Origin of the sequence: Flavobacterium hibisci (assembly GCF_020026925.1) — a bacterium.
Classification (GTDB): Bacteria; Bacteroidota; Bacteroidia; order Flavobacteriales; family Flavobacteriaceae; genus Flavobacterium; species Flavobacterium hibisci.
Genome location: NZ_JAIQDW010000007.1, coordinates 1 through 57,671 on the forward strand (window position 1 = coordinate 1; position 57,671 = coordinate 57,671).

Genomic DNA, 57,671 nt, shown 5'->3' on the forward strand with positions numbered 1-57,671 from the left:
TCCAGGCTAACTATTATTCGACGAATATCTATCGGTTCTTTTTCGAATCTCCCGATTCCATTACTCTTATTATTTTGTCTTGAAATCTCTTTCAAAACGGCTGTCAATTCAATATGTCTACGAACGTGTTTCTTTTCTTGTTTCGCTTGTCTCTCAAAGCGGGTGCAAAAGTAGAAATCTTTTTTGATTCCTGCAAGAAAAATTTAAAGTTTTTTTTGAAATTTTCTCAATCCCAATTTCTTTGTTTTCCTTACCAGTCTCTCAACGAACTTCCGTGTTTTGCGGGGGTGCAAATGTAAAAAGCATTTTCAAATCTCACAAGCTTTTTTGAATCTTTTTTTGCTTTATTTCTAAAAACTCGATTCCTTTTCTTGTCAGTATTTCGATGAACGCCTTCGCTGTTGCGGGTGCAAAAGTAATACATCTATTTACATTTCCAACCCTTTTTTTTATATTTTTTCCATGTTTTCACAAACTATTTCTTAACTAACTGGTAACAGCTTTTTTACAAATCTATCTTTCTTGGATTTATGTAGGTTTTTTCTTGGTTTAGATGTGTTTTTATCAAATTTGATCGTTTATGTCTGGGCGATTTTATAGAATTATCAGAAATCAGGACCGTTTTAAAGACAATATCATTCTTTCTCCTAACAAAATTCCCTAAAACCCTCTTTAGCCCCGATAGAAGAGGAAATCCTTTTGCTTTTTTCTTTAAAAAGCAAAAGATTGAAGCGGATAGCGGGAATAAGCTACTAACAATATCAATAAATTTAAAACATCTGGCTTCCACTTAGCCAGACAATAATTTCAATCCTAATATATATAACATGATTTCTACTTATATAAAAAATAATCCCGATAGTCTTGTAACTATAGGGATTACTATTTTGAAATATTCAAGGTTATTTCCTTATCTCATTAATTGTTTGTACAAAAGCTTCAACAGGCTGCGCTCCTGAAACAGCATATTTTCTATCAAAAACAAAAAACGGCACACCCTGTACTCCAATTTGCTGTGCTTCGGCAATATCATTTTGCACATCATTCAAAAACACACTCTCATTTTCTATTACTTTACGAAGTTCATTTTTATCTAAACCTGCCTGAATCCCTAACTCTATTAAAGTCGAAGCATCATTTAAATCTTTTCCTTCAGTAAAATATGCTTTAAAGAAAACCTCTTCCATTTCATCACTCAGTTTCCTTGTTTTTGCTAAATGTATAATCCGATGAGCTGTTAGCGAATTCGAAACAATTGCTTTCTCAAAATGATAATCTAAACCAACATTTTTCGCACGTTCAACAACGGCTTTATGCATTTCTTTTGACTGCTCAACTGAAATACCTTTACGTTCAGCTAAAAAAGTATAAATATCCTTGCCATTCTGAGGAGCTATTGACGGATCGAGTTGAAAACTTTTCCATTCAATTTCAAACTCCTCATTTGGAAATTCCGCTAAAGCCTTTTCTAATTGTCTTTTTCCTATATAACAAAACGGACACATGATATCCGACCAAATTTCTATTTTCATACTACAAAGTTAGGAAAATTTGTTTCAGGTTTAAAGTTTCAGGTTTCACGTTGAATACTTTGTGTAAAGTTTGACCACAAAGCAATCCAAGTTTTTTTCTCAGCTCATATTTAAAAACGCAAAGTTCGCATAACTCTATTTAAATCTTATCACTTTACGATTAGACTAATACCTAACTTGAAACATGAAACAAAATAAAAAACCGCAACTCTTATTAAGAATTGCGGTTTCTAGGTATAAAAAATGGTTGGTTAATAGCGATATTTTTTTTTTACAATGATAAATCTTTAATTTGAAACTAAAAAATACCCCTGTAACAAAAAGCTATTCTGATGTTAACTATTTAACATTACAGGCATTACCAACATTGTAACAGTTTCTCCCTCTTCCAAACCATCAACCGGAGTTAAGATTCCGGCTCTATTAGGCAATGACATTTCTAACATAATCATATCTGATTGCAGGTTAGTCAACATTTCTGTTAAAAAACGTGAATTGAAACCAATTTGCAGATCATCACCCTGGTAATCGCAAGTTAATCTTTCCTCAGCTTTGTTTGAATAATCAATATCTTCAGCAGAAACATTTAATTCAGCTCCGGCGATTTTTAAACGAATTTGATGCGTAGTTTTATTTGAGAAAATCGCGACACGCTTAACAGAACTCAAAAATAAAGAACGGTCAATCATTAATCTGTTTGGATTTTCTTTTGGTATCACCGCTTCGTAATTTGGATACTTCCCATCGATTAGACGACACATCAAAATATAATTATCAAATGAGAAAGTTGCATTTGAATCGTTATATTCAATTTTTACTTCTGCATCAGAACTTCCAAGAATACTTTTTAAAATATTCAAAGGTTTTTTAGGCATAATAAAATCTGCAACCTGAGATGCTTTTACATCCGTACGTGCATATTTCACCAATTTATGAGCATCTGTAGCAACGAAAGTTAATCCTTCCGGTGAAAACTGAAAGAAAACTCCAGACATTACCGGGCGCAAATCATCATTACCAGCTGCGAAAATAGTTTTACTTACCGCAGTAGCCAATACATCTGCCGGAACGATAGTAACAGATGGGTCATCAAGATTTACTGATTTAGGAAATTCTTCTCCGGCAGCATAAGCCAATGCATACTTTCCTGAATTAGAACTAATTTCCACTGTGTTATTATCTTCAACTGTAAAGGCTAAAGGCTGCTCAGGAAATGTTTTTAAAATTTCAAGTAAAAGTTTTGCCGGCACAGCTACACTTCCCTTACTCTTAGAGTCGATTGATAATGTTGCCGACATTGTAGTTTCAAGATCTGAAGCAGAAACTGTCAACTCATCATTATTAAGTTCAAATAAGAAGTTGTCCAAAATAGGCAACGTATTGTTACTGTTAATTACACTACCTAAAACTTGTAATTGTTTTAATAAGTAAGAACTCGATACTATAAATTTCATCTGTTTGTTTTTAATTTTTGAGCCTATTTATCGGTTATTTAAACTTTAAAAATAAGGATTACAAATATATCGTAAACAATCTTAGTTTTACAATTTTTTTATTAACATCTATTTGCTGTATTTTCTTTTTCGGATATAGGTAAACAGAAGCCCGAAAACCAACAAAACTAAGATTGGAAGTCCGATAGTTATGAATTGCGTCTGAGTATAATTTTCATAAACTTTCTCTTTATCCAATAGAGGCAAATCTAAATCCTTACTTCTAATGTTAATAAGTCCGGTATCATCCAGCAAATAATTGATACAGTTCATTACAAAATCTTTGTTGTCGTATAAATTTCCTGAGCGCTGGTCGTAACCCAATTCCACTGGCATTCTGTTTTTATCCAATTGATTTCTAGCCAAATCACCATCAGAAATAACAATCATTTTAGTAGGTTTTCCTTTTGCTAAAAATGAATTTTCTTTGAAAGCCAAAACACGATTTTCAAAAACCGAATGAAAACTTCCTTCTAGTAAAACCGACATTGGTAAATTTCCTTTATTAAGATAATCCTTCGGAGAAGTCTGCTCTGAAACAATACCTAAATTGACTTCAAACGGCGTTCCTATTTTTTTGGAATAAGGTGATGACTGCAATAAAACAGTTTTCTTAACTCCGTTTTTCAATGTATCTATTGGACTGGCAAAATCAAATTTGATTCCGCCTAAATTTTTCACAATCGGATGTTTACTTTCAGGTGATACTAATGGCGTAAATTTCCAGATAAAATCCTGGTATTGTGTTGCACTTCCCTGCTCACCTGTCGCTAATTTTATTGGACTCCCCTGTTCGTCTTTTACCAAATCAGGATTGATCCTGAATCCGTATTTAAAGAACATATCATTCAGATTCAAATCCCTTGGATAAGCCAGAGTTGCCCCTGCCTGATTGTAAAGGCTGTCCATATCTGCAGACACCTGATCAATAAGCCACAATGATTTACCACCATTCATTATAAACTGATCTAAAACCTGTTTTTCCTCATCAGAAAAAGCTTCAGTAGGTTTTACGATAATTGCTAAATCATATTTCTTTAAGGCATTTAAACTTCCATTAGGATCTTTACCTACAGAGTCAAGCGTAAAAGGTCCTATGTAATAACTTTCACGAATTTGCATCAACATTTTGGCAATATGAATTTCATTCATTTCCCCATTCCCTTTAATGATCGCGACTTTCTTTTGCTTGTCTTTAGTAATTTTATTGATAGCATCCGCTATTGAGTATTCTAAATGCTGAATTGAACCTATTACTTTTTGCGTAGTAGAAGCCCCCATTCTATTCTTCAATAAGGGAATATTTATTTCCCGGTTGTTATAGACTGCAACTGCCCATGGAAAAACCATTGCCTGAGACTGTTTTCCCTTGTCATCAACCGTAATATTTACCGGAATTAAACCTTTTTGAAAAAGTGATTTTGTTAACGCTTCGCTTTCATCTTTATTTTCTAAAGGATTTACAAATTCAAAAACAATATTAGAATTATAAGCTTGAAACTCTTCTAACAACTGCCTGGTTTCTTGCTGCAAACGTCTGAAGTCAGCCGGCAAATCACCCTGCATATAAATCTTTACAGATAAAGGATTTTTCACCTGTTTAACAATCTGTAAAGAAGTTTCGGACAATGTATATCTTTTGTCTTTTGTTAAATCAAATCGATAAAAAAACAAAGAGCCTAATACATTCAGGACAACTAAAACAAAAATTGTGATCCATAACGTCTTGATATTTATTTGGGCAGATGGTTTCATTAGGCTTTAAAAGATTTTAATTGATAAACTGTAAATGACAAAAACAGAAGTGTAATACTTAAAAAGTAAATTACATCACGGGTGTCAATTACTCCCCTACTCATACTTTTAAAATGGTCCTGCATTCCTAAAACAGAAATAAAACCAGAAAATCCAGGAATTAGAGAAGCCAGTCCCTCAAAACCGTAATAAAAGAAAAAACATAAAAAAACAGAAACGATAAAGGCCACAATTTGATTTTCTGAAAGTGTAGAAGTAAAAATTCCAATAGCTGAATAAGCTGCAATCAGAAATAATAACCCGAAGTAAGAACCAATCGTACTTCCCATATCGATGTTTCCTTCAGGGAAGCCCAGATTTGAAATCACTTTTACATATACAAATGTTGGGATTATTGCCAAGATAATCAAAAATGCAGCACCTAAAAACTTTCCGTTTACAATTTGCCAAATTGATAATGGTTTAGTCAGCAGCAATTCCAGTGTTCCTTGTTTTTTTTCATCAGAAAAACTTCTCATGGTTACTGCCGGAATAAGGAAAATTAGAATCCAGGGTGCCAAAGTGAAGAATGGAGTCAAATCTGCATAACCTGTATTTAGAATATTATAATCTCCTTCAAAAACCCATAAAAATAGCCCGTTGCTGATTAAGAAAATCGCAATGACCAAATAGCCTATTGGAGAACCAAAAAAGGATTTTATTTCCCGTAAAATGATTGATTTCATGTAAAAACGTTTATTCGTTTAATCGTTTGATTTTGTTATTTGCTTTAGCATTATAACCAAAGGCATTACAAGCGCGCAAAAATACCAAAATTGATTCTTCTTTTTTAGAAAAAAAATAAAATTCCAATGAATATGTTTTGACTAATAATGAGCGCCTAAATACATTCTAATTTTACCTTTCATCTAAATCTTAAATTGTTAGAAAAACTGTATTGTAATCACATCTCTGTAATTCAGTCCTAATAAGCTATTTGCAGAACCAACTTTTGAAGGATTGCTTCTAAAAATAGCTATTTCCAGGAAACCGGCTTCATTAAAAATAGCCAGTTTTTCGCCTTCGTATGTTTTTATAGGATACTTATCCGAAGTGGCAATGGCAGAATAATTGGGCAAAATCGTTTTGATACTTTTAGGATTCATAACAATTTCGTAAGAACGACCTTTGGCAACCTCCAAAAATTGCTTTTTAGAGATATTAGTTACTACGTTTCCAAAATGGTCAATATAAATAACATACCCTTTAAGTGAATTGCCATCGTTTGAAACTACTGCCTGCAATTCGTTTATTTCTTTAATCTCTGTGATTTCTTTTCCAATAACATTTAACAACCCGCCTTTTGCAATATGACAGGCTACTTGTATAAAAACATCCAAGTCAGTATAATCGGCAGGAAAACGATCATGGATATTAATTTCGACAATTTTCTGCGGCACAATCTTTTGCGTCAGCATACTTAAAATCCCGTTATCAGCACAAATAAAGTAGTGATCATTCCACAGCATGGCGATATGCTGATTCTCTTTATTTAATTCAATATCGACGCCAATTAAATGAACAGTTCCTTTTGGAAAACTCAGATAGGAAGCACCAATAATGTAACTAGCTTCAGCAGTGTTGAATGGATCAATATCGTGTGAAATGTCTATGATTTTTGCTTCCGGAATTTCAGAAAGAATTTTACCCTTCAACGAACCAACAAAGTGGTCTTTCAAGCCATAATCGGTAGTAAGGGTAATTATTGACATATTTTTGTTTATAACTATTGGTAGTATTTAAATCTAATTTTCATTAAATTTGAGAAATGCAAAGCTAATAATACTTAATGCAAATTGAAAGAAAGAAAATGCAATTTGCCTTTAAAGATATAAACATACCCGACAGTAGATTTGCAGACAAATTTATTTTTAATTAAAAACTACCTCATTTGAACGAAAGAATAATTGAGCTAATAGACATCGCCCCTAAAGAATTTTGGGGCGCTCAGGACAGCCATTTGGAAATAATTAAAAAGTACTACCCAAAGCTTAAAATCGTAGCACGAGGGACCACTTTAAAGGCTTTTGGCGAAAAAGAAGTTTTAGATGAATTCGAAAAAAGATTTCAGAGGCTGATGCTTCATTTTACCCGATACAACAACATTGATGATAATGTAATTGAACGTGTGATTATGAGTGATGGTCAGGATGAAAGAAAATCATTAGATCATGACAAAATACTGGTTCATGGAGTTGGCGGTAAAATTATAAAAGCCATGACGCCTAATCAGCAATTACTTGTTGATACAATCAAAAAAAATGATATGGTGTTTGCTATTGGTCCTGCAGGAACCGGAAAAACGTATACCGGTGTTGCAATGGCAGTAAAAATGCTGAAAGATAAAGAAGTCAAAAGAATCATCCTTACACGTCCGGCGGTCGAAGCAGGCGAAAATCTTGGTTTTTTACCCGGGGATATGAAGGAAAAACTCGATCCGTACATGCAGCCGCTTTATGATGCTTTGCGTGATATGCTTCCAAACGAAAAACTCGAAGATTACATTTTAAAAGGAATTATTCAGATTGCGCCTTTGGCATTTATGCGCGGACGTACATTAGATAATGCTTTTGTAATTCTGGATGAAGCACAAAACACCACCCACTCACAAATGAAAATGTTTCTGACCCGTATGGGGAAAAACGCAAAATTCATGATTACGGGAGACCCGGGACAGGTCGATTTGCCAAGAAGAACTATTTCCGGTCTGAAAGAAGCTATTTTGGTGCTGAAGGATATTGAAGGAATCGGAATTATTTATCTCGATGACAAAGACATTGTACGTCACAGACTGGTTAAAAAGGTTATTGATGCTTATAAGCAAATAGAGAATCACGATTGATTTTATAAATGTCAAATGTAAAACGTGAAATGTGTTTTGATGTTTATTAATATTCGTTTTGTGCTTATTTTGAAATAGGTACAAAACGAATATTTTTTTTGAAGAAGTTTAAATGAAGAAAACATGAAACAACTGGATGACTTTTATCTCAATCTGGAAGAACCTGTAAAAGAAACATTTCTTGCCTTAAAGCAAATTATTCTAAAAAAAGATGATGCTATTACACATGTACTGAAATACGGAATGCCTTTTTTTTGTTATAAAGGAAAAATGTTCTGCTATTTATGGATTCACAAAAAACACAAAAAGCCCTATTTAAGTGTAGTAGAAGGGAAATATTTTGACGAGCCCTTTTTACTTCAGGAAGCTCGTTCCAGAATGAAAATAATGCTATTTGATTCAGATAAAGATTTACCTTTGGAACAAATTGAAGCTCTTTTGACAAAAGCTTTAAATTTATATAAATCAGGAGTTGTAAAAGTTTAAGTCTCTTCAGGAAATAGTTAAATAAATAATAAACTTGCCTTATTTCTGACTTCAGAACGTTTATAACTTTGGGCTTCCCGGCATAAAAGCTTAATTTTGCACCTCATAAATATTTGATTATTAATATGACTAAGCTTAAAAACATAAAAGTTGTAGTAAGTGATCTTGACGGAACTTTACTCAACCCTCAACACAGAATTTCAGATTACACTAAATCCATTTTTCAGGAACTTCACAATCAAAATTATCTTATCGTTGTTGCCACTGGCCGTCATCATCTGGATGCAATGGCTATAATTGAAACACTTGAAGTACCGGTTTATTTAGTGAGTTCAAACGGAGCCCGAATTCATTCACCTGAAAAAGAAGAATTGTTTTCTTTTAATTTAGACAGTGAGGTTGTAAAAGCTGCCTTAAATGTTGAAATAGATCCTGAAATCACCGTAGTTTTATTTAAAGAAAATGTTTGGCAGACCAATAAAATAAATGAAAGATTAAATGCTTTTCAGGCCGAATTAAAGTATCGCCCTGAATTGGTTGATTATAAAACCCTGGAAGATTTTGTTGCCATCAAAATTTTCTTCTCATGCGATAATCATGAAAAATTAGTAAAACTAAAAGATGCTGTTTTGGCTAATTCTTCAGAACATCTGCATCACGCTTTCAGTTTACCGACCTGTCTTGAATTTATGGATAAATCGATAGATAAAGCCGTTGCAATCGAAATGGTTCTTGAAAAAGAAGGTTTTACATTGTCTGAAGCCGTTTCATTTGGTGATGGCTTCAACGATGTTCAGATGTTATCCGCATCAGGAAAAGGATTGATCATGGGAAATGCCCCTGCTCTGTTGAAAGAAACCCTGCCGGATTTAGAAGTTATAAAAACCAATGCAGAAGATGGTGTAGCAAAGTACATCGCTTCCAGAATTTTGAATAAAGAGCTTGTAGAAGGTTAACCTAAAATATATATTCATCAAATACAGCATTCCTGAAATACTTATTCAGGGATTTTTTTATTGAATTAGGTATTTTACAAAGAATTTTACAAAAAATCATTTTTTTAATAGTTTCGTAATGTACTTTTGTTTTTACAAAAAGTATTATAATGACAAAAAACATTTTTATCCTTATCTTTTCATTTTTTGTAATTATTGGAAATAGCCAAAAACTGAAGTTAGAAGAAATAATGAAAGGTGAATCTTTTATTGGAAATCAACCAACAAACGGGCGCTGGTCTCTGGACGGTAAAAAAATCTATTTTGAATGGAATCCAAAAGATGAATTAGGAGCCAGCACTTATTTCTGGCAAAAAGGAATGGTTAAACCGGAATTGGCTACACCAAAAGAAGCTGCATTTTCTCAACTTGATTTTAAAACAAAACCAGGTTCAGATGTTGTTTATTACTTAGACAAAGGAAGTTTATATTCCTATTCGATTCAGTCAAAAACAGTAAAAAAACTGATTCAGCAGTCTATCCCATTGAGCAATTTAGAATTAGGCAGCCAGTCCGGAATTCTGTTTTTTGAGCAAAACAATAATTTATTTAAGTATAATACGAAAGAAGGAACGGTTTTACAAATCACCAATTTTAATAAAGGAAATAAAAAAGAAACAAAACCAGAAAAAGAAACTTTCCTGAATACACAGCAAAAAGAGTTATTTCAATTCATTAGAGATAAAGAAGCTAAGAAGCAATGGAATCTTGCCAAAGCTAAAGCTGTAAAATCTGATTTTGTCAAAGAATACTTTTATGGGAAAGATGATTTTTATAGTTTAAAAGTAAATCCAAATGGCGATTTTGCTACTTTCATGTTAGTAGAAGGGACAGAAGCGAAAAGAGAAAAAATGGAAGTCTTTATCACTGCTGATGGATACAATCAGACCCCTGAAACCAAAGAGAAAGTTTCGACATCTAATTTTGTAAAAACGAAATTCGGAATTTATTCTGTTGCAAAAGATTCCGTTTATTACGTGAATTTTTCAAATTTAAGCCATATTCAGGATACTCCTAAATATTATGAGCAATATGATAACCTGAAAAACAAAGCCAAAGAAGACAAACTGATTGTTGCTCAGGCGCCAGTTTACAATGAAAACGGTTCATTAGCCATTGTTGAAATCAGAAGCCAGGATAATAAAGACAGGTGGCTGGTAAATTTAAATCTTGACAAAGGAACTTTTGAAGAAATTGAATACCAGCACGACGAAGCCTGGATTGGTGGTCCGGGAATTCCCTCCTATTCATTTGATTCCGGTACTCTTGGCTTTTTGGCAGACAATGAAACTATTTATTATCAGTCTGAAGCTACTGGCTTTTCTCATTTGTACACTTATAATGTAAAAACAAAAAAGAAGAATCAGCTTACCACTGGAAACTGGGAAGTTAGGGATGTAACCTTGTCAAAGGACAAGAAAATATTCTATTTGAGTACCAACACCACACATCCGGGAAACAGAAATTTTTATAAATTAGCTCTTACTGATGGTATTTTACAACCCATTTTAACCAAAGACGGTGCACACGAAGTAGTACTTTCACCAGACGAAAAATCACTTTTAGTTCGTTATTCATATAAAAATATCCCATGGGATTTTTATGTTGCCGAAAATAAAAAGAACACATCATTACAGCAGATTTCTTCATCAGTCTCAGAAGATTTTAAAAAGTATCAATGGAGAGAGCCGGAAGTTATTACATTTAAAGCACAGGACGGAACTCCGGTAAATGCAAGATTATATACTCCTAAAGCTGAAATTGCTAACAAAGCCGCTATCATTTTCGTTCACGGTGCTGGTTATCTTCAAAATGCCCATAATTTCTGGAGCAATTATTACAGAGAATATATGTTCCATAATTTGTTAACCGATTTAGGTTACACTGTTTTGGATATTGATTACAGAGGAAGCGACGGCTATGGACGAGATTTCAGAACCGGAATTTACCGCTTTATGGGAGGAAAAGATTTGTCTGATCATTTAGATGGTAAAAAAGTACTAATCGAAAAATATGGCATTGATGCCAGCAGAGTTGGTATTTACGGAGGATCCTATGGCGGTTTTATTACTTTAATGGCAATGCTGACCACTCCTGGTGAATTTACTTCGGGAGCGGCACTACGATCTGTAACAGACTGGGCGCATTACAATCACGGATATACAGGAAATATTTTGAATTTTCCTGAAACAGATCCGGAAGCTTACAAGAAAAGTTCCCCTATTTATTATGCCGGTAATCTAAAAGGAAATTTAGTAATGCTGCACGGAATGGTAGATGACAATGTTGAATACAAAGATATTGTACGTTTGTCTCAGCGTTTTATTGAATTAGAAAAAAAGAACTGGAGTCTGGCTTCTTTCCCGGTTGAAGCACATGGTTTTAAAGAAACTTATTCCTGGATAGATGAGTACAGCCGGATCTTACATTTATTTAATTCGACACTTTTAAAACAATAATTTAGTTAATCGTTTATTGTTAATGGGAATTAATTCTTACAACAAAAACTATAAACTATTAACAATAAACTACCAACAAATAAACATTTGTTTGCTCTTTTAAATAGTTTTAAATTTGCATTCATAAAAACACAACTAAAAGACAATGAGCAATACAATCACAACCACAAATTTTAATTTCCCGAATCAGAAATCAGTTTACCGCGGAAAAGTGAGGGAAGTTTATAATATCAACGATGAACTTTTAGTAATGGTCGCTACTGACAGACTTTCGGCTTTTGATGTGGTTTTGCCAAAAGGAATTCCGTACAAAGGACAAATCCTGAACCAGATTGCTACAAAATTTATGGAATTGACAGAAGATATTGTTCCAAACTGGCTGATAGCAACTCCGGATCCAAATGTTGCTGTTGGACATTTATGTGAACCATTCAAAGTTGAAATGGTGATTCGAGGTTATCTTTCAGGACACGCAGCGAGAGAATATGCTGCAGGAAGAAGACAAATCTGTGGAGTTACAATGGCTGAAGGTTTGAAAGAAAATGATAAATTCCCTGAACCTATTATCACTCCAACGACAAAGGCTGATAATGGTTCTCATGATGAAGATATTTCCCGTGAAGACATTCTTGCAAAAGGAATTGTTTCTGAAGAAGACTATATTGTATTGGAGAAATTTACCCGTGACTTGTTTCAAAGAGGAACTGAAATTGCGGCTGAGCGTGGTTTAATTTTAGTAGATACCAAATACGAATTTGGAAAAACGAAAGAAGGTGTCATTGTTTTAATTGACGAAATTCACACACCGGATTCTTCCCGTTATTTTTATGCTGACGGATATGCCGAAAGACAGGAAAAAGGCGAAGAACAAAAACAATTATCAAAAGAGTTTGTGCGTCGCTGGCTGATCGAAAATGGTTTCCAGGGACAGGAAGGTCAGCAGATTCCTGAAATGACCGATGCCTACATCGAATCAGTGTCAGAAAGATATATCGAATTGTACGAAAATATTTTAGGAGAAAAATTCATTAAAGCTGACATTAACAATATTGATCAACGCATTGAAAAAAATGTATTAGATTATCTTGCTTCCAGACAGTAATTTGGGTTCAAATTGCTATTTTAAACCTTGAGAATTAGTATTACAAATAAAAAAATGCTTGCTATATGATAGCAGGCATTTGTTATTTTAGCCAGAATACTAATCTATGGCTGTTTTTTTTTAGTATTAGTGTAAACTTACTACCCTTGCTATCTTCCAGTCATTGTTTACATTTTTCCAAAAGATCATAAATCTTCCGGCTTTTGATTCTGTATTTGCCGGTTCAGTATTGTTATGAAATTTATGTAAGCCAATTTCCAAAGCTCCATAATCTTTTATTGGATACACCTCAACGCTTCCTTTTACTAATTCACGGGTGACTTTACCACAAACATTTTTCTGAGTACCTTCTATAATATCTTTTTTAGAAGTCATCAGTCCACCTTTGTCATGATAAAATTCTATATCCTCTAAATAAAAATCACCATATTTCTCAAGATTCTTGTCGCAAGAATTATAAAGTCCAAAGAAAATACTGTCCAGACTTATAATCTTTTTATAGAGTTCCGGATCGTCGGGTTTATAATTTTTGGTTACGGCATAATCATAATTCTTTTGAGAATTACAACTACTCAGGCAAAGTACCGACATCAAAATAGCCAAGGTGAGTATTATTTTTTTCATATAAACATTGAAATTATAGACAACTTGTTAATATTTTCTCAAATGTAAATTTAGATAAATAAAATCTTGCATTTAAAAAAATTTAACAATTACAACGTCTTTTGTAAAATTATCAAAACTACTGTAACGAAAATGATAATTTACCGTCTATATTGATAGCAAACAATTTAAATGGCTTATTTTATTATGTAAATGTTAATAAATAGTTAAAACATAGTACCTTGTAATGCATAATACAGAAATTAAATTACCTTTACATCAGAATTAAAAATCATCATCATTAATCAATCAAAAAACAACAATCATTATGAAAAAATCAATCGTTTATTTAGGAGTAGCTTTAGTAGCTTTTACAAATGTTTCTTTAGCTTCAGATTTTAAATCTTTTAATGGAGAGAAAAAAATTATAACTTCTCCTTACGATGCTTCACCGCTAAATGTGGCAATTTTAAAAGGAGACCTTCAAATCGTTTTGAAATTTATTGAATACGGAGCTGATGTAAATCAAATATCAGAAGACATGACTCCTTTAATGACAGCTGCACGTTACAACAAAGTTGAGATAGTTAAAATCTTATTGGCACAGGGAGCAAAACCAGGTATTAAAAATGAAAAAGGATTTACAGCTTTGAAATATGCAGAGTTATCTAATGCTGCAGAAGTAGTTGCCATTTTGAAAGGATTAAAATAAAAGTTTGAATCCAAAAATTTTGAGTTAGTAATAAAACGACCTTCCTGAGCAGAAGGTCGTTTTTATTTTTGATGTTTTCTTAGCCCCGATGGTACTGACATCCTTTTATGGCGGGGTTCGCCGTAAAAGATACAAGGAACAGCGGGATTAGCTCCTGAAAATTAATATCCTTTATTTGATATTTTCAGTATAAAAATACAAAAAGCACCATTAAAAATAATGATGCTTTTTCTTCCCCAAATTAAAATAACCAACTATTACTATTTACTCAATTGGAGCATGTTTTTTACGATTGAATATCCAGAACAGAATTGGGAAGACCAATAAGGTCAAAACTGTTGCTGTCATCAGCCCTCCGATAATTACAATGGCTAATGGTTTTTGTGACTCAGAACCAATTCCGGTTGAAATTGCTGCCGGTAACAAGCCTATTGAAGCCATTAATGCTGTCATCACTACCGCCCTGGTTCTGGCTTTCACACCCATAAAAATAGATTCTTCAAGTGAAAACTTAGCCTTGAGATTATGATGAAATTCGGATATCAGGATAACCCCGTTTTGAATACAGATTCCGAGTAAGGCGATAAAACCAACTCCAGCCGAGATTCCGAAATTCATACCTGTTAAGTGCAACGCGATGATTCCACCAATAACAGCAAACGGGACATTGGCCAAAACAAGCAATGAATCTTTAATATTACCGAATAAGATAAATAACAGGACAAAAATCCCTATTAAACTGATAGGTACCACCTGAGCCAGACGCGCACTGGCACGAACCTGATTTTCAAATTCGCCTGTCCAGCCTGTGGTATAGCCTGCAGGCATTTTTACCTGAGCTACTTTTTCCTGCGCTTCCGCAATGGCACTTCCCAAATCACGGTCACGAACTGAGAATTTTACACCAATAAATCGTTTGGTATTGTCTCTGTAAATAAAGGCCGGACCTGTAACGGTTTTAATATCACAGATTTCTTTCAGTGGAATTTTAGCACCGCTGATGGTTGGCACTTTTAACTCTGCCAAATCTTCTTCGTCTTTTCTGTATTCTTTGGAGAAACGAACCCTTACATCAAATTTCTTTTCGTCTTCATACTTTTGAGTAGCGGTTTTTCCACCAAAAGCCAGTTCTAAAACAGCCTGAGCATCACCCAAAGTTACGCCGTAAGCCGCCATTTTTTCTCTGTCCAGAATCACACTGATTTCTGGCTGGCCAACATTTCTCAGAATTCCGACGTCTTTTATACCGGGAATATTTTTGATTTTCGCTAAAACCTCATTTGATAATTCGTCGAGTTTATCGAGATCATCTCCATAAATTTTCACAGCATTTGAAGCTTTGAAACCCGCTACAGATTCGGCTACGTTGTCGATAACCGGTTGTGAATAATTATAGGTAATTCCCTGATGTACTTTTAGCTTTTGATCCATTTCGTTAATCAGCTCATCCATATTGATTTTGCGTGTCCATTCTGATTTCGGTTTCAAATCTACCTGAAGCTGAATGAATCCAAAACCGTTCGGGTCTGTTCCGTCGTTGCTTCGTCCTGTTTGCGAAAGCACTTTTTTGACTTCCGGAAAAGTTTCCAGATCTTTTCTGATCATTGCCGCTGTCTGCACACTCTCCGGAAGCGATGTACTCATTGGCAGTTCTGCTGTTACCCACAAAGCACCTTCGTTTAACTGAGGTAAAAATTCGGTTCCTAAAAATGACGCCGAAAAGAAAGTTACAGCAATAATCGAAATTGAAATAATTAATGATTTTACTTTATGCTTGAATGTCCAGGCAAAACCTTTCCCTACAATTCGGTCCCAAAAATTTACGAAAGGATTGTTTTTCTCTTTTACATTTTTATTTAAAAGAATGTGGGACAAAACCGGCACCAGCGTTAAAGTGAAAAGTAAAGCCCCCATTAAGGCAAAACCTAACGTAAAGGCCAAAGGCGAAAACATTTTTCCTTCTACTTTCTGAAAAGAAAATATCGGTAGTAAAGCCGTAATGATAATTAACTTAGAAAAGAAAATGGCTTTACCCATTTCTGTTCCGGTCTTTTTGATCAGGCTTCCTTTTGCAATTTTGTTATAGGCAGTCATTCCTAATTGGTGTGCGCGATGATCCAAAACCACAAACAATCCTTCGACCATCACCACCGCACCGTCAATAATAATTCCGAAATCGACCGCACCCAGACTCAGTAGATTGGCGCTCATTCCCATCATTTTCAGACATAAAAAGGCAAACAATAACGAAAGCGGAATCACAATCGAAACCGTAAAAGTAGTCCTCCAGTCAGCCATAAAAAGAAACACAACGCAGGTTACCAGAATAATTCCTTCAAATAAATTGTGCATTACCGTTTCTGTCGTGAAATTCATCAGATTATCACGATCGTAAAAAGTTTCTATTTTAATGTCTTTCGGCAGTATGTTTTCATTTAAGTCTTTGATTTTATCTTTAATTAAAGCTAAAGTTTCCTGTGCATTTTCGCCTTTACGCATTACAACAATTCCTTCAACTGCATCATCATTGTTACCAATACCCGTCTGCCCTACTCTTGGCATGGAACTTTCATAAACAGAAGCTACGTTTTTAACTAAAATCGGATTTCCTCCGGCCTGATCCACAATGATGTTTTCAATGTCTTTTCGGGATTTTAAAAGTCCAACTCCGCGAACTACAAATGCCTGTCCGTTTTTTTCGATGATATCACCACCGACATTTAAATTCCCTGCATCAACGGCATTATAAACCTGAAGCGGGGTAATATTGTATTTTGCTAATTTTACGGGGTCAACACCAACTTCGTACGTTTTAGTCTGACCTCCAAAAACATTCAAATCGGCCACACCAGGAACAGAACGAAGCTGTTTGTCGATCACCCAGTTTTGATAGGTTAATAATTCACGACTATCCCTGCTGTCGCTTTTTACAATATATCGGAATATTTCTCCTGTTGGTCCGTAAGGCGGCTGTACATCGGGTTCAACATCGTCCGGAAGCGTAACATTTTTCAATAAATTATTAACCTGAAAACGTGCGAATGTATCATCTACCCCATCATCAAAAATGATTTTGATCACCGATAATCCAAACATAGTAATACTTCTTACACTCGTCTTTTTCTGAACCGAGTTCATGGAAATTTCAATAGGCGAAGTAACAAAACGTTCTACTTCTTCAGCACTTTTTCCGTTCCATTGCGTAATAATGATAATTTGAGTATTGGTTACATCGGGAAAAGCATCAATGGGCATATTTTTGAAGGAAATAAATCCTGCAACCGCCAGTAATCCCACCCAAAAAAAGGTGAATGCTTTGTTCTTAAGCGAAAAAGCAATAATATTTCGTATGAATTTGTTCATGTCTTATTCGTTTAAAGCACGGTAAATAAACAGCTGATTGTTGGTAATGACTTTTTCATTTTCTTTTAAACCGCTTGAGATGTAGGTAGTTTTACCCACCACTCTGTAAACCTCAACTTGTCTGGTTTCGATATTGTGACGGTCTTTGAAAATCATGACGAAATTTTTACTTTTATCGAAAACAATAGCATCACTCGGAATGGCAATCATCGATTTATCTTCTTTAAAAGACAGTTTGATGTTGGCATTCATATCCGGTTTCAGCAAAAATCCAGGGTTTTGCAGTTTAACCCTTGCCTGCATTGCTTTTGTTTCCGGATCAATTACGTTGAAAATTTTATCTACTTTTCCTTTAAAAACTTTATCCGGATAACTCAAAGTCGTAACATCTGCATCGATTCCTAATTTTACTTTATTGATGTCCGTCTCGTTAATGTTTGCCATTGCCCAGACTTCACTTATTTCAGCAATGTCAAAAATATTTTCTGAGCGGTCACTTCTTAAAAGCATATCCTGATTGATGCTTTTTTGAATGACAAAACCGCTGATTGGTGCTGTTACCTCGTAAATAGAACCTGCTTTGATATTGTAGATTTTATACGTTTCCTGCACTTTACTTAACTGTGACTGTGCTTTATTTACTTCCGATTTTGCCTGAAGTACATCGCTTTCAGAGTTTAATTTTCCGTCAAATAATTCCTGGGCAACTTTCAGGTTGTTTTTGGCTACGAGCAAATCACTTTTAGCATCAAGGGATTGCTTTTCGAAATCAGCAATATCGGTACTTTTTATGGTTGCCAAAACCTGACCTTTTTTTACATAATCGCCAAGTTCAACATTTACCTTCATTACGTTTCCGCCTACAAGTGGGTAAACATCAATCATTTTATTGTTGTCGGCCGTGATTTTTCCGTAAAAGTTCAATTCGTTGGTTACGGGCTGTGTCTGCGCAACTGCCGTTGTTGTCGTTTTCAGCATGTTATCGCTCAAAGCAAAAGAGGTGTTGATCTGCGGATTCTCTACTTCTTTTTTACAGCCTGCAATGGATAAACTCACAATTGCAATTCCGATGATTAGTTTATGTTTCATTTTATTTAGTTTTAAAATAAGTCTTTGTTGATGGTACTGTTTAATTCTTCTGCAGACAGCGCCAGTTTTTTCTTTAACTCGTTTACCTGAATATTCGCCTGATTGTAGCTTTCCATAAAATCTGTAAATTCTAATAAGCTGATATTTCGTTTCTGGAAATTGGTTAAGATTCCGTTATAAACGGCTTCAAAATCAGAGTTTACGGTTGGTTTTATCAAAACATAATTTTTACGCGATTCGTCCCATTTATTCCAGGCAGATGTAATTTCAGTCTGAAGCTGCAATTCAAAATTTTGTTTTTCAATTTTTGACTGTTCCAGAATGGTCTTTGCGTACTTGATATTTCCTTTATTTTGATTCCAGAGCGGCAATGGAATTCCAACAGTCAAATTCGCTTCATTATTAAAAGCACCACTTCGCTGATCGTATTTCGCTCCTAAGGTGATATCCGGAACCGAAAGTGATTTTTGCCATTTTACATTTAGCTCATTGGCATCGATTTCTTTTTGTTTTGCCAGATAATCGGGTCTGTTTGCAATGGCTTCATTTTCGAAAGATTTTAAATCAAAATCAATCGTTTTTAAGTATTTGCTGAATTCGTCTTTTGAAACATTCGGAACAATTTCTTCTGTAGAATTCATAAGCAATTTCAAATTCGCCTGTTCTTCGATGTTGCTATTTACTACTTCCATTCGCTCATTTTTAAAATTCAGATAAAGCGATTGCAGACGCACAACATCCCTTAAAGGAATATTTCCTTTTTGTGCCTGAACTGAATAGGAATTGATTAAATCTTCAATGTGAGCCAATTGTTTGTCTGTAGTTTCCAGACTTTTGGAGTTGTAATAAACCGTATAAAAGCTTTTACGCAATTGCAGTTTCAAGGTTCTCAGCAAATCATTGAATTGCAATTCTGCCAGCTGTTCATTGGTTTGTGCTAATTTTATTTCGTTGCGTTTTTTGCCACCCAGATAAATCAGCTGCTCGATACCAAATACTTTCTGTCCCTGTTTCCCTATATCGAAATATTTATCCCGATCCGGATTGTAAGCGTTTAGTTCTGCTGAAATCACTGGATTGTCCCAAATGCGTGCCTGAATGGTAAGTGCTTTTGAAGCATCAACGTTGTAATGCGAAGCGAGCAGAAAGAGATTGTTCTTTAAAAACTGAGTTTCACAATCTTCTAAAGTGACTGTTTTTTGAGCCAGAACCATCTGATTCATGGCAATCAGCAGGAATAATGCAAATAACTTTTTCATCGTATCATTTTTATTTGATACAAATATGCTATTGCGAGACTTTAAGACACCTTAAGAAAGACCTTAAAAAGTGCTTAAAAAAAATTAAGAAGGATTAAATTAATGAAAAATCAATTGGAATAAATTGCTGTTTTCAGCAGGTACACTATACCTGATTTTTGCATTATGAAGTGTTAAAATACGATTTACAATACGTAATCCAAGTCCGAAACCGGAAGTCCCTTTCGAATTCTCCCCACGCATAAAAGGCTGGAAAAGGTTTCTCTGTTCGTTTTCGCTCAGTGTTTTTCCAGTATTTAAAACCGAGATTATCAAATGATTTTCCTGAGTACTAATTTTGACTTTTGCCTGTTTGTTATCCGAGTACACACAGGCATTTTTTAGAACATTGCTCAAAGCAATTTCCAAAAGGTTTTTATTTCCTTTGATTTCTAAAGCCGTATCGAGATTCTCGCTTTCTTCTATTTCAAAAAGAATAACAAAATCCGGAAACGTTTTATTTAAATTTTCAATGGCCGAAAACAAAATTTCATCCATTCGTTGAATTTCATCATTGGCAGAAGTGTTTGTATCAATTTTAGACAACACCAGTAAAGAATGAATGAGTTCCGATAAATGATTGACATCTGATAAAATAGTACTCAAAAAAGTTTTTCCTTTAATAGATGTTTCCGGGTCTGCAATTGTATTTTCAATTTGCGAAGTAATTCTCGATAACGGAGTTCTGAGTTCGTGTGATGCATGAGCAGTGAATTCTTTTTGTTTTTGATATGAAACCTCTATTCGATCCATCATAAAATTGAACTCATTGGCAATCAGGTCAATTTCGTTTTTATTGCTTTTAGATTCAACTCGGGTATCCAGATTGTTCTCGTTTATATTTTTAATCTTCTGATGAAAAATACTTAACGGATTCATCGCTTTTTTTACCATTAAAGAAGTTAAAACCCAGCAAATACAAGTAAAAAAGATATAAGAAATGATTAAGGTATATCGTAAAAAAAGTAGTTTCCGTTTGCCGTAATCATCTGTGGCCGATATTAAAGCATAAAAATCCCTGTCTTTGGTATCATAAAAAACACCATATACTTCATAATCGCCTTGTTGCTTAAAAAACGTTTTGTGTTTTTTCAGGTATTTTAAATCGTCGACAGACCAGTTAATTTTAGCATCGTCAATACTGCTATAGATCAGTTTGAAATGAGAATCGAAAACCAGTGTTTTTTCATCATACAATTTATTGATCGAATTCTGATCAATCATTTTTAAAAGCTGATCGTCAACTTCTTTTACATTTACGAGGAGTTTAATGTTCGAAAGAGCTTTTATTTCTAAACGATCCCGAAATTCTTCTTTCCTGAAATTAGAATACAAAACAAAAATCACAGTAGAAGCCAGCCCAAAAAGAATTGTGAAGAGCAGACTTACTAAGAGTGATATCCTGTTTTTTAATGTCATTCCTGATCGCTTAGATAATATCCGTAACCAATTTTGGTTCGGATTAGTTTGGTTTCGTGGTCTTTGTCAATTTTTTTTCGAAGAAAATTAATGTAAACTTCAATGGTATTCTGATTGGTTTCGATATGATAATCCCACAATTTTTCGGCTATGAATTGTTTTGAAAGCACTTTCCCTTTGGCCTGAGCCAAAATCAGAATCAGTTTGAATTCTTTAGGTGTAAGTTTTATTTCTTCGCCTGCGCGGAATACCTTCATTTCGGATTCTCCAATTTCCAGATCCTGGATTACAATCTTATCTTCAGCCTGTTGTGGAATTTCTTTTCGTCTTAAAAGAGAAGAAATCCTGGCATACAATTCTTCAAAATGGAAAGGTTTTACCAGATAATCATCGGCACCGCTATCAAAAGAAGCTAATTTGTCTTCGATTTCGCTGAAAGCAGTCAGCATGATGATGGGTGTTTTTTTATCTGTTTCGCGAATCTTTTTACAAACTTCGATTCCGTTTATACCGGGAACATTGATATCAAGAATAATCAGATCATATTCATAAGGGAAATATTTCCTTAAAAGCAATGCTCCATCATAATACGGCACACACTCGAATTCTTTTGAAGCAAAGAACACCGCTATTTCTTTGGATAAAGTAAAATCGTCTTCGAGTAGTAAAATTTTCATATCTGTTTTATTGATTAATTCGGCTATTCTAAAACAGCCGAATTAACGTTTTAAGATTTCTTATTTAAAATAAGAAAAAGTTTCATTGTTTTCAATTTTCAATAATGACTCATAAATAAGCTTAATCACATTTTCAACATCTTCTTTGTGAACCATTTCTACAGTCGTATGCATATAACGCAATGGCAGTGATATCAAAGCAGAAGCCACACCTCCATTACTGTAAGCAAAAGCATCTGTATCTGTTCCCGTAGCTCTGGAAGTAGCATGACGCTGAAAAGGTATATTTTTCTCCTCGGCAGTATCGACAATTAAGTCTCTTAAGTTGTTTTGAACTGCCGGAGCATATGCAATCACAGGACCTTTACCCATTTTAAGATCGCCTTCAACCTTTTTATCAATCATTGGTGTGGTTGTATCATGACAAACATCGGTTACAATAGCAACGTTTGGCTTGATTCGCTGCGAAATCATTTCGGCACCGCGAAGACCAATTTCTTCCTGAACTGAGTTTACAATATATAAACCAAACGGAAGTGTTTTATTATTTTCTTTCAGTAAACGAGCTACCTCAGCAATCATAAAACCACCCATTCTGTTGTCAATGGCACGACAGACGAATTTATTTTCGTTCAAAATCATAAATTCATCCGGATAAGTAATTACACAACCCACATGAACCCCCATTTCCAGAACTTGCTCTTTGGTCTCACATCCTAAATCAATAAAAATATTACTCAATTTTGGAATTTCCTCTTTATCACGCAAGCGGGTGTGAATAGCAGGCCATCCGAAAACACCTTTTACAATTCCTTTTTTGGTATGAATATTTACCCTTTTTGAAGGTGCAATCTGGTGATCAGAACCTCCATTTCTAATAACATATATCAAACCATCATCTGTGATATAATTTACATACCACGAAATTTCATCCGCATGACCTTCAATCACCACCTTAAATGGAGCGTCAGGATTTATAACTCCAACAGCAGTTCCGTACGTATCAGTAATAAAAGTATCTACATAAGGCTCCAGGTATTTCATCCAGATTTTTTGTCCTTCGCTCTCGTAACCTGTCGGCGAAGCGTTATTTAGGTAGCTTTCTAAAAAAGCAATTGACGTATCATTCAGTATAGATTTTGTACTCATAAAAATATTTTTTTGCTAAATTAAAAATTTGCATATTCAAGTAGGGATTTCAAGCGAGGAATTTTATAAAAAATAATCTAATATCTCTATAAATAAGCACACTATCTTTTCAAAGCAAAATGACCTTTAAAGATTCTACTGTCTTCAAGTTTGATTACATACCAATAATCATCTGCCGGCATTTGAGAACCTAAATAGTAACCATCCCAGCCCTGACTCAATGGATCAATTTGTTTTAATAATTTCCCATATCGATCAAAAATCTGGATAATTGATTTTCCATTTGAAGCTGCATTTACCCCTTCTATATTCCAGTAGTCATTATGATTATCATTATTGGGAGTAAAAAATGCCGGAATACCAAACACTGCAACTTCTTTGAGAACAGTCCCACAACCATTTTGGTCTTTAACATAAACTGTATGAATTCCAGAAGGAACATTGTAAAAGGTATTCCCAGCCTGATAATCCCCATTTTGATCATCCAAGACATATACATAATCCCCATTTCCTATAACTGAGACCGAGATGGTATTGGACTCACTAACAGTTGTGATTATATTTGATGCTATATCAGATGCAGAAACTTTTATTGTACGCGTTCTTATACATTGTGTTTGCTTGTTACTGACATCAACCTTGTAAACTCCCTCTTCATTTACAGTTAAACTGTAATTTTTCTCACCAGAAATAGGAATATCATTCCTAGACCACTGATAATTGTAATCGTTGATAGTACTCAAATCTAAAAGCCCTGCGTCTATCTGTTTTGTAAAAGTTGGCAAATTACTGCATACCAATTCTTCTCCAATCAACATAATATTAGGAGCAGGATTTACAACGAAAGCCAACGTGGAAATAGCACTACAACCGAGATTTTTAGGATTTACAATTTCTACCTTTATCTCTTGTGAATTAGTAATAAAAGGATTAGGAAGAGGACTTGACAACAAATTATTGTTGCTGTCATAATAATTAACAACCATTCCCGATTGATTACCTAACAGAGTAGTTTGAAAAGAAGAAGTATCAAAGGCATATTTTCCATCTTGCAAAATTGGATCCTCTTCATCATCACAAACAGTAGTTAAAGCGGGATCAATTGCAAAAACTTTTGGTAAATCATCAACCACAAATTTAATAGTTGAATTGTATGAACAAGCAGTAGGAGTATTGTTTTTAACAGTAACCTTTACAGTTTGTGAAGCAGTTACAAAAGGATTTGGTAATGGGCTTGGCAGTGGATTATTATTTTGATCCATATAAGAAACCGTTACATTACTTAATCCATTCAAAAGTTCTTGTTCTAAGCCTAATGTATTAAAAGCAAATAAACCATCGTGATTGTCGTCGCAATGAATCCTTTCAATTGCTTTTACTACCGGAATCGATTCAACCTTTAAGGTAATGTATCCTCCTAAGCCTAAACAATCATTATTAAGCCGACTATCCACTCGAATAAAGATCTGTTGCGAATGAGGTGAACTTGTATTTCTATAACCCGAAATATCTGAAATTGCATTTTTCTCAGCTAATGCATCTGATATGTTTTGGTAATAAGTGATATCTAAAAGCTGTCCTGACGGGAATATATTTTTAATATCATTTGTAACTGTGCTAAAATCAAATTCAGAAATTCCGTCTTTATTTGTCCCTAAAACTTCATCATCACATTGAGTAAATGTTTTAGAATACGTAGACGGGATTTGTGTGGTTGAAACAATCAGGTTCAACTGAGCGATTCGAAAGCAGTTATTAATATTGGCTATCCGAACATATACTTTATCCACACTAACAATCTGATTTGTATAAGCGCTATAATTTAAGATTGGATTGCTATTATTTTGTGCGTCAGGTAATGTCTTGTGAAAGGTAATGATTTCATTTGCTGAATTAGCTGTTATTTTATTTATTGCTTCTTCCAGATTAAAGATGCTAAATCCATCAATATTATCGTCACATTGTTTCAAATCAACAGCACCGGCAATTACAGGCAAAGAAAAAACTTTTAATTTAAAGGATGTTACTGCAGTACAGCTTACATTATCTTTATTGACTATTTTTACAAAAATAGTTTCATCACTGGTGGCGTTTTGATAAGTGTTTGGCTGGACAATACCCTGAGTTAATGCTGTATCCTTGTAATATGAAAGTATAAACTGAGAAGGCGATTGGCCATTTAAAATCGCTGTTGCTCTTTGGGTTAAATCAAAAATAACTTTTCCATCACTATCTGTCCCAATGCTGGTATTATCGCAACTAGTTAAGTCTGGAATATTTGAAGGTGAAGCGGGTTTTGGAGTATCGAAGACATCTATTGCAAAAGTCGTACTGTTTTTACAAGTTGAATTTGCTTTATTTGAAACTTCAGCAGTAATCACTTCCTGCTGATAAGCCAGATTGTTTGTATATTTTTCAGGTAAAGGTATTATGACGTTGTTTGCAAGATAGTTTACACTATACAAATTAGGATCTTGCCCATTTAAAATTGCTGAATTCTGGGCAGTTAAATCAAATGAATAGTAACCATCGTTATCGTTATCACAAATAAAAATATCCTGAGGTTTTGTGGCACTTGGTATTTCTGAAATGACAATATCTCTTGTATTTGTTCCTGTCCCCAACGCAGTTGCAGCTGTAACCGAAATAGTGTAAGTACCGGGTGCTGTGTAAGTATGTGATGGATTTATTTCGTTAGATCCATTACCATCTCCGAAATTCCAAATGGCAGTAGTTATGTTTAAATTAGTATTTAACTTTAGCGTTACCGGTTGATTTACACAGCTATTAGAAAGTTCAATAAATGGTGTAAAGAAAAAAGATTGATTAAACGACGGCAGACCCCCATTAGATATTTTTCCTCCCAAATCAATTCCCGCAATCTGAAGATCACACCCTGTTCCTATGACATTAGGATTATTTATTACTCCAATTTTATTCTGTGAATAAACTGCTAAATAAATTTTACCATCTGGTCCTAATTGCAAAGCCCCAGGATATTTTTCAGAATTGTATATTGTAATTTCAGAACCTCGTATATCTGCTGCTGTTAAATTATATTGATAGACTTTGCGAGCAAGAGCGTTAGTGACATACAAAACATTTTCTGTTGGCGAAAATTCAACCCCATACAATTCACCTCCTTCTGTACTTAGTGTAATAGGATTTGACAAAACACCTGTACCGATATTGAAATCAAACAATTGCGCTACGTCAGCAACACTGGTGAAAGCTAACTTAGATCCACTTGGAGAAATTTTAATAAAGGACGCTGCCTGAAAACCTACACCTTGTATAACAGCACCAATGCTAGTTGTTACAGGGCTTGCTGACAATCCTGAGGATGACAATTGATAAGCATAAAAAGTATTGTTTTCCCAGCCATGCGTAAGAATCCAAAAATCGCTACCATTCGCATGTTTTGTAACTCCTAAACTTTCTATTACCGGAGTACGAATAAGAATATTTTTATCTGATGTTATGGCTCCGTTTCCGTTATCTAAACTCAAATCAACAATTGAATATCGGAATCCATCCGGATCATGCTCATTATCTGTTGTGAAAATATAAAACAAGTTTAAAGAACCTGGTTTTTGTACTACAGTTGCAGATTGGGTACTGGATGAATGCCCCAAAAGACCACTGCCATTTGTCATAACCTGGTGCATTTTGTTCCACACTGTCACTCCATCTGTATAAAACAAAAGCTGACCTGCTGCATTAGATATTGTAGCACATCCCTCAAAAGTAGACATCTGTCCATCTGTTAAAGGAACCGGTACACCACTGTTAAAATCTAAGCCAGCATTTTTTCCAAAGTACCATATGTTTGCCTCTCTTTGAGCAACAGAAAATGAATAGTATAAAATAAAGAATAGTCCAAATATCTTATTTCGCATGTTACTTTTATTCAAATTAGACATTTCATTTATCTCAAAAAATAAATTAAAATAAGATTATTAAATTTACTAATTGAAAAATGAAACGCATTCCTAATAATTTAGCGAATGCGTTTTTTAATATAAATTGATTATGAATATTATTTGCAGTAATAACTTCAGTTCAAATTAAAAAGAAAATATTTATTTAGTTTTTATTTTTAAATCAAATTCTTTTGAAAGTTTTTCATTTGTTACTAGTCGCCATCCCGATCTCAATTTTTCTTCCGCTTCTTTACCAACATAAAAATCTTCAATTTTGGTAAAACTCTTTTTAACTTTGGATGAAAATTCTTTAAATACAGTTTCTGAAAAATTATTTAAAAAAGATGTTCCACAAGTTCCAGCAATTAATACTTCATTTTCATAAATCCCACCAAACTGGAAACAAATGCTGGACTGATTTTCTAAGGCATCAATAGCATATTTTACTCCACCTTTTCTTTGTGGAATTTCACGTACAATTAAAGTAGTGCTTTTAGATAACATTATTAACCTTAAATCCTTATTCCAATCACCATATTTAGAAATTCCAAAATTTGGAATTTCTGATACAGAATTATAGCAAGTAGAGTTTTTTTTATCAAATAATCCCATTTCATAATATTTAACGTCTAATGCTTCTTCTAATGCTTTTACAATTTCTATTATATCATTAGCAGTTGCAAAAAATAAAATTTGTTTACTTTTCATTTTTTATCTTTTAGGATAGTTTTCTTCAAATTCATCTTTGTACAATATTGCAAAATAAACATTATTCATCTGCTTTATTTATATGAGCTACTTCAAACCCTAACCCATTCAATTTTTCTTCATCTATCATTTTATGGAACTTTGGTGAACCAATTTAATCTGATTCAGACTGCAACCACTATTTCTCACACCTTTTTTTATTACAGTCCGTATACATAAAACCAATCGCAAGAGATTATATTTCTTCCAATTTTTCTGAAAATAATATTTTTACTGGCAAGTATTCAACATCTTTTGCTCCTTTAATAATAATACAATTTTCCTTTTGTTCAATCTTTTTAAACATAATAAAGAAAAATTCCATACCATTTGGAGCGTTACCAATAAATTTCTTGAATATAATTTTTCCTTTGTCTTCTAAAGTAAAGTTTGCCTGCATTTCATGCTCAAAGAAATTAACCCATAAAGATGCTTTATAAGTTGTATTGAACAAAATTACATCAACTTCTATCATTCTATAGTCGGCATTTAATTCAATTTTTATTCCTTTATGATAGGCGTGCTCACAAGACAACAATAAACTTTCATTTTTCAACTCTTTGCTTGCAAACTGCAACATTTCATAAGCTTTTTCCCAAACAAATATTTTTTGATCATGATAGCTTAATGTTGCAAAAAAATTTAAATCAACTACTTTTTTATAAGTCAATTGCCCCCCATAATAATGAAGATAATAATCACGGTTATACGCCTTTATTAGTTGTTCCGGATTGTTATAAAACTCAATATTTAGAAATTTAATTTTCTTTCCATTATAGGTTTCGTTTAAGATCCTGTTTAGCAAACTACCTAAAAAGTAAAATTTATGATTTAAAAACTCTATATCTTGATCACTATTAAACCAAAACATTGTTCTTTCTATTATTGTACTCATATAGCTATTTATTTTATTTATGGCTTGGTATGTCTAAGCCCTGTTGTAAAATCTCTTGGATATGGATATACCATACCTCTAATATTCCAAACCCCTGTGGAATTATAATGCAAACTACGCATATATGCTTCATTAATATGTGCCTGATATTTTGGAATTATGTCTGAAAATTTAGCTGTAGCATTTTCCCCCGCCATTTTTAGGGATTGATTCATCCTAACAAAGTCAGCATCACTAACACCAAATTTATATAATTTACCTTCACCATCAAATATTGTATAATTTCTACTTGGAGCCATAGAAGAGAAGAAGTTGTAAATTCAATCGGTTCTGTAGTTCCTGTAATAGTATAATCTCCAGTTCTAATTTCTGCTTTGGCTCCCTCTGTTAAACCTGCAGATTGAATAGAGATAGTAAGTAGTTGTACTTTTGAAGTAGGATCAACGCCTGTCCAAAAAGTTTTACCGTTAACCAAAGCAGAAATGAAAATAAAAATTCTTCCATTAATGTTCTAATTCCTTTATCTGTAGTTGTGAATTTTAAATTACAACATATTCAACCCACTTATTAATTCAACTTTAAAAAGAATACAATTAACAATTTTTAATTATTAGCCAAGTGAATCAACATGAGCAACTTCAAAATCAAAACCAGTTAATTTTTCATCATCTATCATTTTTTTGAACTCTGATGAACAAAAATAAACTGATTCTGGTTGTAACAATCCTCTTCTCACACCTACTTTCTCTGTACTAGCAAGGAAATCATCTGACATAATTGACGCGTTGTCCAAAACATATACTTCAGACAATAGATTTAATCCTATTAAATGTCCTTTTGGGCATTTATAAATCTCTGGTTTTAGATTAATCTCGTGTCCAGAAATATTATAATTTCCACCAACCCTTTAAATTTTCGCCTTAGACTGAACTCTTATTATTTAATGGCAACATTTTTGTACTACAAAAAACAGCTATCCAGAAAAATAGAGTTCAACTTATAAGATATTATTTTGTATAATTGATACTATATTTGTTGGCTTTTAAAATTCATTACTTGCACATTATTAGTGAGTAAAAAAAGTGAGTAGATTTTTAAAAAACAAAACAACACACTTAAAATCAAATAATTATTTAAATTATTTTCTAAATTAAAAATTTGGTATTACAGTTGTGTATATAATGTATAATTTTACACTTAAATATATATTCGATGAGATTTACCACCTGCATTTTATGTTTTCTTTTAATTTCTTTTGCTGCCAAAGCACAAATTACACCAAAAGAAAGTGAAATGGGCTACACGCTCACTGAAAATGATTCAATTCTGAATGATACAATTGAATTAGCGGAAATTGTTATTTCAAAAGGAGAACTGGATCCTGAAGCTAAAAAACAGTTTCTGATTCTTCAGAACAGGGTTTACAAAGTTTATCCTTATGCAAAACTGGCGGCAGACCGGTTAACGGCTTTAAACAACGGAATGGCGCGTTTAAAAACCAGCCGGGAAAAGAAAAAATATTTCAAAATAGTTGAAGATTATCTCAATAATGAGTTCGAAGCAAGATTAAAAAAACTTTCCCGAAAACAAGGACAAATTTTAGTAAAACTTATCCATCGACAGACTGGAATAACAACATACGAATTAGTAAAAACTTTAAAAAGCGGTTTCAAGGCATTTGTATCAAATGCTACTGCGAATATGTTTGACATTAGTTTAAAACGGGAATACAAACCTTTTGAAGTCAACGAAGATTATCTGATAGAAACCATTCTGGTCCGGGCATTTGAATCCGGCAGATTGGGCTATCAAAAACCTGCAAATCCAGTTGATTATAGTAAACTTGAAACATTTTGGGAACAAAAAGCTGCTGAGCTTAATAAGAAATAATTGCTTTTTAAAACACGAAACCCCGACAGGATTTTAAAATTCTGTCGGGGTTTGTTTCTATCTTCTGGATTTGAAATACTCTTCAAAAGAACTACAGCTTGACATTAAGATTTCATAGTCATCCGCATAGTTTGATTTTAAATCCTGATAGTACTTGTTTTTACTCAAAAGAAAATCATCATAATTCTCAATTGTGTTATCATAATTATTTGGATTCAGATATTCGAGCTTATTCTTTTCGCAACGTCCAATCATCCTTAAACATAATGCTTTAAACTCATCTGTCTTTGCATTTTTTAATGCCAGAAGATAATATTTTTGCGCCAGGTTGCTTTCATAAAATTCCCTTTCATCTTCAAAAGGAGCATCGTCTGTGTAATGATGCCAATAGTAGCGGCGCATCATCCATGAATTCCCATTTTGTGTCATATTGTAATAAGCATTCGCTACGAGGAAATAGTAATAATCTTTATTTTCTTCCTTTGGATCAGCTGCTTTTTTAAGATACAAAATCAGGTGTTCTGTAATACTTCTTTTGTTTAATTTAAAAATTTTGTCCTGCCTGATAAACCCGGGAGTGTATTTAAGCACAAAAAACGGATTTGCGTCAAACATATCTACAACCTCACAATTTGGTTTTTCCCACAGACAGTCAGAATAGTTCGCTAATTTATCTTTATCAAGTTTACCAAAATATTCAGCAGCAAGTTCTAAATTATTCTGTCGAATATACTTGGTTCCAATCAGATCGTACAATCTTGGAATTTCATTTTTAATGTAACTTTGTTTCCATTTAGAAAATGAATCTAAACTGTTATTTTGATCTTCAAATTGCGCAACTATTTCCTGTACATCTTCAGGGGAATAAATCACATCGACATAATCAAAGTAATCTGTGTAAAAATCTCTATAGGAGCTTTTTTTATTTTTTAAAGTTTTCCAAACTGCTGTACTTAAATCATAAGTCCCAGCATATTCTGTATTATCATGATTAAGCTTCGAATACAAAAAAGCGGCATCAGTCCTATTCTTTTTATATTCTAATTCCCTTCCAATAGCAAATAAAAACTTTTTATTTTTTTGATTTTTAAGAAGAATTGGTTTCACTTCTTCCAAAATCACGGCTTTTCCGCTTTCCTGATTTGCAGTTAATGCCAATGCTTTTATAATCTGTATCTGATCATAAATTGCATTTTTCTCAGAAATATTTTTTTCTACAGCAGCAATTTCATTTAAGCAACTTTGATTGTTTTGGGTTACAAATGACAGATAGGCCTTGCCTATTCTCCATAAAATCGGATCCTTACTCTTTTTAAGTTTTATATTATTTACAAACTGTAATACTTTGCCGGCATAAACTCTGTCATTTTCCACACGATTTAAAATATCTTGTATGGAATTATCTTTATCTTCTTCTGTCCAATAACTATATTTTGACACCGATGGATTAAATAAAGAATAATAAGGTGTAAAAACCCAGTCCTCAATTTTATTGATTTCCCTTAATAGCAAAAAAGATAAGCCTTCAAATTTTGGATTGTATTTATATACCTGCTCTAAACAAAATAATGCCTGGTCACTTTTTTTAATTCCCGCCAAAAAATAAACATTGGCTCTTTCTTCATTTGTCTTAGCAAATTTTAAAACTTTATCCAGAGAAATTTTAGAATCAAACTGCTGCGCAATCATAAAACGTTTATCCGGCGCATTTACAAAAACCTGAGCTGCATAAAAATTAGACAAAGCTTTATCCTTTTCTGCAAATGTTCTAAAATAAAGGCTCCAATAATATAGGATATCTTTTTTCTGAGATTTAAAAACCGTATCGAACAAGGATTTAATTTTCTCGAAATCATTATTATAATAAGCCAGTCTTATTGCCAAAAAGGTATATCGCAACTTAAGCTGCTTATTCTTTATTTTATTAGAAATAAAAACACCTTTATCAATTAGTTCTTTTCTTTGCGGCATAGAAGCGCCTTCTTTTCTTTCCCACGGATCTTCATACATCCCATTAAAAAGCTCGCAGGTTTTAGCAAATTTTAAATAATTTACAGCCGCAATATCTTTAGTTTTATAAAAATATTGAAGCATTCATTCGAAGATTTTTCATTAATATCTTCTTCATTAAAGCTATATAGAACATTTCTTATTGCATCAACTGAAACTTTATTGTGGCAATATTTCATCCAAAGGTTTTCATTTTCTTCAACTGAACCTTCTTGATAAACCCCATCTGGATTTGGATAAAATGTATTAGAAGAATAATTAAATTCGGAATAAGAATAGTAATTAAAATTTGCAGGGTTTAAAAAAGAGTATCTGATATCTTCTCCAAACGGATAAAAACCGCAGGCAAAAATGCTGTTACTTACTAAAGTTGCTATAAAAAGCAGAAAGTTCTTCATTGTTGTAATTACTTAATTGTTTTTCGTCTAAATGAAATAAGGTAATTGTAGTATTCGCATCAAAATCGACATTTTTTTTGATCACTTCGATTGCTTCATTAATTTTTGCTGAAGTTAAATTTTCATATTTAATCTTGTCTCCAATTCTTAAGTAAAAGTCATCCACTACAGTATCTTTTGTAACTTCATACCACAAAGGCTTTATCTCTTTTAAAGATTTTAAAATCTCTTTCTGCCCATCATAAATTACTTTATAAAAGTGATCATTTTGATACACCTGCATCCAGGAATAAGTGGGCAGTGCAATATCTAGATGCAATGGGTATTTTCTTTTTTTATTGAGATACAGCTTTAATTCTTCAATATCTAAAATGGAGTTTTTAGAATGATTCTCTAAAGGATTGATTAAATTATAGCACATTAAAGTAGCCTTGTCAACCGGCGGAACACCCATTTTTTCAGGATATTTATACGGATAAAGCCGTAATGTGCAGCTGATTTCTTTTTTCGAAATGGCTTTAAGTTTCTTCAAAAAATAAAAATAGTTATCTTTTGTCGTCAAAGTCCAGTCACAATCCATTTGAAATTCTTTTACAGGATTGGTTCTTTCAAATTTATCTTTGGCATATTTCGTAATCAAAAAATTAATGTTATTTGCGAGTGTATCCAGCCTTGCTTTATTCGTATTTTTAAAAACTTCGTTTTTTATATATACAGTTGGAACTATAATAAAATCTTCCTTTTGATAAAAACGCAGAGAGGATTTGGAAACAGGAAAATCCCCATAAGCTTCATTATGATCAATTTCGAAAAACTTAATATAAAGTTTCCTGACTTTTAAATTGTTTAGAACCTCCCTTTCTTTCGGATCCAAGTCCCAACTATCACTTTTCCAATAATAAATAGATTTTTCAACATTCTCAATTTTATTCGAGCAAGATAAAAAGAGACAAAAAATAAAGACAAAAAAGAGGATTTTTTTCATTAGAAAAATAAAATTTAGAAAGTGTAAAATCGTACTAAATTTATATCATTTTAAAATACAAAATCATAAAAGCCGAATATATTTTTTGAATAAAAACTAGTCATTTATTCAAAAATAAAACCCGACAAATTTTAAAAATCTGTCGGGTTTTGTATTTAAAAACTAAGTTTGGATGTTACTTCAAACCAGCCAAACTCTGCTCGATTGTAGCAATTTTTGCTAATGCATCGGCTTGTTTTTGTTTTTCCAAATTAAGGACTTTCTCCGGAGCTCCGTTTACGAATTTCTCGTTAGAAAGTTTTGCTTCTACAGATTTCAGGAATCCTTTTGTGTAATTCAATTCTTCTGTCAGTTTTGCGATTTCAGCTTCAACGTCGATGTTTCCTGTAATCGGAATGAAATATTCATTTGATTTTACACGGAAAGACAATGCGCCATCTACTTTTTCAGAAACATATTCGAAAGCCGAAACGTTTCCTAATTTCGTTATGATTGAATCGAAATAAGTAGAAACATTTTCGCTGTTGATTCCTTTTAATTCGATTGCATCCTTAAACGGAATATTTTTGTCTTTACGAATCGTTCTGATTCCGGAAATCACTTCTATTGAATTTTCAAAATCAGCAATTAATTTTGCATCAAATGGTTTCACTTCCGGCCAGGTTGAAACAATTAAAGCTTCTTCCGGAGTTCTTTCAGCAATTAATTGCCAGATTTCCTCTGTGAGGAAAGGCATGAACGGATGCAATAACTTCAAATTGTTTTCTAACATTTCGATTGCTTTCGCGAAAGTTACGCTGTCAATTGGCTGCTGATATGCTGGTTTGATCATTTCTAAGAACCAGGAACAGAAATCATCCCAAACTAATTTATAGATTGCCATAAGAGAATCTGAAATTCTGTATTTCTCGAAATTATCTTCAATATCAACTAAAGTCTGTTGTAATTTAGCTTCATACCATTCGATTGCCACTTTTGATGACTCCGGCTGCTGAATAGTTTCTGAAACTTCCCATCCTTTAATCAACTTGAAGGCATTCCAGATTTTGTTTGAAAATGCTTTTCCCTGACTGCATAATTCTTCGTCAAACATAATGTCGTTTCCTGCAGAAGCACTTAAAAGCAATCCTACACGAACTCCATCTGCACCAAATTTATCGATCAAATCTAAAGGATCAGGCGAATTCCCTAATGATTTAGACATTTTACGGCGTTGTTTATCACGAACTAATCCCGTTAAATATACATTTGTAAATGGTTTTTCGCCTGCATATTCATAACCTGCAATGATCATTCTGGCAACCCAGAAAAATAAAATATCCGGACCAGTTACTAAATCATTTGTTGGATAATAATATTTATAATCTGCACTTTCAGGATCCATTATACCACCGAAAACTGACATTGGCCATAACCAGGAAGAAAACCATGTATCTAACGCGTCAACATCTTGTTTTAAGTCATATGTTGTAAGTGAGTTGTTAGATGTTCTTTCTTTTGCTAACGCTAATGCATCTTCGATATTTTCTGCCACTACGAAATCTTCTTTTCCGTCTCCGTAATAGTACGCCGGAATTTGTTGTCCCCACCATAACTGACGGGAAATATTCCAGTCGCGAATATTGTTTAACCAGTGTGCATACGTATTTTCGAAACGTTTTGGATGTAATTTAATATCTCCTGTTTCTAAAACCGATTTGATCGCTGGTTTTACTAATTCTTCCATTTTCAGGAACCATTGATCTGATAATCTTGGCTCGATTACCGCTTTTGTTCTTTCAGAAGTTCCTACTTTATTTAAATGGATTTCGGTTTTTGCTAAAGCGCCAGTTTCTTCTAATTCTTTTGCAATTTCAGTACGTACTACAAAACGGTCTTTTCCCTGATAATGCAATCCGAAGCTATTTAAAGTCGCATCTTCATTAAAAATATCAACGATTTCCAGGTTATGTTTTTCACCTAACGTTTTATCGTTCATATCATGTGCAGGCGTCACTTTCAAACATCCTGTTCCGAATTCAACATCTACATATTCGTCTTCGATAATTGGAATCACTCTGCCACAAATTGGAACGATCGCTTTTTTACCTTTTAAATGTGTAAAACGCTCATCGTTCGGGTTGATACAGATAGCCGTATCTCCGAAGATAGTTTCAGGACGTGTTGTAGCAATAGTTAAGAAATCTTCCGAATCTTCTATTTTATATTTTAAGAAAAATAATTTCCCTTGCTGTTCTTCGTAAATAACTTCTTCGTCAGATAAAGTCGTTTTGGCTTCCGGATCCCAGTTTACCATTCGGTATCCTCTGTAAATTAATCCTTTGTTGTATAAATCAACAAATGATTTAATTACAGATGCAGACATATCCGGATCCATTGTAAATTTAGTACGTTCCCAATCACAAGAAGCTCCTAATTTCTTAAGTTGTTCTAAGATTGTTCCGCCGTATTTATCTGTCCATTCCCAAGCGTGTTTTAGGAATTCTTCGCGAGTCAAATCGTTTTTATTGATTCCTTCTGCTTTTAATTTTGCTACCACTTTTGCTTCAGTAGCAATAGAAGCGTGATCTGTTCCCGGAACCCAACAAGCGTTGAATCCTTTAAGACGAGCTCGACGAATTAAAACATCCTGAATCGTATTATTCAACATATGTCCCATGTGAAGGACTCCAGTGACGTTTGGCGGTGGGATTACAATGGTGTACGGCGTTCTATGATCTGGTTCTGAATGAAAATAGTTGTTTTTCATCCAGTAATCATACCATTTACTCTCAATCGTCTTAGCGTCAAATTGTGCTGGAATTGTCATTTAAATAGGTTTAATGTTTACTTTTTTTGTTGATTCGTTTAATCGTTAATTCCTTTAATCGTTTTTTTGAAAATCTATCTTTCAAGATCGATTAAACGATTTAACAGTTAAACAAATAAACGAAAGTTTGGTTTAATTTTTGTACTTATAACTGACAGCAAAAGTAAATAATTAAGTACACTATAAAAAACGAATTAATAATTTGTGTATTAATTAAAAGAAAGTATATTTACTCCTATCTTAAAAACAATTTCAAAATGAAAAATGTTATTAAATTTATTGTAATCGTACTGTTTAGCGTAACGGGTTATTCTCAAAACGGTCCTAAAATTGAGTTTTCAGCTCCGGACAATACTATTGATTACGGAAAAATTTCTAAGGGCGATAATGCAGTTCGTTCATTTGAATTCACCAATACCGGAAATGCACCGTTATTAATTATTGATGCTCAATCTACATTGAGTTCAATTGTTGTTACAAAACCATCTGGTGCAATTCAGCCAGGAAAAAAAGGAAAAATTGATGTAAAATATAACATGGCTACAGGACCAATCCGTAAAACGATTACAGTTGAAACTAATGCCGTTAATTATCCTGATGGAAGGGTTGCCTTAAAAATCAAAGGTGAAGTTTTATAAAAATAATTTAAAGAAAATAGCAAAGCCGTTTCATTAGTTTGAAACGGCTTTTATTTTTACATGTAAGAAAATCATCTTACTTTTTACTTACTGAACATTTTACTTACCAACGCAGTTAACACTATCAAACTTATATTTTACACGTTCAAAGTCAATCGGTTTGTCTTTAACCAGATAGGTTACGCCCATTGTAGTCTGCATGGTTCCGTTTCCTAAAATAAGCTGTTTGTCTTTTTTTAAAAATGCCATTGGATTTTTGAACGTTTTTTTATTTGTTCCTTCTGTAAAAGTATAATCTGCAAACAAGGTATCTCCATGAAATTCCCCTTTAATTTCGCCAATTCTTTCTGCGGCGTCCGAAACTTTCATTGACATGTTTCCGCTTATTTTGCCGTTTTTTAAAGTATTCAATTTTAAATCAATAGTATCGTCTTCATAAACTGCTTTATAACATTGTATATTTACCACTTTTTCAGCTTCAGCATTCATTGCTTCCGCTTCTTTTTGTTTTTCCTCATTTTTACAACTTTGCAGTCCGTATAAAGACAAAATCAGACAGGATAAAACTAGCTTTTTCATAAATTGATATTTTTAATTTCATGGTTATCCCATAAAATTAATAAAAAAGAAGCCAATGAAAAGGCTTTTTAGTTAATTTATTCTTTAAAAATCTATAAATTTTTAATCACAAATTCAGACCTTCTGTTCAATTCATGTTCTTCTTCTGAACAACCATCATCTGTTTTACATTTTATAATTGGAACAGATTCTCCATAACCTTTGGCAGTTATCCTTTTAGCATCGATACCTGATTGTATGATGAATTCTCTGGTAGAAGTCGCTCGCTTTTGAGATAAATCTTCATTGAATTTAGCATTTCCTCTCGAATCGGTATGTGATCCAATTTCGATAACCATTCCGGGATATTTCTTCATTAGCTCTACTACTCTTCCTAAGACTACTTTTGATTCTTTTCTTATATACCACATATTGTAATCAAAATAAATAGGGTCTGTTTTAATGATAAGTCTGTCTTTATCCCTGACAACATCTTTTTCCTGAGCTAAAATCTGATTGACTTTTTCTTTTTTCTTAACTTCATCTGCGACAATTTTGTCAGCTTTGGCTTTCTTTTCTCCCTCTTTTAAAGCGATTATTGCAAGAGCTTCTTTTTTCTTATTTTCTTCTTCTATAATAAGTTCCTGTTTCCTTTTATTTTCTGCAATCTGCTTTTCTTCCTGCTTTATAATCTCCAACGATTTTAATGTCATTGAAGCATCGTTATTCGCTTTTCTGTTCTTGCCTGAAGCCAACGATTTTGAATTGCTGGTATAATTTTCTTTAGAAGCTAACACCGTATAAGAAGCTTCACACGGTACAGTAAAACTAAATTTTCCGTCAACAGTTGTTTTAACTAAATTCAGCTGTTTTTTATCGGCATCCTGAAGTTCTACAATTGCATTTTCTAACGCTAATTTTGTGTCAGCATCTGTTATGATTCCGGTAATAAACTGTTTACAGTCTTCAACCACCAGATCCTTAATTTCTTTCAACTGATAAATATCATCGCTTCCTTTTCCTCCTTTTCTGTTTGAGGCAAAAAAACCTTCTTTTGTATCCGAATCAAAGTAAAATGAAAAATCATCTAAATTGGAATTAACAGGCGAACCAACATTTACCGGGTTTCCATATTCTTTTCCTTTAATTTCAGAAACAAAAATATCGAGAGATCCATATCCTAAATGTCCGTCAGATGAAAAATAAAGTTTATTGTCCTTGGACACAGAAGGAAATTGTTCTCTTTTGTCTGTATTGATAATTGGGCCTAAATTTTTTGGCGTATCAAAAGCCCCCTGGTTTATATTTACTGAATAAATATCAAAAGAGCCTAATGTTCCAGGCATATCTGAAGCAAAATACAATACTTTTTCATCCGCACTTAATGCCGGATGTTCTACAGAATAATTGTCACTATTAAAAGGAAGTGAAACAATATTGGTCCATTTTCCGTTAACCAATTCAGCTTTAAAAATCTGGAGATTTGAAATTTTTTCGTCATTTTTTCTTTTGCTGCCGTTTTTAGAATTATTACGGGTAAAATAAATTGTTTTGCCATCTTTTGTAAAAACAGCATTTGACTCATGCATTCCGGTTTTTAATTCATTCGAAAAATAATGCGTAATCTGATTGTCAGAGTTTATATTTTTGATTGGAACAGCAACCAAATTCAAGTAAGTCGCATTATCCCATTTGTACTTTTTATCAAACAATCCAGGTTTTAGTTTTACTCCTGCAAAAACCAGGCTGTCGTTGTATTTTACAGCTCCAAACTCTGAATTTGGGGTATTGATGGCTAAATTTTTAATTTCAAAACGGTTCCCAATCGCAGCAACATTTTCTAATGTTTTAATCTCTTTTTCAAAATTCGATACATCTTTAGTATTGGCAGATTTTGAGTAATATGCTTTTAAGGCTTCTGTTGCTTCTTCCAGATTCTCTGTCGCTTTCAGGGTTTGGGCATATTTGAAATAGTAATTTCTGTCTAAATCTTTATCGTAGTTTTTAATCAAAAGTCTGTAATAACGCTGCGCTTTTATTAAATCATTCGTATAATAATAGGAATCAGCAAGGTTTTTAATTACTTCCTGTGAAGGTTTTTCTTCAGCTAATTTCTCATATAAAACAATAGCTTCAGCATAGTATGTTCTGTCAAAAAAACGCCTGGCCCTAGTCAAATCCTGATCCTGAGCATTAATAAACTGCATAGAAAATACGAATATAATAACGAGTAGTTTGTTCCTATTTTTCATTTTAAAAGAATCTTGGTGATTTATCATATCCTTTTCCTAATAAATCTAAATCAAAAAGCAACATGATTTCGTGAGTTCCCGAATTAAACTGTCCTAAATTTGATGTCGTATAATCATAAGCATATCCAATTCTCAGAGATGGTGTAACGTGTATATTCATCAAAGCACTTACGGCGTCATTTACTCTGTAGGCGGCACCCAGTTCAAACTTTTCATTATATAAAACATTGGCTGTAATATCAACTGAAACAGGTGCTCCGAAAACAAACCTTGACATAAATGCCGGTTTTAATTTGAAAGCATCACTAATCTGAAAAACATATCCTGCGGTTAAAAAAGTATGGATTTCTTCAGACCCGAAAGCGTTTATTCCTGATTTTTCTTCAATGTGTTTTGAACTTAATAAATTCGGAACAGACAATCCTATATAATATTTATCTGTAAAATAATAAGCCCCTGCTCCTATATTGGGTTTTGTCAAATTAATATTTTCTGAGAAAGCCAAATCTGTTGCAGGATCCGTAAAACGAAATCCGTTAAAATTGGTTTGTAAAGAAGTAAAACCTGCTTTTAATCCTAAAGAAAGTTTGTTTTTACCATTTAATTGAAGAACATAAGCAAAATCAGCATAGAAATTATTTTCTTTTTTTGCGCCATCCCCAATATCATCTGAAATTAATGAAGCACCAACTTCAATCTTTTCACTTAAAGCGGTATGACCAAAAAAGGTAAATGTTTTTGGTGCACCTACTGCTCCAACCCATTGTGTTCTGTATAAACCTCCTAAGTTCATCATAGCAGCCGTGCCTGTTGCATAAGCAGGATTTACCACACTCATATTATACATATAATGTGTGTATTCTGGATCTTGCTGGGCAGATGATAATGTAACATAAAAAAGGAAACTTATAAAAAGTATTATTTTTTTCATTGAGATGATATTAAGTAAATGAAGGATTATCTGTTTAAATAAAGACGACCTTGCTGAGGCGGTTTATTATCTTTATTAAAATGGATAACATAAAAATAGACCCCATTTGGTGCTATTCCGTCACCAAAACCTCCTCCTTCTAAATTTCTACCATCCCAATCCGGTTTGTTTTTATTTCCTTTAAACATAACATTGCCGTACCGATTATAAATTTCGAGAGCATAATTTGGATATAAAAAATCTATTTTAAGGATTTTAAAAGTATCGTTTACATTATCTCCGTTTGGTGAGAATCCGTCCGGAACAAAAAATGTTTCATATTCGGTTTCATCACAATGACTCAGTGAAACCTTCACTTCTAAATAATCTTCTGAAATACAATTTGTAGAGGCTGATATGTCGAAACCATAATAAGTTGTATTGTCTGTAAGAGGCATTGACGGAGCAAGCAAATTACCATTACTTAAAGCATCGTACCATACAACTGTTGAGGCAGCGTTTGTGTTATTCGACAAATCTAAAATAGCAGGATTTTCTAAACCACAAAAATTTTGTCCATCAGCATCTAAAACTGGTGCCGGTGAATCGCTTACTGTAACCTTAATCATAGTAGCAGGAGAGGTACACCCCGCTGCTGAAGTTTCGGTTACCCAATAATCCTCTGTTTTTAAAACATACGTATTAGCCAAAGGTGTGGTAAGAGCTGATGAATTATACCATTTGTAATGACTTCCGTTTGGGACTAAATTTGCAATTGTAGCTCTTTCAATTTTACAAAAAGACCGGTCCGCTGCAGTTGGGGCTAAAGGAATAGGATTTAGCGCAAAAGCATCAGAAACTGTTGTCAAATTAACATCACAGGAATTGTCATTATTTACCAGATTGACAATCGATATAGCAGTTGGTCCTGTATTTGGCAATAACACAGCCGGAATTATAAAGTCTGCTTTTCCATTTGTAGCCGCTAAACTAATAGTTTGTAAGGCTGCAGTATTACTGCCTGATAAAAGATATGAAATAGTAACATCTGTAAGCGTACCTAAGCCGGAAACTGAAGCCTTAAAAGGTTTATTGATACAATCATCCAACACTTCAACTTTAAGGTTCGATGCGTCAGGTAATTTATTTATAATTAAATTTCCATTCAAGTTAGCCGTATTGGTACAGTAAGGTGTTGCAGCATTAGTAATATTCGTAATTGTAATAATTGAATTCCCACTATTAGAATTTAAGTTTGAAGGAATTGTAAAACTTGCGTTCCCTCCTAAAACAGTAATGGCAGCAGATTGACCCGTTGCAATATTTGATCCTGAAACATTATACTTAATACTATAATCGCCATCTTCTAACCCCGAAGCATTTGAAATTATTGCCTGAACACTTTTATTTTGACAGGTTACGGCCGGTGTTAAAACAGCTCCGTTTAAAACCGGTATTTTATAAACATGTAAAACATCTGACAGATCATTGATAATGTTTACACACCCCTTTTCACTGCCAAACGCCTCAATATTTATAATTTTGACTGTAAAATTGCCTGGCTGTCGAAAATAATTTGAGCTTAGGGGAAAAGTTAAAACCCCATTATTAAATCCGGCTAGTATGGTTTTGGTTTCACCATTAGGGCCTGAAACATTATAGGTAACGTAAAATTGTCCATTAGGAATATTTTGGGTTCCCTGAGTTATTGTTGCTGAATAGGTGGCTGTTTGAATATCAGATTCGCAAATATCATTTTTTACTTCAATTTTTGCTCCTGTAAAATCATATTTCTTTTCAATTTTAATCCTTACAACAGCTCTTTCTATTTTACACACGGGACTTGTTGGTAAAACTGTATGAGTAAATAAATATTCCCCTATGCCATAATTATCATATATTTGCTGAACATTTATATTATGATCTTTTATAAAAGTAATCTGCCCTACACCGTTATTATCAGTCCATGTTCCTCCTGGATCTTCTCCAGAAATCCTATCATTCAGATCAAGATTAGAATATATTGAGAAATCACTGTCTTCACATAATATCAATGGTGCAGGGGTTCCCGGTTCAGGAGACCTGAAAACAGTTACAAAACCTGTTGAAGAGACAGCAGGACAACTTCCAATAGCAGCAATAGAATATGTAAATTTATAAGTTCCAGGCACGAAAGTTTTTGCATTAATAACACTAGGGGAAGCAGTTTGATTTGTATCATTGTACCAACTTCCTCCCGATTGAGGGCTCAATTGGCTATTCCCATTGAATATCTGAAAAAGATTAAATGCAGTATCATCGCTACACGCTGAAGCTTTTTCTGCAAAACCTGCGTATCCACCAATAATGACTTCGATAGTTGCAGCATTATCTGCACAGCCATTCGTACCTGCGACTGTGTAAGTATAATGGTATATTCCCTTGAAAGGAATTATCTGAGCATTTAAAATACCTGTAGCTTCATTTAAACCTCCTGAATTATCATCATCTGACCACGTACCTCCGGGAACAGCAGTAACTCCCAATAAAGGAAACAAATCTATTGCCTGACTGCTGCTATTAGGAATATCACAAACTTCAAAAGGAGCTGAAGAATCCACACCCGCACATTGAGAAAAAATTTTAGTTGGATTTAATAGAAAAACAAGGAAACAAAGATTAAAAGCAATTAAGAAAAAGTATTTTTTAATCATAGACTAATTAAATTTTCGTTAAAAATACTTAAATTATTTAACAAAACTATTTAATCTTACAAAACAAAACACTAACAACCTTATTATCAAATACAAAACAAAATAAAAAAGAAAAAACTACAACTCATCTTCTAATCGAAAACGGAATTTTAGCAATATACTATTACGTTCAACTTCTAAATTAATCCAGATATCTTCTTCTGATTTCAAAAGGTTATTAATTTGTTGCAATGTATATTTATAAGGCTTAGTATTATTAATACTAATAATAACATCTCCTTTTTGGATTCCACTTTTTTCCGCTGCTGATTTTTTGCGTACATTAACAATTTCAAAAATTGGCTTTAATTGAAATTTATACCTGAAATCATTATTGTTTTTACCGTTAAAATTTTCATCTGTTGCGTTACCTACACGTACTGTCTCTAGATGTACGGTTTCCTGCACCCATTGCAAACCATTATGTTGAACTGTGATTCCACTTTTGTTATAACTGAAAGGCTCATTGAACTTATTATTTTTTTTCAGATACATTTTTTTATCAGCATAATCCAAAACAATGGTAAATCTTTTTAGAACTTCGCCTCCAACTGAACCGACCCTGTTTGCAACCATCTTTACATTTTTTATAGAGCTTGAATCAGGAAAAGAAACAATTGGATTTTTAAATGTAAAATCAGCAAGCGAAAAATTAGAAATTTTGGCTCTATGACCTTCTATGTCGCCACTAAATCCTTTTCCAAGAAAATCAGGAAAATTCTTTTTTGGTAACTTAATTTTATCATTTTCAAAAACCCAGAAGGAATCGCTATTACCTATATCTATAAGTAGCTTTGCCGGAATATTTTTACCTGAAACCATCGCCGAAGCCATAACGTAAGGTTTAGACCTTTCAATAGTAATAGGTATTGTTTTAAATTTTTTATCAAAGCTATTTCTAACATTCTCATTATTCTGATGTACCAAAATTTTTTTCTTTTGATAATTAATTTCTACTACATTATTTCTAAAAAATTTGTATCCTATTATTCCGTTAACCGGAATTCCAACATGTGAAGACAGATTGAACCCCTGATCTAAAATAATATAAACCAGATGATTAATAGATTTTAAACCATGCGTTACCAGAATATTATTTGTTGATTTTAAGCCTTCAATTTCCTCTTCACTTCCTAATCCGCGAAGTTTAATTTTTTCCACATTTTTAAAACTAACCTCTTTTTTGTCTTCCATGCTGAATAAAATTGTTTCATCAACCCCAGAATCTAATAAAAAGTTCAACTCAATACCATTTACCTTAATTGGAATAAAAACTAAATTATTAATTAGTTTAAAAGGGATTACTACTTTCTTTTTATTCCTTTCAATTAAAAAATCATCCTGAGCATCTGATATAAAAGATGTCAAAAGCAAAAAAAACAATAAGATATATTTTTTCATTGACAATTTTTATTATAAAATTACTAAAAAAACTGATTATTGTTACATTTTTACAACTCCCTCTATTGTTTACGTTAAATCCGAAAAAAAAATGCAAATTTGCACTTCAATAATTTATACTCATGCCAACAATTTCACACAAGGGTAGAAACATGCCCGAATCACCGATACGCAAGCTGGCTCCTTTTGCAGATTTAGCAAAGAAAAAAGGGCGCAAAGTGTATCACTTAAACATTGGTCAACCGGATATAAAAACACCCGAAGTGGCCATCGAGGCGGTAAAAAATATTGATTTGACTCTTATAGAATATAGTCCTTCTGCAGGATATGAAAGCTATAGAAAAAAATTAGCTCAATTTTACCAGCGCCAAAATGTAAACGTCAATACAGAAGACATCATTATAACTACTGGTGGCTCTGAAGCCTTACTTTTTGCACTGGCCACAATTACAGATCCCGGAGATGAAATCATTATACCGGAACCTTTTTATGCTAATTACCATGCCTTTGCATCCTCAACAAGTGCAACTGTAGTCCCACTTGTTTCTACAATTGAAACTGCATTTGCCTTGCCAAGTATTGATGAGGTTGAAAAATTAATTACACCTAAAACAAAAGCCATTCTGATTTGCAATCCCGGAAATCCGACTGGATATTTATATACAGAAGCAGAAATTAAACAATTGGCAGGCTTAATAAAAAAGCATGATTTGTATCTAATTGCTGATGAAGTCTATCGTGAATTTTTGTATGATGGAGATGATGAGCATTTTTCTGTAATGAATTTAGAAGATGTACAGCAAAACGTGATCATGGTCGATTCTGTTTCAAAACGCTACAGTATGTGTGGTGCCAGAATTGGTTGTTTAGTAACAAAAAACAAGCAGATCTTAGCAACGGTAATGAAATTTGCCCAGGCACGTCTGAGTCCGCCAACAATTGAACAAATAGCTTGTGAAGCTGCAATAGACACGCCTCAAAGTTATTTTGATGAAGTAATTTCAGAATATAAAAGTCGTCGCGATACTTTGATTACGGAACTAAACAAAATTGAAGGTGTAATCGTAACCAAGCCTAAAGGCGCTTTTTATTGTATTGCACAGTTGCCAATAGACAATTCTGAAGATTTTGCACAATGGCTTCTGGAAAGTTATGATTTGAACGGAGAAACTGTAATGGTAGCACCGGCAGCAGGTTTTTATTCGACTCCCGGAATGGGTTTGAATCAGGTTCGAATTGCTTATGTATTAAATAAAAAGGATTTGAAAACCGCTGTAAATATATTGAAAGAAGCACTTACCGCTTACAACAAAAAATAACAAGAGTTAAATAAGGACTTCAAAAGACAATAACTAATAATAGGTTATTGTCTTTTGTGTTTTTAAAAACCCCAGTTGAGCATTAATCTCATATTTATGTCGAAAAGGAGTAATTAATAATAAAAACGATTGAAAAGGTTTCCTATTTATTAATTATCTTTACCGCCTTAAAAAGATATACCCACTATAATAGTAGTTTTTAATGATAAATAACGAAGATTTTTTAGACGAAATAGGCGACAGTCATTTCAGCAGTAATGCAAAAAACCCTTTAAGAGAAGATGCCTTTGACTTAAGTGATGAAGAAAAAATAGAAAAAATAAAAAAAGATGTTGAAAATATTCTGCAAACTCTTGGAATGGATTTGACTGATGACAGCATAAAGGGAACTCCAAACAGAGTTGCAAAAATGTTTGTAAAAGAGATTTTTGGAGGCCTCAACCCTTCAAAACAGCCAAAAGCTTCTACATTTGACAATAATTATAAGTATGGAGAAATGCTCGTTGAAAAAAATATTACCGTTTATTCTACCTGTGAACACCACTTATTACCTATCATTGGCCGGGCTCATGTAGCATATATTTCAAGCGGAAGAGTTATTGGTCTATCAAAAATGAACCGTATTGTAGAATATTATGCGAAAAGGCCTCAGGTTCAGGAACGTTTGACTATGCAGATTGTTCAGGAACTTCAAAAAGCTTTAGGCACAGAAGATGTTGCCTGCGTTATAGATGCCAAACACCTTTGTGTTAATTCAAGAGGAATTAAAGATATTGAAAGCAGTACAGTAACTTCTGAATTTGGTGGGAAATTTAAAGATCCACAGACTAAAAGAGAATTTTTGGATTATATTAAATTAGAAACTCAGTTCTAATCATTACTATTTTCTATTATTTATTGTCTAGCCCTGATCGAAGCGGCATCCTTTTATGGTGGGGTTCACCATAAAAGATATAGTGGAGAGCAGGATTAGCTTCTAAAAATTAAATTAAAAATATGCCTTTATACACTAATCAACATCTAAAAATATACAACTCGCTTTCGGGTGAAAAAGAAAATTTCAAACCAATCCATGAAGGAAATGTTGGAATGTATGTTTGCGGACCTACAGTTTACAGCAATGTGCACTTAGGAAATGTGAGAACTTTTATGTCTTTTGATGTGATTTTCAGGTATTTTTTACATCTGGGCTACAAAGTACGTTATGTACGTAATATCACTGATGTAGGTCATATTGTAGATGATGTTGATGAAGGAGAAGATAAAATTGCGAAAAAAGCACGCTTAGAGCAATTAGAACCTATGGAGGTTGTTCAGCGCTATACTGTCGATTTTCATGATATCCTGAAAGCCTTCAATTTTTTACCGCCAAGTATTGAACCTACTGCAACTGGACATATTATAGAGCAAATCGAAATCATCAAAAAAATAATTGATACCGGAATTGGTTATGAAGCCAACGGATCGGTTTATTTTGATGTTGTAAAATATAATAAAACTAACAATTACGGGATTTTAAGTGGCAGAAACATAGAAGATATGCTTGCCAATACCCGTGATTTAGATGGCCAGTCAGACAAAAGAAACCCACAGGATTTTGCACTTTGGAAAAAAGCAGAACCGGAACATATCATGAGATGGCCTTCTCCCTGGAGCGATGGTTTTCCTGGCTGGCATCTTGAATGTACTGCCATGAGTACAAAATACTTAGGAAATCATTTTGACATTCATGGAGGCGGAATGGATTTAAAATTCCCACACCACGAATGCGAAATTGCTCAAAACGAAGCCTGCACTGGTCAATCTCCGGTTAATTACTGGATGCATGCCAATATGCTGACTTTAAACGGCAAGAAAATGGCAAAGTCAACTGGCAATAATATTTTACCGGGCGAGATTTTGAGTGGCGATAATACCGTTTTAAGTAAGGCATTTTCTGCTTCTGTAACACGTTTTTTCATGTTGCAGGCACATTATAGAAGCATTTTGGATTTTTCTGATGATGCTATAACAGCTGCCGAAAAAGGATATAAACGATTAATGGAAGCGATTGATGCATTGCCAACTATTTCTGCAGGAAATTCAAGCTCTATTGATTTTGGAACATGGAAACAATTGTGCTACGACGCCATGAATGACGATTTTAATACGCCAATTTTAATCGCGCAATTATTCGAAGGAGTACGTTATATCAATTTATTAAAAGAAGGAAAAGAAACTATTTCTGCCGATGATTTAAAATCATTTTCAACAGCAATTAATGCTTTCGTATTTGATGTTTTAGGTTTAAGCGACGAGAAGGCTGCTGACAGCAATAACGATAAATTAGAAGGTGTAGTAAACATGCTGATCGAAATGAGAAATCAGGCCAGAGCTGATAAAAATTTTGCTCTTTCTGACCAAATCAGGGATCAGTTAATTGCTTTAGGAATTCAATTAAAGGACGGAAAAGAAGGTACCACCTTTTCAATATAAATCAGTTATTTCTAATAAATCATGAAAGTCACCACTCCATTTGTTTTATTAGTACGCTTTTATCAAAACGCCATTTCGCCATTTACACCGGCCTCATGCAGGTTTGAGCCTACATGTTCAAGCTATATGATTGAAGCCTTACAAAAACACGGATTATTTCATGGAGGGTATTTGGGAATAAAACGCATTTTAAGCTGTCATCCCTGGGGAAAAACAGGTTATGACCCAGTTCCTGAAAAAAAATGTTCGCATAAACATTAACTTTTATTAATGACTAACTCTGTTTTAAATATTTATTTTTACAATTAACAAAACACAATATTACATGACACACGCCTTAAATATCGTTTGGAATCCTTCTGAGGGAATTGATTTAGGATTTTTTATGATTCGCTATTACAGTCTAATGTTCGTAATTGCTTTTGGTTTAGGATGGCTCCTGATGAAAAAGATGTTCGAGCGCGAAAACGAATCAATCGACAAACTGGATTCATTATTTGTCTGGACAGTTTTAGCAACTTTAATTGGCGCCCGTTTGGGACATGTTTTATTCTATGACTGGGAATATTTTAGAAATCATTTACTGGAGATCTTTTTACCATTTAAACTTGAACCTGAATTTCAATTTACCGGATTTCAGGGACTAGCAAGTCATGGCGCTGCCATTGCTATTATAATTGCGATGTATTACTACAGCAAAATGATCCTAAAGCGCCCGTTATTGTGGATTTTAGACCGAGTAGTCATTCCGGTAGCAAGCGGCGCTATTTTTGTACGTATCGGAAATTTTATGAATTCTGAGATTATAGGAAACGAAACCACTTCTGCATTTGGAATTCGCTTTTTACACGATACGTTTAGCAAAAGCGAAGCTGTAAATGCTACTCAAATTGCAAATCCTGCAGATGCTTACACCGCAATTGCAACTGACCCAAAATTTGCAGATTTATTAGCTCAGGTTCCTGCCAAACACCCAACACAATTATATGAAGCGTTCTGCTATATTTTTGTATTCGCCATTTTATACTTCTTATACTGGAAAACAAATGCAAGACTTAAATCAGGGTATTTATTTGGCTTATTTTTGGTTCTTTTATTTGTAGTAAGATTTATAGTAGAATTTGTAAAAGAAAGTCAGGGCGGTTTTGAAAGCACATTAGGCTATTTCTCAACCGGACAATGGCTAAGCATCCCTTTTATCATAATCGGTCTTTTCTTCATCATCAGAGCACAAAGAAATCCTTTAGCAGCTTCTTAACACAAATCAAAAATTATATAATGCCCGATATTTTCAAATATTGGGCATTTTTTTTACAGAAAAGTATCTGATAATGTAAATATTATTAGAAGCAGGCACCTCAATTTCCATAACAACTTTTGTCCTGCTCTCCGCTGTATCTTTTATACCGAACCCCGGCATAAAAGGATACCGCTTCGATCAGGGCTAAATTAGATGTTTTGTTTCAAAAAACATTTCTAAAAAAAATATTTTAAATAAAACATTTCTCAATATCTTTCAAAAACTCATCTAACGCAAATTTTTTCATTTTTTTGTTACTCAAAACCCCCTTTGACTGTATTAAAAATTCTTGACGAAAATCTTTATCGTCTGTTCTGTGTTTGCTTAAAAAAAGGATCAAATTCAACTTTTAATTCATATTCTACAGCGGGCTCTTTTCTTAATATTTTTAAAGGTCTTGCCATAAAAAAGGTTCAAAACCTTTTGACACACAAATTACACCAATGTATATTTTCTCTATTTCAGAATCATACTTTTTTTCAGCCAAACATTTATTTAAAGCACCTTCTAAATCATTAACTATTAACGTATCCTCAAAAATAAATTCTCTTGAAAACTGTGTTCCAATGCTAAACTCCATAATTTTTATCAAATATTAATTTCTTCTTGACTGGTAATACATTCACCAAATTTCTCTTTCAATTCAAATATAAACAAAAAAAGATCCAGCTTTCACTGGATCTTTTCTCTATATAAAACTAAGGTTAATTAAACCTTATTATTATGCTTGTCTTCAATTGTGTGTTTCTCATCAGAAGAAATCGTATCAACCAATACAGGTGTAGCGATAAACAATGACGAATATGTACCTACAATAATACCAATTAACATGGCAAATATAAATCCTCTGATTGACTCACCACCAAAGATGAACATGGTTAATAATACAATGATCATCATTAATGAAGTATTCAATGTTCTTGACAATGTAGTATTAATAGAAGCGTTTACGATATCTTCGAAACTTCCTTTACGATTTCCGATAATAAACTCTCTAACCCTGTCGAATACAATTACGGTATCGTTCATAGAATAACCTATTACGGTTAGAATCGCAGCGATAAAGTGCTGATCCATTTCCATGTGGAAAGGCATGAATTTATAACATAAAGAGTAAATTCCTAATACAAAAATTACATCATGCGCAACGGCTGCAATCGCACCTAAAGAGTACTGCCATTTACGGAAAGATACCATTAAGTATAAGAAAATAACTGCCATTGCACCAAGAACTGCCCAGTACGAATTTGTTTTGATATCTTCAGAGATTGAAGCTCCTACTTTAGAAGCCTGTAAAACTCCTATTTTTTTACCATCATAAGTATTTGTAAATTTCTCATAAGAAACATTAGGGAAATATTTCGCTAAAGCCTTGTATAATTTTTGATTTACTTCTTCATCAACAGCTACTCCATCTTCTTTAATTTTGTATTTCGTAGTGATTTTTAACTGATCATCGTCACCTAAAATTTTAGCTTCAACCGGAGTTCCGAAAGCAGCAGATAATTCATCTGAAATTACAGTTGCATCAACTGGTTTTTCAAATTTAACCTGGAAAGTTCTACCTCCAACAAAATCCACGCCTTCATCTAATCCATTAACAAAGAAAATAGAAATTAAACTTACTACAACTACAATAGAAGAGAAGATGTAAGTGAATTTTTTGATTTTAATAAAATCAAAGTGAAAATTAGTAAACCAGTTTTTAGTGATATTTGTAGAGAACGTTAAATCTCCTTTTCCAGCAATATTTCTGTCAATAAAAATTCTTGCAATAAAAATTGAAGTAAACAATGAAGTTACGATACCAATAAGCAATGTTAAAGCAAAACCTTTAATTGGACCTGTACCAAAAATAAACAAAATTGCTCCTGTCAATACGTGTGTAACGTTGGCATCAATAATAGAACGCATTGCACCGTGCCATCCGTAAGACGCTGTAACAGCTTCAGATAATGACTTACCTTCTCGTAATTCTTCTTTTGCCCTTTCAAATATAATAATGTTCGCATCTACCGCAGTACCTAATGTTAATACGATACCTGCAATACCCGGTAATGTTAATACAAAACCAAAACTAGCCATAATTCCGAATAAGAAAAGCAAGTTTAATAATAATGCAAGATTAGCATACCAACCCGCTTTACCATAATAGAATACCATCCATCCGCAAACTAATAAAAATCCTAATATAGAAGAAATTGTTCCCGCATCGATTGCAGCCTGTCCTAAAGATGGACCTACAACAGTAGATTGAATAATATCTGCAGAAGCCGGTAATTTACCCGCATTCAATACGTTTGCTAAATCTTTCGTTTCAGCTACATCAAAAGAACCTGTAATTTCAGATCTTCCTCCTGCGATTGGTCCGCTAGTTACCCCTGGTGCAGAATAAACTACATTATCCAGAACAATAGCGATATAACTTTTTTGAGAAAAAGCTCTTCCTGTCAATTCTTCCCAAATTTTTGCTCCCTGACTGTTCATTTGCATAGAAACAGCTGGTTTTCCTAATTGGTCAAAAGTATCTTTTGCATCTGTAACAACACCACCACTCATAGCAGGAGCGTTATCTCTGTTTCCTTTTAAAGCGTATAATTCTACAGCTTCAATATCTTTTCCTTTTGCATCTTTAGTAGTAGTTGGCTTGCTCCATACAAATTTTGCATTGTGTTGGTCAGCAGCCAATAAGATCCTGATTTCAGGTCTCTTAAAATACTCATTAACAACAGCAGTATCTTTTGGAGCGAAGTAACCTAAAACAGGTCCACCACCCTGGCCAATCATTTTGTCAAATAATGGATTATTTCCTTTTTTAGTATCAAGTGAATCTTTTGCATCTGTTAACAATGCATTCAATGAATCTTTTGCAACAGCTTTAGTTTCTGTTTTTTTGATTTCAGTCTTTTTTAAAGCCTCATTAGTAGCCACTAAGAAGTTTCCAATTTCTTCAATTTTAAAAGTTTCCCAAAACTCTAATTGAGCTTTCCCTCCTAATAATTTCTTGATTCTGTCAACATCTTTAGCACCTGGAAGTTCTACTAAAATTCTTCCTGTTTCACCTAATTTCTGAACGTTTGGCTGAGTAACACCAAATTTATCTATACGCTCCCTTAGTACTTTAAAAGCACTTTCAACAGACTCATCAACTTTTCTTTTAATTACTTTTTGAGCTTGCGCATCAGACATTTGAAAATCGATACCACCTTCTCCCTGTAAGCTTCTGTTTGCAAAAATATCAGGTGAAGCCAGCTTCACACTTCCTTTAGAATTTGCATCAAAAGCTTCAAAAAACTTATTTAAATAGGTTTTATTTCCTTCTAAATTTGCACTTGCATCGGCTAATGATTTGTTAAAAACAGGGTTCTTAGAATTATTAGCCAAACCTTTCAAAACATCTTTAATAGAAATTTGAAGAATCACGTTGATTCCTCCTTCTAAGTCAAGACCTTTATTTAACTGTTTGTTTTTTACTTCATTATAAGTAAAATCTGTAAAACCAAGATCAAAAACTTTTACTTTGCCAATAGAATCTAAATATTTTAATTCTTTATCAGGATTATCTCCTGCAAAAGCTTTAGCTTCCTCTTTGACATTATTTGCCACAAAAGTGAAAGAAAGTTGGTAAATACTTACCAATGCAAATAGAATTGCGAAAAATTTAATAAGTCCTTTATTCTGCATTATTACTAAAAATTAATTATGTTTTATTGTTTGTTTTTGCTTTAAATTCCCATAAAATAAGCCCTGACATGAGTTTTTAAAACTAAAAAATCGTGATCACGAATTACAACATTTTTTTTAAACCGAGCAAATATATAATTCTCGAAAAGATTAAACAATTTATTTATTAATTAATCTCAAAAAAAAGACTGCAAAAGTGCAGCCTTTTCCTTTTTTTTCGATATTTTTTATACTAAAATCGATTTCAGGGCATCATTCATCCCCCTAACTGCATCTGCGCTTTTAGCAAACAAAGCTTTTTCTTCTTCGTTTAAGTGAATTTCTAAAATTTGTTCAACCCCGTTTTTACCAATTATGCAGGGCACCCCAATACATATATCTTTTTGTCCGTATTCTCCATCTACATAGACAGAGCAGGCTATCATTTTTTTCTGGTCATTTAAAATACTGTCCACCAAAAAAGCAACTGAAGCTCCAGGGGCATACCATGCAGACGTACCTAAAAGCCCTGTTAGAGTGGCTCCTCCAACCATTGTATCGGCAGCTACTTTTTGCAACACATCTTCTGAAAGAAATTCAGTTACCGGTATTCCGTTATAGGATGCCAGACGGGTTAACGGAATCATAGTTGTATCGCCATGACCGCCAATTACCATTGCTGAAATATCATTTGCAGGTTTATCCAAAGCCAAAGAAAGATAAGTTCTGAATCGGGAGCTGTCTAATGCCCCTCCCATACCTATAATTCTATTTTTAGGCAATCCCGTAGATTTTAAAGCCAGATATGTCATCGTATCCATAGGGTTAGAAACCATAACGATAATGGTATTAGGCGAATATTTCAATACATTTTCAGCAACTGTTTTTACAATTCCTGCATTTATACCAATTAATTCTTCACGAGTCATTCCCGGTTTTCTTGGAATTCCAGATGTTATTACTACTACATCACTTCCTGCGGTTTTCGAATAATCGTTTGTAACACCTGACACATGCGTATTAAAACCTGTATTCGTTGCACATTGCATAATATCCAACGCCTTACCTTCGGCAAAACCTTCTTTAATATCCAACAATACTACTTCGCTGGCTATTCCTCTATAAGAAATAACATCTGCACAAGTGGCTCCAACATTTCCTGCTCCTACAATGGTAACTTTCATATTTTATACTTTATTGGTTATTAATTAATTTTTCGATAAATCAACAATTCGTTTAATCGTTTAGGTAAATTTAAACAATTAAACGAATTGACGGTTAAATTTTATTAGGCATCGATATTTGCATAAACAGCATTTTTCTCAATAAATTCTCTACGAGGCGGTACTTCATCACCCATCAACATTGAAAAAACCTGATCTGCTTCAGCCAGACTATCAATATTTACCTGACGTAAAGTTCTGAAATTTGGATCCATCGTAGTTTCCCACAATTGCTCTGCATTCATCTCTCCAAGACCTTTATAACGCTGAATAGCAGCACTTCCTCCCATTCTTTCATTCGCCTGATCACGCTGAACGTCATTCCAAGCGTATTCTTTTTTATTTCCTTTTTTAACTAAATATAAAGGTGGAGCTGCGATGTAAACGTGACCTTCTTCAATCAATTCTTTCATGAAGCGGAAGAAGAACGTTAATATTAAGGTAGAAATGTGACTACCATCGACATCGGCATCACACATGATGATTACTTTATGGTAACGTAATTTTGAAAGATTCAGTGCTTTACTATCTTCTTCTGTTCCGACAGTAACACCAAGTGCTGTAAAGATATTTCGAATCTCTTCATTTTCAAATACTTTATGATGCATCGCTTTTTCAACATTCAGAATTTTACCTCGCAATGGCAGAATAGCCTGAAAATTACGGTCACGACCTTGCTTTGCTGTTCCACCAGCCGAATCTCCCTCGACAAGGTAAACCTCACATCTAGCCGGATCCTGCTCAGAACAGTCTGAAAGTTTTCCTGGCAATCCTCCACCACCCATAACGGTTTTACGCTGTACCATTTCACGCGCTTTTTTCGCAGCATGACGTGCCTGGGCAGCCAAAATTACTTTCTGAATAATTACTCTTGCATCATTTGGATTTTCTTCCAGATAATTCTCAAGCATTTCTCCAACAGCCTGGGAAACCGGAGAAACTACTTCTCTGTTTCCAAGTTTGGTTTTTGTCTGTCCTTCGAATTGAGGTTCTGCAACTTTTACTGAAATAATAGCTGTTAGCCCTTCACGAAAATCGTCTCCGGCAATTTCGAATTTCAATTTATCCAGCATTCCGGATGAATCTGCATATTTTTTAAGCGTTCTTGTCAAACCACTTCTAAAACCTTGTAAATGCGTACCACCTTCATGTGTATTGATATTGTTTACATAAGAGAAAATATTCTCTGTATAACTTGTATTGTAAATCAAAGCTACCTCAACCGGAATCTCACCTTTATCGTGATCCATGCTGATTACATGAGAAATAATTGGCTCACGATTACCGTCTAAATAGCGGATATATTCTTTAAGTCCTTCTGTAGAATGAAAAACTTCGCTTTTAAATTCGCCTTTTTCATCAACTTCTCTTTTGTCTGTAAAAGTAATTGTGATTCCTTTATTCAAAAAAGAAAGCTCACGCATACGGGCAGATAAAGTATCGTACGAAAATTCTGTTGTTTGAGTAAAAATAGTATTGTCAGGGTAAAAAGTCTGACGTGTACCTCTTTTATCGGTTTCCCCGATTTGTTTTACCGGATATAATGATTTTCCTCTTTCATATTCCTGTTCGTAGATTTTTCCTTCCCTGAAAACAGTAGATTTCATATGAACAGAAAGAGCATTTACAACAGAAACACCAACACCGTGAAGACCTCCTGAAACTTTATAAGAATCTTTATCGAATTTACCTCCAGCTCCAATCTTAGTCATTACAACCTCAAGTGCAGAAACTCCTTCTTTTTTATGTAAATCAACCGGAATACCACGACCATTATCTTCAACTGTTACCGAACCGTCTTCGTTAATTGCAACACTAATCGTATCACAATGTCCTCCCATCGCCTCATCAATAGAGTTATCCACAACTTCATAAACCAAATGGTGCAGCCCTCGAACACCCACATCTCCAATATACATCGACGGACGCATTCTTACGTGCTCCATTCCTTCTAATGCCTGAATACTATCTGCTGAATAATTGTTCTTCTTGATTTCTTCGCTCATATATTTTATTCTAAAAAAATGTAATAATTGTCTAACACGCAAATATATAAAAACGCAATTTATATACCTCTTAAAAATACTATTTAAAGGGCTAAGTTATTAACACAATTGTCTGAAAAATCAAAAAATTATTCCAAAAGCTTACTTTAAATTCCAATTTTCTTAAATTCCAAATTCTAAAAATAGGAATAGCATAAAAAAAGCTGAAATCATTTTTTAAATCATTTCAGCTTTTTTGAATTATATAAGTTGGAATTTAGATTTCCTTGTATTTAAACAGCTACTCCGGATTTTGCGATTTCAGTATCTGCCTTTAAGTGCGCAGCATTTGCTCTTCCGCTTGGATCGAGATTATCCTGCCATTTTGGGATCCATTTTCTTACTGTTTGTGCCGCACTGACTTGTGGATAATGTTTATGAAAAATCGACCTGTATAAGTAAGCTTCTTTTGTAGTTGGCGAATTGTATGGAAACTCTAAAGAAGCACCTGCTAATTGTTCATCTGAAACCTGAGAAGCACAATA

44 protein-coding genes (1 of these 44 running past the window's edge) are annotated in these 57,671 nt (G+C 33.6%); 13 read left to right on the forward strand and 31 right to left on the reverse strand.

Translation table 11 applies throughout. The annotated features are described in order from the left end of the window. Window positions 1-902: 902 nt before the first annotated feature. From K8B81_RS08855 to K8B81_RS08875, 5 genes are all read right to left on the reverse strand, one after another. On the reverse strand, window positions 903-1,532 hold the full coding sequence (locus tag K8B81_RS08855; protein WP_223680968.1) for a DsbA family oxidoreductase: 630 nt from the start codon (window positions 1,530-1,532) through the stop codon (window positions 903-905). Between the two features lie 335 nt (window positions 1,533-1,867). Then, window positions 1,868-2,986: a DNA polymerase III subunit beta gene (dnaN, locus tag K8B81_RS08860; protein WP_223680970.1), complete on the reverse strand. Its 1,119-nt coding sequence runs from the start codon at window positions 2,984-2,986 to the stop codon at window positions 1,868-1,870. Window positions 2,987-3,094: 108 nt separating this feature from the next. Next, complete coding sequence (gldG, locus tag K8B81_RS08865; protein ID WP_223680972.1) at window positions 3,095-4,780, reverse strand: gliding motility-associated ABC transporter substrate-binding protein GldG; 1,686 nt, start codon at window positions 4,778-4,780, stop codon at window positions 3,095-3,097. Then, on the reverse strand, window positions 4,780-5,505 hold the full coding sequence (gene gldF / locus K8B81_RS08870) for a gliding motility-associated ABC transporter permease subunit GldF (protein WP_223680974.1): 726 nt from the start codon (window positions 5,503-5,505) through the stop codon (window positions 4,780-4,782). Before gldF ends, gldG begins: the two co-directional genes overlap by 1 nt. A 198-nt stretch (window positions 5,506-5,703) precedes the next feature. Further along, window positions 5,704-6,531, reverse strand: coding sequence for an SAM hydrolase/SAM-dependent halogenase family protein (locus K8B81_RS08875; protein WP_223680976.1), 828 nt, complete (start codon window positions 6,529-6,531; stop codon window positions 5,704-5,706). 179 nt (window positions 6,532-6,710) lie between these two features. Between K8B81_RS08875 and K8B81_RS08880 the strand changes: the two genes are divergently transcribed. The 5 genes from K8B81_RS08880 to K8B81_RS08900 all read left to right on the forward strand — a co-directional run bounded on the left by K8B81_RS08880 (window position 6,711) and on the right by K8B81_RS08900 (window position 12,703). Beyond that, entirely contained in the window at window positions 6,711-7,661 is a 951-nt protein-coding gene (locus K8B81_RS08880) for a PhoH family protein (protein ID WP_223680978.1), read from the forward strand. A 123-nt stretch (window positions 7,662-7,784) separates the two neighbouring features. After that, on the forward strand, window positions 7,785-8,147 hold the full coding sequence (locus K8B81_RS08885; RefSeq protein WP_223680980.1) for a DUF1801 domain-containing protein: 363 nt from the start codon (window positions 7,785-7,787) through the stop codon (window positions 8,145-8,147). A gap of 125 nt (window positions 8,148-8,272) precedes the next feature. Then, window positions 8,273-9,103, forward strand: coding sequence for a Cof-type HAD-IIB family hydrolase (locus K8B81_RS08890; RefSeq protein WP_223680982.1), 831 nt, complete (start codon window positions 8,273-8,275; stop codon window positions 9,101-9,103). Window positions 9,104-9,252: 149 nt separating this feature from the next. Further along, complete coding sequence (locus tag K8B81_RS08895) at window positions 9,253-11,601, forward strand: S9 family peptidase (RefSeq protein ID WP_223680984.1); 2,349 nt, start codon at window positions 9,253-9,255, stop codon at window positions 11,599-11,601. 145 nt (window positions 11,602-11,746) lie between these two features. Beyond that, window positions 11,747-12,703, forward strand: coding sequence for a phosphoribosylaminoimidazolesuccinocarboxamide synthase (locus K8B81_RS08900; RefSeq protein ID WP_223680986.1), 957 nt, complete (start codon window positions 11,747-11,749; stop codon window positions 12,701-12,703). Between the two features lie 126 nt (window positions 12,704-12,829). On the opposite strand, the gene K8B81_RS08905 is transcribed toward K8B81_RS08900, so the two are convergent. Further along, window positions 12,830-13,327: a nuclear transport factor 2 family protein gene (locus K8B81_RS08905; protein WP_223680988.1), complete on the reverse strand. Its 498-nt coding sequence runs from the start codon at window positions 13,325-13,327 to the stop codon at window positions 12,830-12,832. A 307-nt stretch (window positions 13,328-13,634) separates the two neighbouring features. Here K8B81_RS08905 and K8B81_RS08910 point away from each other — a divergent pair, with 307 nt between their 5' ends. Continuing rightward, on the forward strand, window positions 13,635-14,018 hold the full coding sequence (locus tag K8B81_RS08910) for an ankyrin repeat domain-containing protein (protein ID WP_223680990.1): 384 nt from the start codon (window positions 13,635-13,637) through the stop codon (window positions 14,016-14,018). A 264-nt stretch (window positions 14,019-14,282) separates the two neighbouring features. On the opposite strand, the gene K8B81_RS08915 is transcribed toward K8B81_RS08910, so the two are convergent. From K8B81_RS08915 to K8B81_RS08965, 11 genes are all read right to left on the reverse strand, one after another. Then, window positions 14,283-17,381, reverse strand: a complete 3,099-nt coding sequence (locus tag K8B81_RS08915) for an efflux RND transporter permease subunit (protein ID WP_223680992.1) — start codon at window positions 17,379-17,381, stop codon at window positions 14,283-14,285. A gap of 3 nt (window positions 17,382-17,384) precedes the next feature. Continuing rightward, a complete protein-coding gene (locus K8B81_RS08920) occupies window positions 17,385-18,470 on the reverse strand; it encodes an efflux RND transporter periplasmic adaptor subunit (RefSeq protein WP_223680994.1) in 1,086 nt (361 codons plus the stop codon). Between the two features lie 11 nt (window positions 18,471-18,481). Then, window positions 18,482-19,729, reverse strand: coding sequence for a TolC family protein (locus K8B81_RS08925; protein WP_223680996.1), 1,248 nt, complete (start codon window positions 19,727-19,729; stop codon window positions 18,482-18,484). Window positions 19,730-19,828: 99 nt separating this feature from the next. Next, window positions 19,829-21,187 (reverse strand): sensor histidine kinase, encoded by a 1,359-nt coding sequence (locus K8B81_RS08930; protein ID WP_223680998.1) that lies wholly within the window; start codon window positions 21,185-21,187, stop codon window positions 19,829-19,831. Continuing rightward, window positions 21,184-21,864 (reverse strand): response regulator transcription factor, encoded by a 681-nt coding sequence (locus tag K8B81_RS08935; protein ID WP_223680999.1) that lies wholly within the window; start codon window positions 21,862-21,864, stop codon window positions 21,184-21,186. Before K8B81_RS08935 ends, K8B81_RS08930 begins: the two co-directional genes overlap by 4 nt. A gap of 60 nt (window positions 21,865-21,924) precedes the next feature. Beyond that, window positions 21,925-23,013: a M42 family metallopeptidase gene (locus K8B81_RS08940; protein ID WP_223681001.1), complete on the reverse strand. Its 1,089-nt coding sequence runs from the start codon at window positions 23,011-23,013 to the stop codon at window positions 21,925-21,927. A 101-nt stretch (window positions 23,014-23,114) separates the two neighbouring features. Beyond that, a complete protein-coding gene (locus K8B81_RS08945; protein WP_223681003.1) occupies window positions 23,115-26,912 on the reverse strand; it encodes a T9SS type B sorting domain-containing protein in 3,798 nt (1,265 codons plus the stop codon). A gap of 183 nt (window positions 26,913-27,095) precedes the next feature. Further along, a complete protein-coding gene (locus tag K8B81_RS08950) occupies window positions 27,096-27,644 on the reverse strand; it encodes a hypothetical protein (protein ID WP_223681005.1) in 549 nt (182 codons plus the stop codon). Window positions 27,645-27,879: 235 nt separating this feature from the next. Further along, a complete protein-coding gene (locus K8B81_RS08955) occupies window positions 27,880-28,578 on the reverse strand; it encodes a hypothetical protein (protein ID WP_223681007.1) in 699 nt (232 codons plus the stop codon). Between the two features lie 17 nt (window positions 28,579-28,595). Continuing rightward, window positions 28,596-28,877, reverse strand: a complete 282-nt coding sequence (locus tag K8B81_RS08960; protein WP_223681008.1) for a hypothetical protein — start codon at window positions 28,875-28,877, stop codon at window positions 28,596-28,598. Between the two features lie 311 nt (window positions 28,878-29,188). After that, window positions 29,189-29,353: a PDDEXK family nuclease gene (locus K8B81_RS08965; protein WP_223681010.1), complete on the reverse strand. Its 165-nt coding sequence runs from the start codon at window positions 29,351-29,353 to the stop codon at window positions 29,189-29,191. 437 nt (window positions 29,354-29,790) lie between these two features. Between K8B81_RS08965 and K8B81_RS08970 the strand changes: the two genes are divergently transcribed. Beyond that, entirely contained in the window at window positions 29,791-30,468 is a 678-nt protein-coding gene (locus K8B81_RS08970) for a DUF4294 domain-containing protein (RefSeq protein WP_223681012.1), read from the forward strand. A gap of 57 nt (window positions 30,469-30,525) precedes the next feature. On the opposite strand, the gene K8B81_RS08975 is transcribed toward K8B81_RS08970, so the two are convergent. The 4 genes from K8B81_RS08975 to K8B81_RS08990 all read right to left on the reverse strand — a co-directional run bounded on the left by K8B81_RS08975 (window position 30,526) and on the right by K8B81_RS08990 (window position 36,670). After that, window positions 30,526-32,562, reverse strand: coding sequence for a hypothetical protein (locus tag K8B81_RS08975; RefSeq protein WP_223681014.1), 2,037 nt, complete (start codon window positions 32,560-32,562; stop codon window positions 30,526-30,528). After that, window positions 32,520-32,876 carry a hypothetical protein gene (locus K8B81_RS08980; protein ID WP_223681016.1) on the reverse strand — a complete coding sequence of 119 codons (357 nt, stop codon included), beginning with the start codon at window positions 32,874-32,876 and terminating at the stop codon, window positions 32,520-32,522. The genes K8B81_RS08975 and K8B81_RS08980 overlap by 43 nt, the downstream gene beginning before the upstream one ends. Further along, entirely contained in the window at window positions 32,836-33,861 is a 1,026-nt protein-coding gene (locus K8B81_RS08985; protein ID WP_223681018.1) for a hypothetical protein, read from the reverse strand. Before K8B81_RS08985 ends, K8B81_RS08980 begins: the two co-directional genes overlap by 41 nt. Before the next feature lie 175 nt (window positions 33,862-34,036). Further along, window positions 34,037-36,670: a valine--tRNA ligase gene (locus K8B81_RS08990; protein WP_223681019.1), complete on the reverse strand. Its 2,634-nt coding sequence runs from the start codon at window positions 36,668-36,670 to the stop codon at window positions 34,037-34,039. A gap of 257 nt (window positions 36,671-36,927) precedes the next feature. Here K8B81_RS08990 and K8B81_RS08995 point away from each other — a divergent pair, with 257 nt between their 5' ends. After that, window positions 36,928-37,308, forward strand: coding sequence for a DUF1573 domain-containing protein (locus tag K8B81_RS08995; RefSeq protein WP_223681021.1), 381 nt, complete (start codon window positions 36,928-36,930; stop codon window positions 37,306-37,308). A 99-nt stretch (window positions 37,309-37,407) separates the two neighbouring features. On the opposite strand, the gene K8B81_RS09000 is transcribed toward K8B81_RS08995, so the two are convergent. The 5 genes from K8B81_RS09000 to K8B81_RS09020 form a co-directional block, all read right to left on the reverse strand. After that, window positions 37,408-37,887, reverse strand: a complete 480-nt coding sequence (locus K8B81_RS09000; RefSeq protein ID WP_223681023.1) for a hypothetical protein — start codon at window positions 37,885-37,887, stop codon at window positions 37,408-37,410. A 92-nt stretch (window positions 37,888-37,979) separates the two neighbouring features. Further along, entirely contained in the window at window positions 37,980-40,118 is a 2,139-nt protein-coding gene (locus tag K8B81_RS09005) for an OmpA family protein (protein ID WP_223681025.1), read from the reverse strand. 1 nt (window position 40,119) lies between these two features. Further along, window positions 40,120-41,049, reverse strand: a complete 930-nt coding sequence (locus tag K8B81_RS09010) for a PorP/SprF family type IX secretion system membrane protein (protein ID WP_223681027.1) — start codon at window positions 41,047-41,049, stop codon at window positions 40,120-40,122. 26 nt (window positions 41,050-41,075) lie between these two features. Beyond that, a complete protein-coding gene (locus tag K8B81_RS09015) occupies window positions 41,076-43,721 on the reverse strand; it encodes a gliding motility-associated C-terminal domain-containing protein (RefSeq protein ID WP_223681029.1) in 2,646 nt (881 codons plus the stop codon). 117 nt (window positions 43,722-43,838) lie between these two features. Further along, window positions 43,839-45,161 (reverse strand): PDZ domain-containing protein, encoded by a 1,323-nt coding sequence (locus K8B81_RS09020; RefSeq protein WP_223681031.1) that lies wholly within the window; start codon window positions 45,159-45,161, stop codon window positions 43,839-43,841. Window positions 45,162-45,283: 122 nt separating this feature from the next. On the opposite strand from K8B81_RS09020, the gene K8B81_RS09025 reads away from it, so the two are divergent. The 5 genes from K8B81_RS09025 to lgt all read left to right on the forward strand — a co-directional run bounded on the left by K8B81_RS09025 (window position 45,284) and on the right by lgt (window position 50,213). Beyond that, window positions 45,284-46,480: a pyridoxal phosphate-dependent aminotransferase gene (locus K8B81_RS09025; RefSeq protein ID WP_223681033.1), complete on the forward strand. Its 1,197-nt coding sequence runs from the start codon at window positions 45,284-45,286 to the stop codon at window positions 46,478-46,480. 202 nt (window positions 46,481-46,682) lie between these two features. Next, complete coding sequence (folE, locus tag K8B81_RS09030) at window positions 46,683-47,354, forward strand: GTP cyclohydrolase I FolE (RefSeq protein WP_223681035.1); 672 nt, start codon at window positions 46,683-46,685, stop codon at window positions 47,352-47,354. 122 nt (window positions 47,355-47,476) lie between these two features. Beyond that, complete coding sequence (gene cysS, locus K8B81_RS09035) at window positions 47,477-48,955, forward strand: cysteine--tRNA ligase (RefSeq protein ID WP_223681037.1); 1,479 nt, start codon at window positions 47,477-47,479, stop codon at window positions 48,953-48,955. 21 nt (window positions 48,956-48,976) lie between these two features. After that, window positions 48,977-49,216, forward strand: a complete 240-nt coding sequence (gene yidD, locus K8B81_RS09040; RefSeq protein ID WP_223681039.1) for a membrane protein insertion efficiency factor YidD — start codon at window positions 48,977-48,979, stop codon at window positions 49,214-49,216. A gap of 64 nt (window positions 49,217-49,280) precedes the next feature. Then, window positions 49,281-50,213 (forward strand): prolipoprotein diacylglyceryl transferase, encoded by a 933-nt coding sequence (gene lgt / locus K8B81_RS09045; protein ID WP_223681042.1) that lies wholly within the window; start codon window positions 49,281-49,283, stop codon window positions 50,211-50,213. Between the two features lie 430 nt (window positions 50,214-50,643). On the opposite strand, the gene K8B81_RS09050 is transcribed toward lgt, so the two are convergent. From K8B81_RS09050 to asnB, 5 genes are all read right to left on the reverse strand, one after another. Further along, the gene (locus K8B81_RS09050; RefSeq protein WP_223681044.1) at window positions 50,644-50,835 is read right to left on the reverse strand and encodes a hypothetical protein; all 192 of its coding nucleotides are present in this window, start codon (window positions 50,833-50,835) and stop codon (window positions 50,644-50,646) included. A gap of 128 nt (window positions 50,836-50,963) precedes the next feature. Further along, on the reverse strand, window positions 50,964-53,939 hold the full coding sequence (gene secDF, locus K8B81_RS09055) for a protein translocase subunit SecDF (RefSeq protein WP_223681046.1): 2,976 nt from the start codon (window positions 53,937-53,939) through the stop codon (window positions 50,964-50,966). A gap of 227 nt (window positions 53,940-54,166) precedes the next feature. Further along, the gene (mdh, locus tag K8B81_RS09060) at window positions 54,167-55,102 is read right to left on the reverse strand and encodes a malate dehydrogenase (RefSeq protein WP_223681048.1); all 936 of its coding nucleotides are present in this window, start codon (window positions 55,100-55,102) and stop codon (window positions 54,167-54,169) included. Between the two features lie 104 nt (window positions 55,103-55,206). Beyond that, window positions 55,207-57,147 carry a DNA topoisomerase (ATP-hydrolyzing) subunit B gene (gene gyrB / locus K8B81_RS09065; protein WP_223681050.1) on the reverse strand — a complete coding sequence of 647 codons (1,941 nt, stop codon included), beginning with the start codon at window positions 57,145-57,147 and terminating at the stop codon, window positions 55,207-55,209. A gap of 272 nt (window positions 57,148-57,419) precedes the next feature. Beyond that, a protein-coding gene (gene asnB / locus K8B81_RS09070; protein WP_223681053.1) for an asparagine synthase B crosses the window boundary here: on the reverse strand, window positions 57,420-57,671 show its 3' end. Its footprint extends 1,365 nt past the window's final position; 252 of the gene's 1,617 nt are visible here — the last part of the coding sequence; the start codon falls outside the window, past its right edge; the stop codon is at window positions 57,420-57,422.

Excerpts from the sequence above, each read along its gene's own strand:
- K8B81_RS08855 (WP_223680968.1), bottom strand. The coding sequence starts at position 1,532 with ATGAAAATAGAAATTTGGTCGGATATCATGTGTCCGTTTTGTTATATA.
- dnaN (WP_223680970.1), bottom strand. The coding sequence starts at position 2,986 with ATGAAATTTATAGTATCGAGTTCTTACTTATTAAAACAATTACAAGTT.
- gldG (WP_223680972.1), bottom strand. The coding sequence starts at position 4,780 with ATGAAACCATCTGCCCAAATAAATATCAAGACGTTATGGATCACAATT.
- gldF (WP_223680974.1), bottom strand. The coding sequence starts at position 5,505 with ATGAAATCAATCATTTTACGGGAAATAAAATCCTTTTTTGGTTCTCCA.
- K8B81_RS08875 (WP_223680976.1), bottom strand. The coding sequence starts at position 6,531 with ATGTCAATAATTACCCTTACTACCGATTATGGCTTGAAAGACCACTTT.
- K8B81_RS08885 (WP_223680980.1), top strand. The coding sequence starts at position 7,785 with ATGAAACAACTGGATGACTTTTATCTCAATCTGGAAGAACCTGTAAAA.
- K8B81_RS08890 (WP_223680982.1), top strand. The coding sequence starts at position 8,273 with ATGACTAAGCTTAAAAACATAAAAGTTGTAGTAAGTGATCTTGACGGA.
- K8B81_RS08895 (WP_223680984.1), top strand. The coding sequence starts at position 9,253 with ATGACAAAAAACATTTTTATCCTTATCTTTTCATTTTTTGTAATTATT.
- K8B81_RS08900 (WP_223680986.1), top strand. The coding sequence starts at position 11,747 with ATGAGCAATACAATCACAACCACAAATTTTAATTTCCCGAATCAGAAA.
- K8B81_RS08905 (WP_223680988.1), bottom strand. The coding sequence starts at position 13,327 with ATGAAAAAAATAATACTCACCTTGGCTATTTTGATGTCGGTACTTTGC.
- K8B81_RS08910 (WP_223680990.1), top strand. The coding sequence starts at position 13,635 with ATGAAAAAATCAATCGTTTATTTAGGAGTAGCTTTAGTAGCTTTTACA.
- K8B81_RS08915 (WP_223680992.1), bottom strand. The coding sequence starts at position 17,381 with ATGAACAAATTCATACGAAATATTATTGCTTTTTCGCTTAAGAACAAA.
- K8B81_RS08920 (WP_223680994.1), bottom strand. The coding sequence starts at position 18,470 with ATGAAACATAAACTAATCATCGGAATTGCAATTGTGAGTTTATCCATT.
- K8B81_RS08925 (WP_223680996.1), bottom strand. The coding sequence starts at position 19,729 with ATGAAAAAGTTATTTGCATTATTCCTGCTGATTGCCATGAATCAGATG.
- K8B81_RS08930 (WP_223680998.1), bottom strand. The coding sequence starts at position 21,187 with ATGACATTAAAAAACAGGATATCACTCTTAGTAAGTCTGCTCTTCACA.
- K8B81_RS08935 (WP_223680999.1), bottom strand. The coding sequence starts at position 21,864 with ATGAAAATTTTACTACTCGAAGACGATTTTACTTTATCCAAAGAAATA.
- K8B81_RS08940 (WP_223681001.1), bottom strand. The coding sequence starts at position 23,013 with ATGAGTACAAAATCTATACTGAATGATACGTCAATTGCTTTTTTAGAA.
- K8B81_RS08945 (WP_223681003.1), bottom strand. The coding sequence starts at position 26,912 with ATGCGAAATAAGATATTTGGACTATTCTTTATTTTATACTATTCATTT.
- K8B81_RS08950 (WP_223681005.1), bottom strand. The coding sequence starts at position 27,644 with ATGAAAAGTAAACAAATTTTATTTTTTGCAACTGCTAATGATATAATA.
- K8B81_RS08955 (WP_223681007.1), bottom strand. The coding sequence starts at position 28,578 with ATGAGTACAATAATAGAAAGAACAATGTTTTGGTTTAATAGTGATCAA.
- K8B81_RS08960 (WP_223681008.1), bottom strand. The coding sequence starts at position 28,877 with ATGGCTCCAAGTAGAAATTATACAATATTTGATGGTGAAGGTAAATTA.
- K8B81_RS08965 (WP_223681010.1), bottom strand. The coding sequence starts at position 29,353 with ATGTCAGATGATTTCCTTGCTAGTACAGAGAAAGTAGGTGTGAGAAGA.
- K8B81_RS08970 (WP_223681012.1), top strand. The coding sequence starts at position 29,791 with ATGAGATTTACCACCTGCATTTTATGTTTTCTTTTAATTTCTTTTGCT.
- K8B81_RS08975 (WP_223681014.1), bottom strand. The coding sequence starts at position 32,562 with ATGCTTCAATATTTTTATAAAACTAAAGATATTGCGGCTGTAAATTAT.
- K8B81_RS08980 (WP_223681016.1), bottom strand. The coding sequence starts at position 32,876 with ATGAAGAACTTTCTGCTTTTTATAGCAACTTTAGTAAGTAACAGCATT.
- K8B81_RS08985 (WP_223681018.1), bottom strand. The coding sequence starts at position 33,861 with ATGAAAAAAATCCTCTTTTTTGTCTTTATTTTTTGTCTCTTTTTATCT.
- K8B81_RS08990 (WP_223681019.1), bottom strand. The coding sequence starts at position 36,670 with ATGACAATTCCAGCACAATTTGACGCTAAGACGATTGAGAGTAAATGG.
- K8B81_RS08995 (WP_223681021.1), top strand. The coding sequence starts at position 36,928 with ATGAAAAATGTTATTAAATTTATTGTAATCGTACTGTTTAGCGTAACG.
- K8B81_RS09000 (WP_223681023.1), bottom strand. The coding sequence starts at position 37,887 with ATGAAAAAGCTAGTTTTATCCTGTCTGATTTTGTCTTTATACGGACTG.
- K8B81_RS09005 (WP_223681025.1), bottom strand. The coding sequence starts at position 40,118 with ATGAAAAATAGGAACAAACTACTCGTTATTATATTCGTATTTTCTATG.
- K8B81_RS09010 (WP_223681027.1), bottom strand. The coding sequence starts at position 41,049 with ATGAAAAAAATAATACTTTTTATAAGTTTCCTTTTTTATGTTACATTA.
- K8B81_RS09015 (WP_223681029.1), bottom strand. The coding sequence starts at position 43,721 with ATGATTAAAAAATACTTTTTCTTAATTGCTTTTAATCTTTGTTTCCTT.
- K8B81_RS09020 (WP_223681031.1), bottom strand. The coding sequence starts at position 45,161 with ATGAAAAAATATATCTTATTGTTTTTTTTGCTTTTGACATCTTTTATA.
- K8B81_RS09025 (WP_223681033.1), top strand. The coding sequence starts at position 45,284 with ATGCCAACAATTTCACACAAGGGTAGAAACATGCCCGAATCACCGATA.
- folE (WP_223681035.1), top strand. The coding sequence starts at position 46,683 with ATGATAAATAACGAAGATTTTTTAGACGAAATAGGCGACAGTCATTTC.
- cysS (WP_223681037.1), top strand. The coding sequence starts at position 47,477 with ATGCCTTTATACACTAATCAACATCTAAAAATATACAACTCGCTTTCG.
- yidD (WP_223681039.1), top strand. The coding sequence starts at position 48,977 with ATGAAAGTCACCACTCCATTTGTTTTATTAGTACGCTTTTATCAAAAC.
- lgt (WP_223681042.1), top strand. The coding sequence starts at position 49,281 with ATGACACACGCCTTAAATATCGTTTGGAATCCTTCTGAGGGAATTGAT.
- K8B81_RS09050 (WP_223681044.1), bottom strand. The coding sequence starts at position 50,835 with ATGGAGTTTAGCATTGGAACACAGTTTTCAAGAGAATTTATTTTTGAG.
- secDF (WP_223681046.1), bottom strand. The coding sequence starts at position 53,939 with ATGCAGAATAAAGGACTTATTAAATTTTTCGCAATTCTATTTGCATTG.
- mdh (WP_223681048.1), bottom strand. The coding sequence starts at position 55,102 with ATGAAAGTTACCATTGTAGGAGCAGGAAATGTTGGAGCCACTTGTGCA.
- gyrB (WP_223681050.1), bottom strand. The coding sequence starts at position 57,147 with ATGAGCGAAGAAATCAAGAAGAACAATTATTCAGCAGATAGTATTCAG.